Genomic DNA, 57,131 nt, shown 5'->3' with positions numbered 1-57,131 from the left:
ACGGTGATCAGCGGGATGCCGTACTTCTTGGCCGTGGCGAACTCCTGCAGCGACCAGCCGATCCCGCCGTCGCCGGTGACGACGACCACGGGCCGGTCGCCCGCGCCGACCGCGGCACCGAGCGCGGTGGGCATCGCGTAGCCGAGCGTGCCCTGGTAGCCGGGCCACACGTAGGAGCGCGGCGCCTGGACCGGGTACCCGTAAGTCGAGACATACCCGATCTGCGTGAGCTCGTTGACGAAGATGCCGTCGGGGGGCAGCGCGGCCCGGATCGCGTCGACGAACGCCATCTGCGGCGCCACCTGCGCACGGACGCGGTCGTCGCCGTCCTCCCGGAGGCGTCGGAGCTCGTCACCCCAGGCCTCCCTGCGCTCGACGCGGGCGACCAGAGCCTCCAGCACCGCCGTCGCATCCGCGTTCACCGCGATGTCGGGACGCCGCGGGGCCCGGAGGTCGGCGGCGTCGATGTTGACCAGGGCGAGACGAGCCTCGCCGATGTTCAACTGCTGGCCGAACGGCGTGAGGAAGCGGCTGCCGAACGACACCACCGCATCCGCCGTCTCGCGCAACTCCCAGAGGGCGTAAGCCGAGAGGGCGTGCGGGTCGCGGGCATCGATCGCTCCGCGTCCGTTCTCGCTCATGACGACGGGGGCATCGAGGAGATCGGCGAGACGTGCGAGCAGAGCGAAAGCCTTGGCGCCCTTGACTCCGCCGCCGACGTGGATCACGGGCCGGCTGCTGGCCGCGAGCAGCTGTGCGATCTCGGTCACCTGCTCTTCCGGCACGACGGGCGCAGCGACCGCGAACGGCTCGCCGACCTCGAGATCGGCGACGGCGTGCAGGATGTCTGGTCCGAGCTCCAGGGCCACCGGCCGCGGGCGACCCTCGCGCATCTGCCGGAACCCCTCGTGCACGAGCTCGGGGATCTCCTCGACGCGGGTCGGCCTGGCCGTCCACTTCGTGAGCCCCTCGATCGTCTCGGTCTGCTTCGGGATCTCGTGCAATGCACCGAGTCCCGCGCCGACCAGGGTGCTGGGGATCGTACCGGCGAGCAGCATCACCTGCGACGAGCAGGCGTAGGCGGTCGCCATGCCGGCACCGGCATTCAGGACTCCCGGCCCGGGGACGACCATCGCGACGCCGGGTCTGCCGGTGACCCGGTGGTAGCCGTCGGCCATGTAGGTCGTGCTCTGCTCGTGCCGAGGGACCATCAGGCGCACCTCGTCCTGGCGACGGTACATGCCGTCGGTCAGTCCATCCAGCTGGACGCCGGGGATGCCGAACACGGTCTCCACCCCCTCGCTGATCAGAGCCTGAGTGAGTGCGTCTCCGCCTGTCATCTTCGTCATACTGGTCGCCTCTCGTGTAAATGACTATATTGAATATAGATCGAATCGAGAGGCGACGACAAGTCGCCGACGAACGGGAGGGCCGAGATGAGTCTCGAAGGACAGGTCCAGGCATACGCCGACCGGCTGGGTCGGCCGATCATCGTGTTCGATGTCGAGTTCACCGTGATCGCCTTCAGCGTGCACGACCGCGACGTGGACCAGGCCCGGCTGGCGATCATCCTGTCGCACAAGGGCTCGTCCCGCGCGAGGGAGTCGATCCGCGACTACCGGGTAGGACAGTCCGACGGGCCGGTCCGCATACCGCCCCTGAATGGCGGGCTCACCCGGCACGTCGCACCCGTTCGGCACGAGGGGCTCGTGGTCGGGTACGTCTCCTCCACCATCCCCGAGGAGAACCCGGACGCGGAGCTCGTCGACGATGACGTGCTCCGCGACGCCCGTGCGCAGCTCGGCGTCATACTCGCCGCGATGGCCCTCGGCAACCGTGAAGACGAGGACCGGGCGCTCCGCCTGGTCACCGCGCTGCTGCACGGCGACGTCGAGCAGCGCGGGCGCGCCGCGGACGAGCTTCTCACCGGAGGTCTCCTCTCCCCTGCACCGCACTACACCGTGATCACGATGTCTGCGCCGCCGCCGGCGGATCCGAGCTCGGCCGCCTTGCGGCTGGTGCTCGACAGGGCGCGCACCGCGATCCCTGCGTTCCCCTCGCTCACGGCCGTCGGCACCGTCATCGACGGCGAGGCGATCCTGGTCGTGCCCTATCAGATCGATGGCGAACGACTCGCCGCCCTCCTGACCCTCCCTGCCTTCGCCCGCCTGCGTGCCGGCGTCGGAGGCGCGCATTCCCCTCTCGCCGACGCTCACCGCTCGCTCCGCGAGGCGCGCATCGCCGGGCGAGGAGCCGCTGTCGATCCGATGAGGGACCGCGTCGTGCACTGGGCGGATCTCGGACTCGACCGCGTGCTCCTGCAGCTGCCGCTGGAAGACCTGACGACGGCGGATCTCCCGGTACCGGTGCAGCAGCTGCTCGTCGAGCAGTCCGGGCCGGATCTGGCGGAGACGCTCGAGGCGTACCTCGACTGCGGATGCGACGCGCAGCGCACCGCGCAGGAGCTGCACGTGCACCGCAGCACCCTGTACTACCGCCTCGACCGGGTGAGGGCGATCATCGACGTCGATCTGTCCGATGGCCTCGTACGTCGTGAGCTCCACACCGGACTGCGCGTGGCCACACTCGCCGGCCTGCGCCACTAGGACTCTCGAAGACCGCGCCTCACGGCACGACGACCCCGGAGACTCCGGGAAAGGAAACGGAAATGAACGAACTCCTCCAGACAGTGACGGCCACCGCGGACACCGGCCGTCCGATCCTCGACGCGGCGACCCGCGAGGTCATCGGGCATGCGCCGGTGCAGAGCGTCGCCGACCTCGATGCGGCGATCGCCGCGGCCTCGCTCGCCCAGGCATCCTGGTCCGCCCTCGGCCACGCCGAGCGGTCACGGCTCATGCGCCTGGTCGCGGACGACATCGACGCGCATGCCGTGGAACTCGGTCAGATCATCACGCACGAGCAGGGCAAGGTCGCCGGCGAAGGCGAGGCGCACGGGGCCGCGCACTGGCTGCGCGGAGCCGCCGACACGGTGCTCGAGCCGCAGCAGCTCGCCGAGGGATCCGAACTGCACTACGTCCCGCTCGGGGTGGTCGCCTCGATCGGCCCGTGGAACTTCCCGGTCATGATCGCGGTCTGGCACATCGCGCCGGCGCTCCGGATGGGCAACACCGTCGTGATCAAGCCGTCCGAGAACACCCCGTTGAGCGTGCTGGCGCTCGTCGAGATCTTCCGTCGGCACCTGCCCGCCGATGTGGTCACCGCCATCTCCGGCGACCGCGAGGTGGGCGCGGCCCTCGCCTCCCACCCCGACATCGCGAAGATCGTGTTCACCGGTTCGACGGCCACAGGACGCCGGATCGTGGAGAGCTCGTCGGCGAACCTCGCCCGTCTCACCCTCGAGCTCGGCGGCAACGACGCCGGCATCGTCCTCCCCGGCACCGACGTCGACGCCATCGCCGACACGCTCTTCTGGGGCGCCTTCATGAACACCGGCCAGGTGTGCGCCGCCCTGAAGCGTCTGTATGTGCACGACTCGATCTACGCGGAGACGGTGGCGGCGCTCGCCGCCCGTGCGGAGGCGGCCCCCATGGGCTCCGGCCACGACAAGGCCAACCGGCTCGGCCCCGTCCAGAACCCCGCACAGTTCGACATCGTCGCCCGGCTCGTCCGTGACGCCGAAGAGCGCGGCGCCCGGATCGTCACCGGAGGGGAGCCCGCCGTAGAGCTGGGCCCGCTCTTCTACCGCCCCACGATCATCGCGGATGTCGACGACGACGCCGCCGTCGTGGTCGAGGAGCAGTTCGGCCCCGTGCTGCCGGTCATCCGCTACACCGACGTCGACGACGCCGTCCGCCGCGCCAACGGCACGGAGCAGGGACTGGGCGCCTCGGTGTGGGGTCCGGATCCCGACGCGGCGGCCCTGATCGCCCAGCGGCTCGATGCCGGCACCGTGTGGATCAACCAGCACGGCGGCGTCGACCCGCAGGTGCCCTTCGGCGGCACGAAGGCGTCGGGCTACGGCCTGGAGTTCGGCGTCGAAGGGCTGAAGGCGATGGCGGCGACCAAGGTCATCCGGCGCTGAGGACGCGGTGGGGAGGGGCCGATCGCTGTTCCGCGCGATCGGCCCCTTCCTCCGTTCGCGCCGCCCGAGGGGATCAGACGGCGGCGGCGACGCGGGTGACGCGAGCGCCGCGAAGCAGCTCCCACAGCTCGTCCGCCGTCGCGGCATCCGCCCGGTCACCGCGCCAGACGACCTGCTGGTCCTGACGCACGAGCGTGAGTGCGCGGCTGTACTCGGGGGGAAGCGTCGCGCGATCGACCTCGACGACCGCCAGGGGGATGCTGCGGTCCTCGGCGACCGCCGCGAGGGCCGATCCATCGGCACCGTCCCGCACCACGAGCGTGTACCCGTCGGAGAGCAGATCGTAGAACGAGGTCCCGTCCGTGAGCCGGAAGTGCGGCGCACGGCATCCGGGCACCGTCGAGGGCGTGTACTCCCCCATCGAGTAGCCGGGGGCCTGTTCCTGGTCGTAGGCGATGACCGGTGATGCGCCGTATACGTAGCCGTAGTTGAGTCCGGCCGCGGCGAACTGCGGTTCGTTGAGCGCCCGCACTGCGGCGCCGAACTCCGTCCGCGCCGCCTCTCCCGCCGCCGTGTCGTCTTCGAGCGCCTCAGGGAGGGACGGCCTGGCGAGCTTGCGCTGGTGGTCCATCGCGAAGTGCGACACCTGCTCGGTGATCGGCCGGCGCTCCGCCTCGTACGCGTCGAGGATGCCCTCGTCCGCCCAGCCGTGCAGATGCGCGCCCAGCGTCCAGGTGAGGTTGAGCACGTCCGCGATGCCCGCGTTCATGCCGAAGCCGGCGAACGGCACCCACAGGTGCGTGGCGTCGCCCGCGAGGAACACCCGTCGGTCCCGGAACCGGTCGGCGAGCAGTCGACGCGCCACCCAGTCCTCCTTCGACACCATGTCGAGGACGAAGTCCTGGTCGACGCCGAGGATCGCCCTGATCGCGGCATCCCGATCCACCGAGCCCTCCTCGGCCGCCTCCTCCGGCGACAGGTAGGTGTGCACGAGGAACGTCTCCCGGCCGTCGATCGCGTAGACGTGCCCGAGGCGGCGCGCGTTGAACGTGTAGTAGCCCCAGGCGCGCGGCTCCGCGGCCGTCATCCGCTCGTAGAGCTCGGCGGAGCGGATGCAGGTGGACTGCACGTGCTGCAGCACGGCATCCCCGCTCAGCTTCGCGCCGATCTGCTTGCGCACGTTCGAGCGTCCGCCGTCGGCGCCGATGAGGTGCCGGCCGCGCAGGGTCTGCTCGTTCGAACCGTCGAGGTCCGAGACCACGATCGAGACCGAGGCGTCGTCCTGCGACAGCGTGTGGAACAGCGTGCGATTGCGCAGCGTGATCTCGGCCGCGGCCGCGGCGCGCCGGGCGAGGATCGGCTCCAGGAAGGTCTGGTTGATCCGGTGCGGGGGCTCCGGGGTGTTCCATGACGTGTCGGGCCCGCGGCGCGAGGTGTACCGCTCGCCGCTCGCCGGGATCGGGATGCGCGCGAACTCGCGGCCGGTGAGCGAGGTGCGGAACGCGACGTCCTGGGGGTAGTCGGCTGGCAGCCCCGCCTGGCGCACCTCGGCGGCGATGCCGAGACGGCGGAAGCTCTCCATCGTGCGCGAGGCGACGTGGTTGCACTTCACGTTCGGCGGCTCGAGGTACTCGCGCTGCTCGATCACGATCGTGCGGATGCCGCGGGCGGCGAGGTCGAGGGCGGCGACCAGACCGACGGGGCCGGCGCCGATGATGAGGACGTCCGCGTCCAGGTCGTGGGTCATGTCTGCCTCTCAGGGGGTCGTGTCGCGGCGCGGAGCACCGAGACGACGGAAGTCGTAGACGTCGAGGGTCGTCTCGCCGGCGCGGAGCCTGGCCATGTAGGCGTCCTCCTTCGCGGCGCGATCGCGCGAGGCCTCGAGCACCTCGTCGTAGCGCTCGGCGGGGATCACGGCGATGCCGTCGCGGTCGGCCACAATCACGTCGCCCCGGCGCACAACGCGCCCGCGCAGGGTGATGGTGGCGCCGACGGCTCCCGGCCACTGCTTGATCGTGCCGCGGATCGAGATCGAGGTGCTGAACGCGGGGAACCCGAGGGCGGCGAGCTGCGCGGTGTCGCGCACGCCGCCGTCGATCACGAGTCCGCGGATGCCTCGGGCCTGCGCGGCCACGGTCATGACCTCTCCCCAGTACCCGAACTCGCCGCCACCGCCGTCGACGACGAGCACGTCGCCGTCCGCCGCGGCCTCGATCCCGTGGTGCAGGGCGAGGTTGTCTCCGATCTGCGCCGACACCGGGTAGGCGCGTCCGACCAGCTGCGCGCCGTCCCATGCCGGACGGAAGGCCGGGGCGAGGAAGCAGTCGCTGCGTGAGGCCTCGTACAGCGTGGCGCTCCCGAGGCGCAGCAGCTCCTGCGCCTCGGCGTCGAGCTCGCTCACGCCTCGGCCCGCTGCAGGTCGTGGTAGCCGTAGCGTGCGCGGGCCTCCGCGATCGTCGCGCCGCCCAACGCCGCGGCGAGGATGGACTCCTCGCGCGCATGGATCAGCTCGGCCGTCTCGAGCACCTGCTCCTCGACGTCCTGCGGGATCGCGACGACCCCGTCCGAGTCGCCGAGCAGGATGTCACCGGAGCGCACCGTGACGCCGCCGATCGTGACGGGTCCCTGCTCCTCGGCGACCTCGACCCTGTCCTTGCCGGTGCGCATGAAGCGGCCTCGACTGTAGATCGGATAGCCGATCGAGAGAGCGCGGTGCGTGTCGCGGCAGACGCCCTCGATCACCGTGCCGGAGATGCCGCGGTGGTGCGCGACGGCGGTGAGGATGTCGCCCCACACCGTGCAGTCGACGCGGCCGTCGTTGTCGAGCACGACGACCTGCCCCGGTTCGACCTGGTCGATGAAGTCGCCCACGGTCCCCGCCGGCACCTGCGCGCTGACGTAGCGGACGGTGAAGGCGCGGCCGACCATGTGCTGCCCGTCGGCGAGAGGAGCGATGCCGAGCAGACTGCCGGGGCGGCCGTGCTTGTCGAGCGCGTCCGAGACGGTGGCGGTACCGAGGACGGCGAAGCGCTGGGCGAGGGTGTCGGTCATCTCTCCTCCGTGGAGTCGGTCGATGTGGAGTCGGGCGATGCGGTCACAGTGGGGAACTGGGAGTCGTGCATGACCTCGCTGACATCGCGGCCGGCCCGCACCGCCTCGGCCATGCGAGCCTCACGCTCGATGATGCGCTGGGCGAGGGCGACCACGCGGTCGACCTCGGCAGCGGGGACGAAGACGACGCCGTTGACGTCGGCGACGACGTAGTCGTGCGCGGCGACCGAGACACCGGCGATCTGGATGCGCTCGTCCATCGCCTGCTGCACGATGCGGCCCCGCGCGCTGACAGGGACCGCGGCACGCGCGAACACCGGGAGCCCGAGCGCTTCGCTCTCCTGGACGTCACGGCAGGCGCCGTCGACGATCACTCCGGCGATCCCGCGCTGCACGGCCGCCTCCGCGAGGAGGCCGCCCCAGCAGGAGACGTCGGTGCGGCCGTGGTTGTCGATAACCACGACGTCGTCGGGCTCGGCGATCGCCACGAGCGGCGTGGCGATGTGCGTCGCCGGTCCCGCGGCCGCCTTGGGTGCGGCCGTGACCGTGCGCACCCGTCCGGCGACGGTGCGTCCGGCCGACCACATGCCCGCCAGCCCGGTCACCGCACCCGGGAGGCCCAGCGTGTCGAGGGCATCCGAGACGGCACAGCTGTCGAGCGTCCGCAGCGCCGCGACGATGTCGGAGGAGGGCGTCATCTCAGGCGCGCTCCCACGTGACGAAGCCCATCGCGTTGCCGGTGCCGGCCTCGGTGCGGTAGCAGGGCTCGTAGTCGACATTCGTGACCGTGAGGCCCACCTCGTCGGCGATGCCGGCGACGGCGATCCAGTTGCGCAGCTCCGAGGCGCCCGACTGCATCTCGGCGGCCGGGACGGCGGAGAGGTACTCCGCGTCGTGGTCCTTCATCGCCTGGAGGAACTCGCTGTCGAGCTTCTCGTCGATCACGAAGTGGCTGAGGCCGCCGGAGGCGACGACGCCCACGCGGAGGTCACCCGGGAACGACTGGATGGCCCGCGCGACGGCGCGCCCGAAGTCGTAGCAGCGCTTGGCGCTCGGCGGGTTCGGCTCCCAGAACGTGTTGATGAAGATCGGCACCATCGGCACGGTGGACTCCTCGCCCATGAACCGCTGATAGATGAAGCCGAAGCCGTGCGGGATCGAGTGGTTCTCGTAGCGCCCGGCCGGCACGATCTCGGTCGCACCCGTGTCGAAGTCCTCTGCCTGGGTGGACTGGATGATGTGCTTGCCGAGCGCGCGGTGGGTCGGACGCACGATCGTGTGATCGGGGACATCGCCCTTCGCCGCCTCGGCGAGACCGGGAGCCATCTCGTCGAGCTGCTCCTGCGTGAACGGGACGTGGGCGACCTCGTCGCCCCAGAAGACCGAGAACGGGGCCAGCCACTCGTCGCCGTAGGTCTCCTTGTGGTCGCTCGAGACAATCACGAGCACATCGACCTTCTGCTCCGCGATGAACCGGGAGAGATCGTCCATCGACGCCTGGCAGCTGTCCCAGCGGCGCTGCATCACATCGTGGGTGATCTCGGCGGAGAAGTCCTCACGCAGCGCGCGGAGCTCATCGAACGTGTGCGTGCCCCCGCGGAATTTGAGGCCCTTGCTGCGACGATCCGCGGTGCCGCGGGTCTCCCAGGCCTCCGGCGGTGCGGCCTTCAGCTGCGGTCCGTGCGAGGTGCCGAATCCGGCGACGATCTCGGTCATGGTGGATCCCTTCTCGAAGTGCGGTGTTTTACTCAGAGCCGGAAGAGGCTGCGGGCGTTGTTCTCGAGGACGTCGGCGCGACGGTCGGCGTCGAGCCACTCGATGTCGTCGATGAGCAGGTGGATGTCGTCGAACCAGCGACCGGTGGCCGGATCGATCTGCGATCCCGTCCCCGGCTTCTCGGATCCGAACAGCACGCGGTCGGTGCCGACGGTCTTGATCAGCAGCTCGAGGCTGTCCTGCGTGTAGAGGCAGGAGTCGAAGTAGAACTTGCGGAGCTTGTCGACGTACGAGACGCCGGTGCGCACCACCGAGGGGAGGAAGCGGCCCATCTGGTAGGGGATCGCGCCGCCGCCGTGCGAGACGATGACCTTCAGGTCGGGGAAGTCCGCGAAGACGTTCGACTGGATCATGCTCCAGATCGCGACGGTCTCCTCCTGGATGAAGTGCAGGCTGTACGGCTCACGGGAGGGGAACTTGCAGCCGGCCGAGTGCAGCAGCATCGGCACGTCGAGCGCGCACAGCTCCTCGTACAGCGGGTACCAGTAGCGCTCCCCCATCGCGGGCGGCACCTCGGTCCCCTCGTAGGGGTCGGAGTTGACCATGGCGCCGACGAACCCGAGCTCGGTGACGGCGCGACGCAGTTCGGGGAGCCACTGCTCGACGCTCAGGTAGGGGCTCTGCGGGATGCCGGCGATGCCCTGGAATCGGCCGGGGAAGAGTTCGGCGGTGCGCTTGATGATGTTGTTCGTCTCGGCGGTGAACCACTCGACGATCCTCGTCGGACGCTCGGAGTGCATCGCGTGGAACGGCCGCGGCGACAGCAGCTGCAGATCGATCCCGGCATCGTCGATGTGGGTCATGTGCGACACGTGCCCGAAGCTCGGGTGCGGAGCGTGGTACGCCGCGATCAGCTCGTCATCCGTGATCACGGGCGGCTTGCCGCCGTGCGACCCGCGGGCCGCCAGCAGCGACGCCTTCCACGCGTAGTAGGAATCCGGGGCGGACATGTGGCCGTGGACATCGATGATCACGGTGGCTCCTTAGAACTGTGCGGGTCCGGCTTGTGCGGGGAGGCGGCGTCCCCTCGACGCTACGGAAGGGGTGGACGACACGAATCGGTGCGCTGCGGGAAACTGCCGCAGCCCGCTCCGACACGGTGTCTGAGATCGGGCGGCGTCGGCGGCCATCAGCGCACCAGCACGTTCGCTGCCGCCCGGATGCGGCGCAGGTACGGCTCGGCCGGATCGCCGGCGGGTGCGTCGCCGCCGCGGAGGATCGTCTCGAGGGCCGCGGTGAGCTCGGCATCCGGATCGGCGGGAAGGCGGGCGGCTCGCCAGGCGACCTTGCGATCCGGCCGCACCAGCAGGGCGCCGTCGTCGTCGATCTGACGCACAGCGGTCCACGCGGCATCGTCGTCGGCGATCGCGACGACCGTGATGGGCATGTTCCCGGATGCCGCCGCCACCGCCGCGCGCCATCGCGGCGCGGCCGACTCCGAGGTGAGCAGGGTCAATCCGGCCGCGGCGATCAGATCATGCGCCGAGACGGAACCGCCGTCGCCGCCCGTGGCACTGTCGAGCCACACGTGAGGCAGGTGATGCCCCGGACGTGAAGTCGCATGGAAGGTCACGGGGTCGGACGGATCCCCCGGCACGGGCGTGCCGTCCGGCACCAGCGCACCGGCCCAGTAGTGGTACCCGGCCTCCACTCCGAGCTGGCTGTAGTCGTGCGCATTGTGGGCGACCTCCGCCGCCACACGGGCGCGCATCGCCTCGCCTTCGGGAGTCTCGCTGACGAACACCTCGAGCCCGCGGAAACCGGCGGCCTCGTCGTCGCAGAAGCCGAGGGCCTCCGCGATCGGAGGATGCCGGTTCGCGTTCTCGAGCGAGTGCGCGGTGTACCACGCCACGACCGGCCGACGTTCGGCCTGGTAGCTGTCCAGCAGCCCGTCCGGAGCCTGCCCGTCGAGGACGGCGGCGAGCTTCCAGCACAGGTTCTGCGCATCCTGGATGCCGCTGTTCAGTCCCAGCCCGCCGGTCGGCGGATGCTTGTGGGCGGCGTCGCCGACGAGGAACACCCGCCGGTCGCGGAACTGCTTCGCCACCAGGCCGTGATAGCTCCAGCGCGTCATCGAGTGCATCGTGATCTCGTGGTCATCGGCGAGGCCGAGCATCCGGCGGATCGACGCGAAGAGCGCCGCCTCGTCGTCGGGATCGCCCTCGACCATCCACGCCGCCACAGACACCAGCCACTCCTCGGAGTCGCGGTTGTAGTGCGTGGGTCCGAGCGCCTGGATCGTGCCGCGGCGCCGTGCACCGCCCGCGGGATGCAGGAAGTGGCCGAGGAGAGCATCGGGCTCCGACCACGCCGACAGGTCCATGCTCACGTGGTAGTTGACGACCTCGCGCATGTCGCGCGGGCCCTCCAGCTCGATGCCGAGGAGGTCGGCGCTGTCGCGTCCGCCGTCCGCGGCGATCACGTACCGGGCGCGCACGGTGCGCAGCTCGCCGGTGACGACGTCCCTCACCGATACGACGGCCGATTCGGAATCCTGCTCGATCGCGACGACCTCCTGCCTGCTCCGGATGCGCCCGGGCGCCGCGGCGAGCGCGTGCCGGTGGATCAGCGGGTCGAGCCGCAGCTGCGGCATGTTCGCGAAAGCGCGCGGGCTGGACGAGCGGTAGCGTTCGGCATCCGGTCCCCCGCCCCACGCCGGCACGTCGCCGATCTTCATCCCGTCGAAGCGCCCCGGCCCGGTCGCCGTCGTGTACCAGGCGGCCTTGCGCCAGCGGTCGTGCGCCGGGGTCGCCCCGTAGATGTCGCCGGCGACGCCCATGTCGTGGAATGCCTCCATGGTGCGCGGGTTGAGCAGGTGCGCGCGGGGGAAGCGGAACACGAAGTCGCGCCGTTCGACCAGGAGCACGTCGACACCGCGCTGCGCGAGCATGATCGCGCAGGAGAGGCCGACCGGCCCTCCGCCCATGATCAGGACGTCGGTGGAGTCGGGCCAGACGTCGTCATCGAACGACGTCGACGGGTCCCGGGGGCTCTTCACGGATGCGGACACAGGCTCCTCCTCGACTGCGGAGTTCCCAGGCTAGATTCGGGCGATCCGCGCCCGATACGTGACCGCGGAGCGAAACCGGGACCCTGATTCCGACACGATGTCGAACGGGATCGAGGTTGCGGGCATGACGAAGAGGACGAGCCCACCCCCTCGGCGCTGCTCGTCCTCTCCGTCCGCAGACCGGGTCTCAGTCTGAGATCGTCGGGACCGTCACCCACTGCCAGTAGGTGAACTCGTCCAGGTTCCAATGGCCGCCGTGTCGTCCGCCGTTGCCGGAGGCGCCGATCCCGCCCATCGGGATGTGCGCGGCGTCGTAGATCGTCTGGCCGTTGATCGCCACCATGCCCGCGCGCAGCCGGGAGGCGAAGCCGAGTCCGCGCGCGATGTCCCGGGTGTGGATCGCCGCGGACAGCCCGTAATCGCTCGCGTTCGCGAGCTCCAGTGCCTCTTCGGCGGTGGAGAATCGGGTCACCGGTGCCACGGGGCCGAAGATCTCGCTGCGGAACGCCGCGTTGGCCGCATCCACTCCGTCGAGCACCGTCGGCCGGTAGAACACGCCGTCGTGTGTGCCCCCGTGCACGATCCGGGCTCCGCCGTCGACGGCGGCATCCACGATCCCCTGCACGCGTTCCGCCTGCGCGGTCGTGATGAGAGGGCCGAGCGTGGTGCCCTCGGCGAGAGGGTCGCCGAGACGCATCGCCGCGGCCGCCGCGCCGAGTCGTTCGACGTACTCGTCGGCGATGCTCTCGTGAACGAGATGACGCCCCGTCGCCATGCAGATCTGGCCCTGATGGCGGAATGATCCGCCGATGCCGGAGGCCACGGCCAGATCGAGGTCGGCATCGGCCATCACGATGAAGGCGTTGTTTCCGCCGAGTTCGAGGATCACTCGTTTCAGGAGCCCGCCGGCGACCTCTCCCACGCGTCGACCCGCCGAGGAAGATCCGGTGAACGAGATGACGTCGGTGTGCGGGGAGCGGACGACGGCCTCGCCGGTCTCGGGACCGCCCGGGAGGATGTGCAGGACTCCGTCCGGCAGGCCCGCGCGTTCGAAGATCTCGGCCATCACGGCGCCGCCGGAGAAGGGGGTCTTGACGTCCGGCTTCACGATCACGGCATTGCCGAGCGCGATCGCCGGAGCGACCGAGCGGATGGCGAGCATCAGGGGCGCGTTCCACGGGGCGATCACGCCGACGACGCCCACGGGGATGCGCCGGGCGATCCCCAGGGTCGACGGGTCCTCGACGGGGAGCACTTCACCCTGCGACATCGTCACCAGGCTCGCGGCCTCGACCAGCTCGTCGATCGCCTTGCCGACCTCATGCGCGGCCTTCGTCGGCAGCGATCCGCTTTCCCGGATCAGGACGTGCTCGACGTCGGCGCGGATCTCCCGCAGCGCGTCCGCGGCCCGGCGGAGGACGCCCGCCCTGGTGCGGTACGACGCGAGCGCCCATTCCCGCTGCGCGGCGACCGCGGCGCGACCGGCCTGCTCGACGTCGTCCGCGTCGGCGATCCCGACCATGCCGACGGTGCTGCCGTCGCCCGGCGAGATCACCGCGAGCGTTCCTCCGCGCGGCTCACGCCAGCCCCCGGAGTAGATCCGTCCGTCGGCGGCGCCAGGCTCCCAGTGCGTCATCGCATCCTCCGGTCCGATCTGAAGTCTCTGGTGATGCTAGCCGCCCGCGCCTTCGGTCACTTCGGTCGCGCTTCCGAAACCGGATCGCGTATCACCGACACCGTGTCGTAGTCCGCCGGGCACAGCGAAGGGGCGGATGCCGCAGCATCCGCCCCTTTACTGGTCACTCCCCGCTGGCGACCGCCAGATCGGGGGTGCCGCTGATACCGGCGCCGCCGGTGTTGATGCCGACCGCCACCTTCTCACCGCGCGGACCGTGCTCGAACAGGAACTCGCCGTTCGCGGCATCCACCTTGACGTGGTCGCCGGAGTTGAGCTCGCCGTGCAGGATCTTCTCGGACAGACGGTCCTCGACCTCGTGCTGCATCGCGCGACGCAGCGGACGAGCGCCGAGAGCCGGGTCGAAGCCGATCTCGATGAGACGCTCCTTCGCCGCCTGCGACAGCTCGATCGTCATGTCGCGGTCCAGCAGACGCTCGCCGAGGCGCTTGGTGAACAGATCCACGATCTGCACCAGCTCGCTCTTGGAGAGCTGCGGGAACACGATGATGTCGTCGACACGGTTCAGGAACTCGGGCTTGAAGTGCCGCTTGAGCTCTTCGTTGACCTTGCCCTTCATCCGGTCGTAGCTGGTCGAGTCGTTGCCCTCGATCTGGAAGCCCACCGGGCCGCCGGCGATGTCGCGCGCGCCGAGGTTGGTGGTCATGATGATGACCGTGTTCTTGAAGTCCACGATCCGACCCTGACCGTCGGTGAGACGACCCTCTTCCAGGATCTGCAGCAGCGAGTTGAAGATGTCCGGGTGGGCCTTCTCGATCTCGTCGAAGAGAACCACGCTGAACGGCTTGCGGCGCACCTTCTCGGTGAGCTGGCCGCCCTCTTCGAATCCGACGAATCCGGGAGGGGCACCGAACAGACGCGACACGGTGTGCTTCTCGCCGAACTCGCTCATGTCGAGCGAGATCAGTGCGGCCTCGTCGTCGAACAGGAACTCCGCGAGAGCCTTGGCGAGCTCGGTCTTTCCGACGCCCGTGGGGCCGGCGAAGATGAACGAGCCCGAGGGGCGCTTCGGGTCCTTGAGTCCGGCGCGCTGGCGACGGATGGTCTTGGAGAGGGCGGCGATCGCCTCTTCCTGACCGATGACGCGCTGGTGCAGGGCCTTCTCCATGAAGACGAGCCGCGAGGACTCCTCCTCCGTGAGCTTGAACACCGGGATGCCGGTGGCCTGCGCGAGAACCTCGGCGATCAGACCCTCGTCGACGACCGCGGAGGTCGCGACGTCGCCCGCACGCCACTGCTTCTCGAGACGCAGACGCTCGGCGAGGAGGCTCTTCTCCTCATCGCGGAGCGAGGCCGCCCGCTCGAAGTCCTGCTCCTCGGAGGCGACTTCCTTCAGCTCGCGGACCTTGGCGATCTTCTCGTCGAACTCTCGCAGCTCGGGCGGGCTCGACAGGATGCTGAGGCGCAGACGCGCACCGGCCTCGTCGATCAGGTCGATCGCCTTGTCGGGCAGGAACCGGTCGGAGACGTAGCGGTCGGCGAGGTTCGCCGCAGCCACGATGGCGCCGTCGGTGATCTGCACCTTGTGGTGCGCCTCGTAGCGGTCGCGGAGGCCCTTGAGGATGTTGATCGTGTGCGGCAGCGTCGGCTCGTTGACCTGCACCGGCTGGAAGCGGCGCTCGAGCGCAGCATCCTTCTCGAAGTGCTTGCGGTACTCGTCGAGCGTAGTGGCGCCGATCGTCTGGAGCTCACCGCGGGCGAGCAGCGGCTTCAGGATGCTGGCGGCGTCGATCGCGCCCTCGGCGGCACCCGCACCCACGAGGGTGTGGATCTCGTCGATGAAGACGATGATGTCGCCGCGCGTGCGGATCTCCTTGGTGACCTTCTTCAGGCGCTCCTCGAAGTCTCCGCGGTAGCGGGAGCCGGCGATGAGCGAGCCGAGGTCGAGCGAGTAGAGCTGCTTGTCCTTCAGCGTCTCGGGGACATCGCCCTTGACGATGGCCTGAGCGAGACCCTCGACGACGGCGGTCTTGCCGACGCCGGGCTCGCCGATCAGGACGGGGTTGTTCTTGGAGCGGCGGGAGAGGATCTGCATGACCCGCTCCGCCTCCTTCTCGCGTCCGATGACCGGGTCGAGCTTGTTGTCGCGCGCGGCCTGGGTCAGGTTGCGACCGAACTGGTCGAGGACCTGCGAGCCGCCCTGCGCGCTCGGGGTGTCGTTGGTCTGCGCGCCGACGGATGCCGGCTCGCGTCCCGGGGCACCGGAGAGCAGCTGGATGACCTGCTGGCGGACCTTGTTGAGGTCGGCGCCGAGCTTGACGAGCACCTGGGCGGCGACGCCCTCGCCCTCGCGGATGAGACCGAGGAGGATGTGCTCGGTGCCGATGTAGTTGTGGCCGAGCTGCAGGGCCTCGCGGAGGCTCAGCTCGAGCACCTTCTTGGCGCGGGGCGTGAACGGGATGTGGCCGGTCGGCTGCTGCTGACCCTGGCCGATGATGTCCTGCACCTGCTCGCGCACCGCGTCGAGGGAGATGCCGAGACTTTCGAGCGCCTTGGCGGCGACGCCCTCGCCCTCGTGGATGAGGCCGAGCAGGATGTGCTCGGTGCCGATGTAGTTGTGGTTGAGCATCTTCGCCTCTTCTTGGGCGAGGACGACCACTCGACGGGCTCGGTCCGTGAATCTCTCGAACATGCTGTGACTCCTTATTCGCACTGGGGCGAAGCGCTGCGTCTGTCACGACGTTCTGCGCTTGTACATCGAGAGTAACCACCGCTCGGGCGGTGTATGCCCGTGTTCGCCGTGGGCATAGCCCTCACGCTCCCGTGGCGCTTTCGGCGGGTGGCGCGGTCGAACACCCGCCGTTTCCGCCACGGGAGCGCGCGCGGGGTTGACGGATGTATCGACAGTCGATACGTTAACGATTGTCGGTAACAACGACTATCGATATGTGGAGACAAGGAGTGAGGGACATGGACGTCGAGCAGCAGGGAGCGAAGCAGGGAGCGCTGACCAGAGGCGACAAGGCGGGGCTCATCGCCTTCTGCATCGCGGGCGCCGGGATCGCGGCCTCGATGATCGGGTTCTGCATCCACCGCATCGTCGAACTCGGCCGCGGGACCGACGTGCCCGTGCTCATCGAGTTCGCAGGTGACGACGTGCAGGCCCCGCTCACGACCGGCGGCGGCACGGTCACGGTCGGCCTCGACCAGGCCACCATCACCGCCGCGACGCTGCCGCCGATCGCAACGGTCCCCGGCATCATCGGCCAGGTCATCCAGATCCTGACGATCATCGTCGTCATCGGCTGCCTGATCCTGCTCGCGCAGAGCACGCTGAGCGGACGCATCTTCAACCGCCGGAACACCGCACTCGTGATGACCGCCGGGATCACCGGCCTCGTCGGCTTCGCCGCCGTGCGATTCTTCGAGAACATGCTCGCCAACGCGACCGTCAACGTCGTCACCGACAACGCGATCGACAACGCGGTCATCACTGTCGAGCCGTTCACCTTCATCCTGGCCGCGTTCATCATCTCGGTCATCGGCACCGCGTTCGTGGTCGGCGACAAGCTGCAGCGCGAGACGGAGGGACTCGTCTGATGGCCGCCTCAGCCACACCCCAGACCCGCTCGGACACGGCGGATGCGATCACCGTCATCTTCCTCAGTGCCGCAGCACTCGTGATCGTCGGAGTCTCCACTGCACTCCGCATCGGCAGCACCTTCCGCGACAGCGGGATCGCCTGGGTGATCCCCATCGACGAGCAGCCCATCTCCGCGACGGCCGATTCCGGCGCAGTACAGGTCGAGGGCATCGCGCAGCAGGCCATGGTCTTCGCGACCGGGGTGGATGCGGGGTCGGTCGCAGCGATCGTCGCGGCCATCGCCCTGTGGGCGATCGCGGCACTCGTCGTCATCGGATCCGTCGCACTCGTCGCATGGAATCTCCTTCGCGGTCGGATCTTCGTCCCAGGCAACGCACGAGCCTTCGATGCCATCGGCTGGACACTTGCGGTCGCACCCTTCGTCATCGTGATCCTCGAGACCATAGGGCGCAACGGTGTGACCGCGACCCTCGGCCTCGGCGTCGTCGACCCCGTCCATCCGATCGAGTTCTGGGCGGTCACGCCGATCTTCGCGACCGGCGTCGCCGTCGGGTTGATCGCGGTCGCATTCCGCCGCGGCATCCGACTCCGCCAGCAGAAGGAAGGGCTCGAGAAGGAGACGGAGGGCCTGGTGTGAGCCCGGCCGAGAACGCCGAGGAGTTCACCGGCATCCACTGCCGGCTCGACGAGCTGCTCGCCGAGCGCGGGATGACGCTCACCGAGCTGAGCGGGCTGGTCGGGGTGAGCATCGTGAACCTGTCGGTGCTGAAGAACGACCGCGCTCGCGCGATCCGGTACTCCACGCTGCGGGCGATCTGCGACGCCCTCGACTGCGAGGTCGGCGAGCTGCTGGTGCTGGCGCCGCGCTGACGCGCGTGCAGACGCTGTTCCGGTCGGCGGTTCAGACGGCGGGCGGGGTCGTCGGAGGCGCGGATGCCGCGGCGAGCGCCTCCACGACGACCGCGGTGCCGTAGCCGCACACCTCGCTGAAGTTGCCGATGGACCCGGTGTCGAAGCGCATCGCGACGATCGCGTTGGCCCCGCGCTGCTGCGCCTCGGCCCACATCCGGCCCATCACCACCTGGCGACTCTCGTACATGACCTGCGTGTACTCGGGGATCTCGCCGCCGCCCAGCGATCGGAATCCGGCGGTGAAGCTCTGTCCGAAATCGGTCGAGCGGACCGTGAGGCCCATGACCTCGCCGAGCACCTGCGTGATGCGGTATCCGGGCACGTCGTTCGTGGTCACGATGAACATGAGGACATCGTGCCAGAAGCATCCGTCTCTGACACGGGCAATTCTCCCCATGCAACCCCCTCTATGAATCCGCTGTGAGCCGCTAGCGTGGGCACCATGAAGATCAACGACCGGAACCTGCGCACCACCAGCCGCCTCCTCCTCGCCCTCCCCATCGCCGCGCTCGCGTTCTCGCTCGCCGCGTGCGGCGGACCGAGCCGCCCGTCCGAAGCCGACGTCGCGAAGGGACTCACCGAGTTCTTCGAGTCCCAGGGCATGGGCGACCAGATCGACGCCGACGCCTCCGAGTGCCTCGCGGAGTACCTCGTCGACTCCGACCTGAGCAACGAGACCCTCACGTTCCTCGCGAACGGCGAGGACAAGCAGAAGGACCAGGCCGACAAGGACCTGACGGAGAAGATCATCTCGGAGAACGTCCAGGAGTGCATCGCCGACTGATTCCGGCGGCGCGCGGCGCAGAGGATGACGGATGCCACGGCATCCGTCATCCTTCGTCATATCGGGCCGGGGAATGCAGCGGCGCTCCTAGCGTTGAGCGTTATGGCGTGCATTCGGCCCGCCGCGATTTCCCCTGGAGTTCTGTCCCCACATGAGCACTACCGCACGCGCCCAGAAGGCGCCTGACACCCGCGGACCGGTCCGGAAGCTGCTGACCTCGTTCGGCTTCCAGATCCTCGCCGCCCTCGTCCTCGGCATCGCCGGCGGCCTCCTCGCCCGCCAGCTCGGCGCGACCCCGGACAACCCGAACGGCCTGTCCGCGACACTCGACACGATCGGCAGCTCGTACGTGACGCTGCTGCGCGCCGCCGTCGTCCCGCTGATCTTCACGGCCATCGTGGCGAGCATCTCGAACCTGCGTCGCGTGCAGAACGCCGCGCGCCTCGCCGGCCAGACGCTGCTGTGGTTCGCGATCACCGCGTTCATCGCCGTGACCATCGGCATCGTCCTCGGCCTCGTCATCCAGCCGGGCTCGAAGGCCGGCGAGGGCCTCACGCCCGGTGAGCCGTACACGGTCGGCACGTGGTGGAACTTCCTCCTCGGCCTCATCCCGCAGAACTTCCTCGGCCTCGGTGCGAGCACGCAGGTCGATCTCGAGACCGGCAGCGCGACCTCCAGCATCAGCTTCAACATCCTGCAGGTCATCGTCGTGGCCGCTGCGGTGGGCATCGCCGCCCTCAAGGCCGGCAAGAAGGCCGAGCCGTTCCTCGCGTTCACCGAGTCGCTGCTCAAGGTGATCCAGCGTGTGCTGTGGTGGATCATCCGCATCGCACCGCTCGGCACGTTCGGTCTGATCGGCGCCGCGGTCGTCGAGTACGGCTGGGAGAAGCTCGCGTCGCTCGCCTGGTTCGCCGCCGCGATCTACATCGGCCTCGCGCTCGTGATCTTCGTGGTCTACCCGATCCTGGTGAAGACGCACGGCCTGTCCATCAAGCAGTACTTCTCGGGCGTCTGGCCCGCCGTGCAGCTGGCCTTCGTCAGCCGCTCGTCGATCGGCACGCTGCCGCTGACCGAGCGCGTGACCGAGCGCAACCTCGGCGTGCCCCGCTCGTACGCCTCGTTCGCCGTGCCGTTCGGTGCGACCACGAAGATGGACGGCTGCGCAGCGATCTACCCGGCCATCGCCGCGATCTTCGTCGCGCAGTTCTTCGGCATCGAGCTGAACTTCGTGCAGTACCTGCTGATCGTGATCGTCTCGGTCGTCGGCTCGGCGGCCACCGCGGGCACGACCGGCGCGACCGTCATGCTCACGCTCACGCTGTCGACCCTGGGCCTGCCGCTCGAGGGCGTCGGCCTGCTGCTCGCGATCGACCCGATCCTCGACATGGGCCGCACCGCGGTCAACGTCGCCGGTCAGGCGCTCGTGCCGACGATCGTCGCCAAGCGCGAGGGCATCCTCGACGAGGAGCTCTACAACGCGCCGCGCGAGGGCCTGCCCTTCGCCGACGACAACGACGCCGACGACGCCCCCGAGGCGGATGCCGTCACCGACAAGGAGCCGGTCGGCTCGCGCTGACCCTGCTTCGCCGAAGCCCCGGGGCCGAGCCGCCCCTTTCTGCGCGAACCGGCCCCTTGAGCGCGTTCGCAGAGGGCCGGTTCGTACACAGAGGGGCCGCTCGACGCCGCCGGGTATGGGTGGGAGAGCCGGCGTTCTACGCGCGACCCTGCTCGCGCGTGGCGCCGCGGGTGTCGAGCGCGAGCTCCTCGGCATCCATCGCGGTGAGCAGCTCGCGCATCACCTCTTCGTCGAGGTTGCCGGCGTCGCGCTCCGCCAGGAGGATGTCGCGCCGCACCTGCAGCCAGCCCCGGGAGAGCGCGACCAGATCCTCGTAGGAGGGCTGGTTCGCGGCATCCCCGACGCGCTGCGCCTCGTCGGTGTCCTTCTCGACCCGGGTCATCCGCTTCGTGAAGGCGTCGAAGAGGGGCATGTCGACCTGCCCGTGCGTCGCCTCCCACTCGAGGCGCTTCTCGGCGAGGAACGCCTTGCCGGCGGCACGGCTCTTCTCCTTCACCGCCTCGAGCGCCTTCTCGTCCTCGGCCTGGTCGACGTCGCTCGCGATGCCGAGTCCGCGGATGAGCATCGGCAGCGTCAGCCCCTGCAGCAGCAGCGTCGCGACCGTCACGATGAAGGCCACGACCACGATCGCGTGCGAGGCGTCCGAGTCCAGGGACGCGAGGTCGGCGGCGGCGAGCGCTGTCGCGAGCGTGACGACCCCGCGCATCCCGGCCCACGAGATGACCGCGTTGTCCTTCCACGTGAGCTGGAGTCCCGCCATCCGCTCGCGCACGATCTGTGACCGCAGCTCCTCCGCGCTGTACCGGCTCCAGCGCGAGGACTGCTCTCGGCGCTTGTCGAAATCCCCCGAGGCGATGCCGCGATCCATGCGGGCGAGGCGCCGGCGGTCCTGGAAATTCGACCAGGCGCTGGTCGGGTAGACGTACAGCGGGCGCACGACGAGCACGACCAGCAGCACCGCGCCGGAGAGGAGCAGGATGTGCCCCACCGACTCGCTCCCGAGATCTCGGAGCACGCGGGGGAACTGCAGTCCGATGTACGCGAACACGAAGCTCTCCAGCAGCAGGTCGGCCGAGAGCCACAGCGGCTTCTCCTGCTGCCGGGTGGTGTAGTCGGTGCGGGGGGCGTTGAAGCCGACGTAGAGGCCCATCGCGACGACCGCGAGCACGCCGGATCCGAGCAGGTGCTCCGCGATCGCGTACGCGCCGAACGGGGCCAGCAGCCCGAAGGTGCCGATCACGACGGGGTCGCTGATCCGCATGCGCAGCTGATGCAGCACGATGCCGAAGACGAGGCCGACCACGACGCCGACCACGACCGCGAGCAGGAATTGCCAGATGCCGTCCCACACCGTCAGGGTCGCCCCGGCGAGGATCGCGGCGAACACGCGGTACAGCGTCAGCGAGGTCGCATCGTTGATCAGGCTCTCACCGGACAGCACGGTCATGATGCGCCGAGGGAGTCCGAGCTTGCGGCCGATCGCCGCCGCCGAGACGGCATCCGGCGGGGCGACGATCGCGCCGAGCAGCAGCGCCCCGGGCAGCGTCAGCGCCGGGAAGATCCACCATGCCACGAAGCCGACCGCGAGCGCGGTGAGCAGCACGAGCGTGACGCCGAGGCGGCGGATCTGCGGCAGGCTGCGCTTGAACCCGACGAACGAGACGTCGAGCGCCGCCGAGTACAGCAGCGGAGGCAGCACGAGGTTCAGCAGCAGGTGCCCGTCGATGTCGACCTCGGGCACGAACGGCAGGAACGACGCGGCGAGCGCCACGATCGTGACCAGCAGCGGCGCGGGCCACCCGCGCCATCTCGCGACCGCCGCCACGGCGACGGCTCCGACGATCACGTAGAAGATCTCGGCATCCATGTGCCAACGCTAGCGGGGGAACGCGCGATGAGGGAGCGCGGGGTCACCAGCGGACGACGTGGTTGTAGAGATGATCGTTGCGGGTGTCCGAGGAGGCGCTGCGCAGGAACCTCGGCAGCATCGCATCACGGAGGGCGATGCCGAGCCGGGACTTCGTGACCCGCTTGTTCCGGTTGACGGCTCGCGCGTACTTCACGACCTCTTCTGCGCGTGGCCGCCGGTCGTGCTCGTAGGCGGCGAAGGCCTGCTCGTGGTCTGCGGCGTCGCGCAGGTGCCTGGCGAGCACGATCGCGTCTTCCAGCGCGAGGGAGGCGCCCTGTCCTGCACTGGGCGAGGTCGCGTGCACGGCATCTCCGACGAGGACCAGTCGCCCTCGATGCCAGTGCGGGACGTGCGTGAGATCGGAGAGCGGATAGGCGCCGATCTCCCCCTCCACATGCTCGAGGATCTGGGGCACCGGATAGGGGTCGTAGGCATGCAGGTCGCGCAATCGCGTCAGCCAGTCCTCGTCCGTCATCGCGCGAGTCTCCGCACGCCCGAGCGCCGGCGCCGTCACGTTGGCGAACCAGTAGGCGGTGCCGTCGTCGCGCACCAGGTAGCCGAAGAAGGACTTCGCGCCGAACACCATGTACTGCTCGCCGGGCGTCGGCGCGAGACCCGGCACGCGGGAGAAGCCGCCGACGCTGATCAGCCCGCTCGGAGCGGGGGCCGGTGCCTTCGGATCGATGGCCGTCCGCACGATCGATCCCACGCCGTCGGCGCCGATGAGCACGTCGCCGCGGACGCTGCGACCGTCGGCGAAGTGCGCGACCACGGCATCCGGCGTCTCCTCGACGCGGTCCAGCCGCGCATCGAACGCGAGGGGGATGCCGGCATCCGTGATCGCCTCGCGCAGCACCTCGTGCAGCCAGGCGCGTCGCACGACGACGCTGCCGCGCGCCGGGTCCCCGGCGGGTCCGTTCGGGACCACGCCGAGCCGCGCTCCCCGCCCGCTGAGCATCACCATGTGCGGGCTGAGGTGCCCGTCCGACACGAGCCGGTCGCGCAGACCGAGCTCGTCGAGCACCGCGAGGCCGTTGGTGGCCACATTGAGGAAGAGCCCGCCGTACGGCGCCGGCGCGCTCCGCGCCTCGAAGATCTCCACCTGCCATCCCGCACGGTGGAGGAAGAGTGCCGTGGCGGGACCGGCGACGCCGCCCCCGATGATGAGCGCCTTGGGCATGGGTGGTTCCTTCGATAGTCTGAGAGCAGAGGAGAGAGACTCTAAAAGAGAGTCTCTCGAATATAGAGAGATTAGCGGATGCCGGAGAAAGCGTCAACGCGCGATGCCGCGATCGCCCGCCAGGGCGAGGTGATGCGCGAGTTCATGGCCAGGTCCGTGCTGTTCCAGGAGGCTGTGGCGCGCTCCGGGGGCCTCAACGGGACCGATCTCCAGGCGGTGGGCCTGCTGCTGAGCGAGGGCCCGGCGACCCCCGGAGAGCTGGCTGCCCGCTCGGGCCTGACCGCCGGAGGCGCGGTGACCGCCATGATCGACCGCCTCGAGCGGGCGGGCTTCGTCACCCGCACCCGAGACGAGACCGATCGCCGCCGCGTGATCGTCTCCGCGGTCCCCGAGACCGTGATGGCACGGGTCGGGCACGTCTACGGCCGGGTCGCGGAACGCTGGAACGACTATCTCGACACCCTGACCGACGAGCAGCTCGACTTCGCGAACGAGCTGCTCGAGCGCGCGGCGACCATCAACCGCGAGGAGATCGAGACCCTGCGCGACGAGACGCGCGGACGCTCCCCCGGCACACCGCGGACCTGAACCCCGGGGGAATGCCCGGGCCCGCCTCGTGGTTTGCCCTGAGGATGTCTGAACTCGCTCTCTCCGTCCTCGATCTCGTCCCGGTGCGCACCGGCCAGACCAGTGCCGAGGCCATCGCCTCCTCGCTCTCGCTGGCGGAGACCGCCGACCGGCTCGGCTATCGCCGCTACTGGTTCGCGGAGCACCACAACATGCCCGCGGTCGCCTCGACGACTCCCCCGGTGCTGATCGCCGCGGCCGCGACGCGCACGACACGGCTGCGCCTCGGCTCCGGCGGCGTCATGCTCCCCAACCACGCGCCGCTGATCGTCGCCGAGCAGTTCGCCGCGCTCGAGGCCATCGCCCCCGGACGCATCGACCTGGGTCTCGGACGCGCTCCGGGCAGCGACCCCGTCATCACCCAGCTGCTCCGCGGCTCGGGCACGACGAGCGACGTCGAGCAGTTCCCCCGCCACGTGCAGGACATCGCAGCCCTCGTCTCCGGCGAGGGTGCGACCGTGCGGTTCACATCCGGCGGGGAGTACACGGTCCGTGCGACGCCCGCCGCGACCGGAGCACCCGAGGTGTGGCTGCTCGGCTCGAGCGACTACTCGGCGCAGCTCGCGGCATCCCAGGGCCTGCCCTACGTGTTCGCGAACCATTTCTCGGGGCAGGGACTCGAGCGCGCGCTCGACCTGTACCGCACCGGCTACCAGCCCAGCGAGGAGCACCCGGAGCCGCGCACGTTCCTCACGGTCAACGTCGTCGCGGCACCCACGGCCGAGGAGGCGGAGGCGCGCGCCCTGCCGCAGCTGCGCATGATGGCGCGCCTGCGCCTGAACCAGCCCCTCGTCGCGCTGGAGACCGTCGAGGAGGCCGTCGCCGCCGAGACGGATGCCGCCACCGACCAGGTCGTCCAGGCGGCGCGCTCGCGCTGGTTCGTCGGGACGGGTGCGTCGGTCGCCGCCGAGCTTCGCGCGTTCGCCGAGACCTACGGCGTCGACGAGGTCATGCTGTCGCCCGTCGCGGCATCGTACGAGTCGGAGCCGAAGGCGACGTCTCCGGGGCGCGCGCAGACGCTCGAGCTGATCGCCGCCGCGCTCTGACCACGGCCGTGCTCTGATCCGGCGCCGCTCGTGCGGCCGCCGGAAATGTGCCGCAACATCGCGCACGACCCGCCGAGCGGGATGACGCCCCGGCGTACGCTGAGTCCATGCGCCCTGCCTCTCCTCCGACCGGCGCTGGTGCCATCCGCCGCACCGTGGAGGAGCATCTCGCGGTCGTCCTCTCGGCCGTCACGCCCGTGCCCTCCGCGACCGTGCCGCTCGGCGACGCCATCGGACGCACGCTCGCCGCGCCGGTGCTCGCCCGTGTCGATGTGCCGCTGTTCGACAACTCCGCCATGGACGGCTACGCCGCGCGTCACGAGGACGTCGCCGCCGCAGACGCCGCGCACCCGGTGACGGTGCGCATCGTCGCCGACATCCCCGCCGGCTCGTCCGTCGACCCTTCCCTCGGCGCGGGTGAGGCCGCCAGGATCATGACCGGCGCTCCCGTTCCCACGGCGGCGACGGTGGTGATCCCCGTCGAGGACACCCACGGCGGATTCGCGCACTCGCAGACCTCCGCGATCGTCCTCGCAGCGCCGCGGAGCGAAGGTGCGCACATCCGTCGGCGCGGCGAGGACGTGCGCGCCGGTGCAGAGGTCGCTCCGGCCGGGATCGTCGTCGGCGCCCTGCAGGCGACGGCGTTCGCGGCATCCGGCGTGGATCGGGTCGACGTGCGGCGGCGACCGCGCGTGGCCGTCATCTCGACCGGCAGCGAGCTCGCCCCGCCCGGCGGCGTCTTCGCCCGCGGGCAGATCCCGGAGTCGAACTCGATCCTGCTCGCAGCCTCGTGTCGGGAGGCCGGCGCCGACCTGGTCTCGGTCACGACGGTGACCGACGAGGATGCCGCGTTCGACGCGGCCTTCACGCACGCGGTCGACGACCTCGGGGCCGACCTCGTCGTCACCTCTGGCGGGGTCAGCGCCGGCGCCTACGAGGTCGTCCGCAGCGTGCTGAGCGACCGGATCGACTTCGTCTCGGTCGCGATGCAGCCGGGAGAGCCGCAGGCGTTCGGCCGGGTCGGCGATGCGCTCGTGTTCGGCCTTCCGGGGAACCCCGTGAGCGTCGCGATGTCGTTCGAGGCGTTCGTGCGCCCCGCCCTGCTGGCGCTGCAGGGCCGGTCCGACCTGCAGCGACCCACCATGCGGCTGCCCGCCGCGACCGGATGGCGGACCAGACAGGGTCGTCGGCAGTTCCTGCCCGCGCGCATCGACCGCGCGGACCCCACCGGCTGGACGGTGCGGCCGGCGACCGCGGGAGGATCGGGTTCGCACCTGGCGGCCGGCCTGGCGCAGGCGGAGGCCTACGCGGTGGTTCCCGAGGATGTCGCGACGGTGAGCGCCGGCGACCTGGTCGACGTCGTGCTGCTCTCATGACCGCTCCCCTCACTCCGCACGGCTCCGGCGGCATCGCTGCGATCGTCCTCGCCGGCGGTCGCGCCTCACGCCTGGGCGGAGCCGACAAGCCGCAGCTCGTGGTGGACGGTGAGACGCTGCTCGACCGGGCGGTGCGTGCGGTGTCGTGGTGCGACCCGCTCATCGTGGTCGGACCGCCCGCACCCGTGCGGGCCGAGGTCGTCTGGACGCGCGAGACGCCCGCGTTCGGCGGCCCCGTGGCCGCGATCGCCGCGGGCCTGGCGCATGTCGACAGCGCGGAGGTCTGCGTCCTCGCCGCCGACACCCCGCGCGCCGTGGAGGCGGTCGCGCTGCTGCGGGAGCATCCGCCGGGCGACGCCGACGGGACCTGTCTCGCGGATGCCGCCGGCGCGCAGTGGCTGATCGGCCGCTATCGCACCGCAGCACTCCGCCGTGCCGTCGACGCGCTCCCCGACGGCGGCCGGGACGCCTCGATGCGCTCCCTCGTCTCGGGACTGAACCTGGACCTCGTGACCGCCGGCGACCTGGCGGCGGACGTCGACACGTGGGACGATCTGGAGCGTGCCAGGACGCAGGCTGCTCGGGCACGAGGACGCACGGATCAGGAGGCGACATGACAGATCAGCCGCGGCATCTCCCCGTCGATGCCCTGGACGAGTGGACCACGGCGGTGTGCGCCCGCCTGGGTCTGGATCGCTCGGATGTCGACGTGGCGCGCATCCTCGACCTGGCTCGTGACGTCGCGCACGGCGTCGCCCGCCCCGCCGCTCCGCTGAGCGCCTTCCTCGCGGGGCTCGCCGCCGGCCGCGCCGGAGGCTCTCCTGCCGATGCCGATGCCGCCGCCGCGGCGATCAGCGAGCTCGCCGCGGGCTGGCGCCCGGACGACGATCACACCTGATCGGCGGGGCGTTCACGGGGACCTCTCATCGGCCCCCGTGCCCGTGTGATGCAAAAGTAATCATCCGGAAATCGCCGAAGAGCAGCCGGGAAATACGCGACCCCTAGGTTCGGAGCATTCTTCCTCTCGAACTCCAGGAGCCGCGATGTCTCAGACGCTCGGAAACACCAGGGTCGATTCGGCCACCACCCTCACCCGCCGCGACGGTCGCTGGATCGACGGCTGGAACCCGGAGGACGCCGTCTTCTGGGCCGCGGAGGGCCGTGGGATCGCCCGCCGCAACCTCGGCTGGTCGATCTTCGCCGAGTTCCTCGGCTTCATCGTGTGGCAGCTGTGGAGCATCGTGGTCGTGCTGCTGCCGAATGCCGGCTTCACTCTCAGCACCACCGAGTCGTTCTGGCTGATCTCGCTGCCGAGCCTCGTCGGCGCGACCCTGCGCTTCCCGTACACGTTCCTCGTCGCACGGTTCGGCGGTCGCAACTGGACCATCGTGTCGGCCCTGCTGCTGCTGATCCCGGCCGGCCTGCTCGGCGTGGTGGTGCAGAACCCCGAGACACCGTTCGGCGTCCTGCTCCTCGTCGCAGCCCTCGCGGGCTTCGGCGGCGGCAACTTCGCCAGCTCGATGTCGAACATCACCTACTTCTTCCCGCAGAAGGAGAAGGGATGGGCGCTCGGCCTGAACGCGGCCGGCGGCAACCTCGGCACCGCGGTCGCCCAGCTCGCCGTTCCCATCGTCGTGTCGCTCACCGCCGCCCTGACTTTCAATCTCTCCTTCGCGGGGTGGATGTGGATCCCGCTCATCCTCCTCGCCGCCTGGGGCGCCTGGCGCTACATGGACAACCTGTCCTCCGCGAAGGCCGACTTCGCCGGCGCCGCCGCGGCCCTGCGTGAACCGCATCTGTGGGTGCTGGCACTGCTCTACATCGGCACCTTCGGATCGTTCATCGGCTTCTCCAGCGTGTTCCCGAAGCTGATCGCCGACACCTTCCCGGAGTACTCGACGTTCCAGGTCGGCACGGCCTCGCTCTCGCTCGCGTTCCTCGGCGCGCTCGTCGGATCGCTCGCGCGGCCCTACGGCGGCAAGCTCGCCGACCGCTTCGGCGGAGCGCGCATGACGATCGCCGCCTTCGGCCTGATGATCGCCGGCGCCCTCTCCCTCCTGCTCACGCTCGAGCTGAACAGCTTCGCGCTCTTCCTCGGATGCTTCCTGCTGCTGTTCGTCGCCGCGGGCCTCGGCAACGGCTCGACCTACCGGATGATCCCGAACGTCTTCGCCGCACGCGGCGCCGCCACCGCGGGCGATCCGCTGACGGTGAGCACGCAGCGCAAGGGCGCCGCGGCGCTCGGACTGATCTCCGCGATCGGCGCCTACGGCGGGTTCGTCATCCCGCAGGTGCTGGCCGCCGCGAAGAACGCGAGCGGGTCCTACGCCCCGGCCTTCGCGGGCTTCGTCGGCGCCTACGTGGTGCTGCTCGTCATCACCGTGCTCGTCTACGCGGTCCCGCGCGCCTCGCTCGCCGGACACCGGATCTGACCGTGCGGATCGTCGTCGTCGGTGCCGGGCCCGTCGGCATCCGGTTCGCGGAGGAGCTCCTGCCGCTCATCTCCGCGGACCGCGTGACGGTGACGGTGATCGGCGCCGAGACCGCCGATCCGTACAACCGCGTGCTGATCGGCGAGTACGCGGCCGGCGAGGTCGCGGCATCCGAGCTCACGCTCACGACGGCCGCCGGCCTGCCGGGAGTGGACCTGCGTCTCGGCGCCCGCGCGGAGCGCATCGATCGGGAGGCGCAGCGGGTGGTGCTGGGCGACGGGTCGACCATCGCGTACGACCGGCTCGTGCTCGCCACCGGTGCCCGGCCGATCATCCCGGCACTGGACGGGCTGCACACCGTGGGGCCGGACGGCACCGGCCTCGACGCACGCCTCACCGCCGGGGTGTGCGTGCTGCGCGACCTGTCGGATGCCGCCCAGGTGCGCGAGGTCGTCGAGCGGGGCGGGCGCGTGGTCGTGCTCGGCGCCGGCGTGCTCGGCATCGAGCTGGCCATGCTCCTCGCCGATGCGGGAGTCACGCCGGCCGTCGCGCACTTCGGCCCGATCCCGATGCCGCGGCAGCTCGATCGCGGCTCGGCCTCGGTCCTGTCATCCGCTCTCGCATCGGCAGGCGTCACGCTGGTGCCGCACACCCGCGCCGAGGGCGTGATCGTGCGCGAGGACGAGACCGGCGAGCGACGATTCCGCGCGCTGGTCAGTTCCGACGCCAAGCACATCGAGGGCGACCTGCTCGTGCTGTCGTGCGGCGTGCGCGCGCGGACCGAGCTCGCGGAGAACGCCGGACTCCGCGTCGGCAACGGCGTGCTGGTCGACAGCGCACTGCGGTCGTGGACCGACGAGCGGATCCACGCGATCGGCGACTGCGCCCACATCGCCGATCCGGAACTCCACCTGCACGAGAAGCGCGTGCCCGGCGGACCCAACGGCCTCGTCGGCCCCGGCTGGCGTCAGGCTTCCTGGCTCGCCGCCCGCATCACCGCCGAGGTCACCGCCGAGCTCGACGCCGAGGACCACGCCCCGTTCCCCGAGGATCAGCCGGGCGTCGTCGTGCTGAAGGGCGAACTCGTCGATCTCGTCTCCGCCGGCGACGTCTCGGCCGACCCGTTCGCGCCGGTCCCGGCAGGAGAGGACGCCCCGGGCATCGCGGTCTGGGCCGACCCGGAGCACGGCACCTACGTGAAGATGGCGACCCGCGGCGGCGTGCTGACCGGATTCGTCGCCGTGGGGATGCCGCGCACCGCCGCCGAGCTGAGCGTGCTGTATCTGCGCGGCGGCGAGCTGCCGGCCGATCGCTCCCTGCTGCTCCGCCTCGACGACGCCGACGAGGTCGAGCCGGTGAGCGGTCGCGACGCGACCCTGTGCATCTGCAACGATGTGACGGTCGGACAGGTCGAGGACGCGATCGACGACGGCTGCGGCACCGTCGCGGAGGTCGGCGGATGCACGCGTGCCGGCACCGGATGCGGCGGATGCCGTGCCCGCATCGCCGAGCTCGTCCACGCGCACGCGGCGGCGACGGCATGACCGACACGCACTGCCCCTACTGCGCACTGCAGTGCGCGATGACGCTCACTGCGGCGCCCGACGGCCCGCTCCCGGTCAGCGTCGCCGGACGAGACTTCCCCACCAACCGCGGCGGCCTCTGCAAGAAGGGCTGGACGTCGGCCGAGCTCCTCGGCGACGCCGGCCGGCTGACGACGCCGCTGGTGCGCGGCGCCGACGGCGAGCTGCATCCCGCCGACTGGGACGCGGCTCTCGACCTGCTCGCCGCCCGCCTGCAGGGCATCGCGGCAAAGCACGGGCGCGACGCGATCGGCGTTTTCGGCGGCGGCGGGCTGACGAACGAGAAGGCCTATCAGCTGGGCAAGTTCGCGCGCATCGCGCTCGGCACCTCCCGGATCGACTACAACGGACGCTTCTGCATGTCGTCGGCCGCCGCGGCCGCGAACCGCTCGTTCGGCATCGACCGCGGACTCCCGTTCCCGCTGACGGATCTCGACACCGCCGAGACGATCCTGATGCTCGGCTCGAACGTGGGCGACACGATGCCGCCGTTCGTCTCGCACCTGCAGGGCGCCAGGGCGCGCGGCGGCCTCATCGTCGTCGATCCCCGACGCAGCTCCACCGCCCGCCTCTGCGCCGACGGCGGCGGCATCCATCTCCAGCCCGTGCCCGGCACCGACCTGGCCCTGCTGCTGTCGCTCATCCACGTGGTCATCGCCGAGCATCTCCACGATGCCGGCTACGTGTCGCAGCGCACGTCCGGATTCGAGGCGCTGCGGCAGTCCGTGTCGTCGTGGTGGCCGGAGCGGGCGGCGACGGTCACCGGAGTGCCGGCGTCGCGCATCCGGGAGATCGCGCGGATGCTCGCGCGCTCAGGCTCCGCCTACATCCTCACCGGACGGGGCGTGGAGCAGCACGTCGACGGCACCGACACCGCGACCGCCGCGATCAACCTCGCCCTGCTGCTCGGTCTGCCCGGCACGCCAGGATCCGGCTACGGCACGCTGACGGGGCAGGGCAACGGACAGGGCGGACGCGAGCACGGGCAGAAGGCCGACCAGCTGCCGGGCTACCGCAAGATCACGGATCCGGCCGCACGCGCGCACGTCGCCGACGTCTGGGGCGTCGATCCCGACGACATCCCGGGCCCCGGCATCCCGGCCGTCGAGCTGCTGCAGGGCGCCGGACTCCCCGGCGGTGTGCGCGCGCTGCTCGTGCACGGCTCGAACGTCGTGGTCTCCTCGCCGAACGTCGCGACGGTGCGGGAGGCGCTCGGCCGTCTCGACCTGCTGGTGGTGTCGGACTTCTTCCTCTCCGAGACCGCGCGGATGGCCGACATCGTCCTCCCGGTGCTGCAGTGGGCCGAGGAGGAGGGCACGATGACGAACCTGGAGGGGCGCGTGCTCCGACGCCGGAAGGCCCTCACCCCACCTCCCGGCACACGCAGCGAACTCTGGATCATGGCGGAGCTCGCCCGGCGCCTCGACGCCCCCGGCGTGTGGAGCCTCGACCCCGCCGAGGTCTTCGACGAACTCGCCCGTGCTTCCGCCGGCGGCCCCGCGGACTACTCCGGTCTCAGCCACGCCCTGCTCGACCTCGGTGTCGAGGCGCACTGGCCCTTCCCCGTCGGCAGTCTCGGCACACCGCGCCTGTTCGCCGATCGCTTTGCGCACCCCGACGGCCGCGCGAAGCTCGTCGCCGTGCGGGCGCAGGAGCACGAGGCGGCGGACGGGGACCGGCTCAACCTCGTCACCGGGCGCCTGCTGGAGCAGTATCAGAGCGGCACGCAGACCCGCCGCGTCAGCGAGCTCACCGCGAAACGTCCGGCGCTGATCGCCCAGCTGCATCCGGCCACGGCCCGTCGGCACGGCATCGGCGAGGGCGACGGCATCCGCATCGCGAACGACCGTGGCACCGTGATCGCGCGCGCCGAGCTGACGCGCGACATCCGCCCGGACACGGTGTTCCTGCCGTTCCACTACCCGGATGCCGGCAGCGCGAACCTTCTGACCGACGACCGCGTCGATCCGCACTCGGCCATGCCGGAGTTCAAGCGCGCCCTGGTGAGCGTCTCGGCGGAGTGATCCCGAGCGCCCTGTCAAGGCCTGGCTTTCCGGGTGCACGAGGCGTAGCGTCACGAGCACGGTCACCGGCCGTGTCACGGCAGTGGAAGGAGTTCCGACGATGAGCACCACGAAGACCCTCGCCCTCTGGGTCGCCTACGGATCGAATGGAGTGGTCGGCAGCATCCGCCACGACGAGGACGGCTACGTCGTCACGATGACGGGATCGGATGCCACGACAGGCACCTACCCGAGCCTCGCATCCGCCAAGGGCGCGCTGCACTCGCACATGGCGCCGGGCAGCGACTGGCCGCGCTTCCAGGAGCACTGACCGGTCGGCCCGCGGCCCGGCTCTACGCCTCGGGTTCGCCGGAGAGGATGCCGCGCAGCCAGTCCCGCGCCTCGACGAAGATGTCGTCGGCATAGCGATCGGGATACTGCACGATCTGGCGATCGGCGCGCGGATACGAACCGAGGAAGACCACGCGCGGGCTGAAGCGGCGGATGCCGAGCAGGGCGTCCGCCATCCGCTCGTGCTCGATGTGCCCGTCGGCGTCGATGACGAACCGGTACCGGCCGAGCTCGTCGCCGATCGGCCGGGACTCGATCAGCGACAGGTTGATCCCGCGCGTCGAGAACTGCTCGAGCATCTCCAGCAGCGATCCGGGGTGATCGTGCGGCAGCTCGACGATGAGCGAGGTCTTGTCGGCGCCGGTCGGGGCGGGCGGCGTCGTCGTGCGCGTGACGAGCACGAACCGGGTGACGGCCTGCGCGTTGTCGCCGATGCCCTCGGCGAGGACGTCGACGTCGTAGTGCTTGACGATGCCGGGCGCCGCGATGGCGGCCTGCGCCGGAAGCGTGCCGTCGAGCACGCCGATGGCGGAGGCGACATTGCTCGCGGCCGGCACATGCGAGTGCGAGGGCACGTTCGCGCCGAGCCAGCCGTGGCACTGGGCGTACGCGACCGGATGCGCCGCGATGACCTCGACCTGGTCGAGCGTGGTGCCGCGCGGAGCGACCAGCACGAAGTTCACCCGGACGAGGTACTCGCCGATGATGCGCAGACCCGGCAGCGTCGCCAGCGCGTCCTGCGTGGTGGAGACGCCGCCCTCGATCGAGTTCTCGATCGCGATCATCGCCGCATCGCTGCGCCCCTCGAGCACGTCGTCGAGAGCCTCGCCCACGTTGTGCACGGGGCGCCAGTCCTGCCCTCGCGCCTCGGCGACCTGGTCGAGCGCCGCCTCCGTGAAGGTTCCGGCAGGGCCGAGGTAGCTGTAGGTGCGGCGTTCAGTCACGCGTCTCACCTTATCCCCGTCGACCGGCGTTCAATTCCGTACAATCGCGCGTCGATCCCGACGGATAGTCTTCCGGCATGGACGTGGATGCTGCGACGCAGACGATGATCGACAACCTCCCCGCGCGGACCGGGCGAGAGCTGCCCGCGTGGTTCGCGGAACTCGACGCCGCGGCACTCGACCGTCACGCGGCGGCCGTCGCTTTCTTGAAGACGGAGCACGGGGTGACGCACGGCTTCGCCAACCTCATCGTGAAGCTGCATCGGTCGCAGGGAGAGACCGTGACGGCCGACGGTCTCGTCGATGCGCAGTACGAGGGCCGGAAAGCCGGACTGCGGCCGGTGTACGAGCGCCTCGTCGCCGCGGCATCCGCATTCGGCGACGACGTCGAGGTGTCGCCGAAGAAGACCGGGGTCTCGCTGCGCCGCGGCAAGCAGTTCGCGCTGATCGAGGCGCCCAGCGCCACGCGCATCAGTGTCGGCATCAACCTCCGTGGGGTCGCTCCGACCGCACGCCTGCGGGGAGCGACCGGCATGTGCACGCACCGGGTCGACGTGACGTCGGTCGACGAGGTGGATGCCGAGCTCGTCGGCTGGCTGCACGACGCCTACGATCGCGCCTGAGGAGACACCGGGATCTCGTCGAGCGGCACGAAGTAGGCGGCGTCCGGTCCGAACTCGGCGATGCGCCGGTGATACTCGGTCGGCGTCCACCCGCAGAACCGGCGGAAGGCGCGGATGACATGGGGCTGGTCGTAGTACCCGGATGCCCCGGCGAGCGCCGTCCAGTCGGGAGCGCCTACGGACCCGGAGGCCGTGCCGTCGACCGCGGCGCTCGCGATCGCCGCGCCGAGGAATCGATGGAACCTGTCGACCTGCGCATACTCCTTGGGTGTCAGACCGGTGACGCCACGGAATCGGGAGATCAGCGTGCGGTGCGAGACGCCGGCGGCACGCGCGAGATCGCCGATGAGGCGCTCCGGCTCCTCGTGCAGCGATTCGAGAGCGTGCTGCACGACGTCGTCGGGCCGCCAGCCGACCGCCCGCTCCACGAGGAAGTCGCTGAGGGCGGTCAGCGCGGCATCCGCCGAGGGATCGCCGTGGAGCTCCGCGACCAGACGCTCGCTGCCCGGCACCACCGCCGTCGCATCCTGCACGCGCCGCGCGACCTCCGCACCCGGCACGCGCGTCAGGACGCTCAGCCCCTCGGGTCGCAGTTCCACCCCCACATGCCGGATGAGCTGCGGGGATTCGATCACGAGATACTCCGTCTGGATGCCGGAGAGGAAGGCGGCGGAGACCACCGTCGCGTGACCGTCGCGGTCGTACAGCGCGTACGGATCGGAGAGGTTGACGATGAAGTGGACGAACGGGAGCGGCAGGATCTTCTCGAAGCGGCGCTCCCGCGGCGCTTCGAGGAACCAGAGGCGAGAGACAGCTCGCTCCAGTCCCGCGGGAACCGCCCGCTCCTCGTAGATCACGCAGCCACAGTAACGTGACGGTCGGATCGCGACCAGGCATGTCGTCGGGGATGCACTCCGGCCGATCAGGGGGCAGACTGTGGGGATGACGAGCCGTGCCGGCCTCCCCGCGGAGGACACTGACCTGATCGACGTCGACGAGCTGATCGCCGCCTACTACGACCGTGTGCCGAATCCGGAGGTCGCCGCGGAGCGCGTCGTCTTCGGCACGAGCGGCCACCGCGGCTCCTCGCTGTCGAACAGCTTCAACGAGACGCACATCCTCGCCACCACGCAGGCGATCGTCGACTACCGCGCGTCGCAGGGCATCACCGGCCCGCTCTTCCTCGGCCGCGACACCCACGCCCTGTCGCTGCCCGCGGAGCGCAGCGCCATCGAGGTGCTCCTCGCCAACGGCGTCGACGTGCGCGTCGATTCCCGCGACGCCTGGGTTCCGACGCCGGCGCTCAGCCACGCGATCCTCACGTACAACCGCACCCTCGTCTCCGGCGAGGGCAACGCGGGCCGCGCCGACGGCATCGTGGTGACCCCTTCGCACAACCCGCCGCGCGACGGCGGCTTCAAGTACAACCCACCGCACGGCGGACCCGCCGACACCGACGCGACGGGCTGGATCGCCGATCGCGCCAACGAGCTGATCGCGAGCGGACTCGACGGAGTGAAGCGCGAGCGCTTCGCCGACGTCGACTGGGACGCGATCACCGGCTACGACTTCCGCGACGCGTACGTGCGCGACCTCCCGTCGATCATCGACGTCGACGCCATCCGCCGCGCGGGCGTGCGCATCGGCGCGGATCCTCTCGGCGGAGCATCCGTCGAGTACTGGGCACTGATCGCCGAGGTCCACGACCTCGACCTCACGGTCGTGAACCCGGAGGTCGACCCGACCTGGCGCTTCATGACGCTCGACTGGGACGAGAAGATCCGGATGGATCCGTCCTCGCCGTCGGCCATGGCCTCGCTGGTCGCCAAGAAGGGCGACTACGACGTGCTCACCGGCAACGACGCCGACGCCGACCGGCACGGCATCGTCACCCCGGATGCCGGTCTGATGAACCCGAACCACTACCTCGCTGTCGCGATCGACTACCTGTACTCCCACCGGAGCGAGTGGCCGCGGGATGCGGCGATCGGCAAGACCCTCGTGTCCTCGATGATCATCGATCGCGTCGCCGAGTCGCTGGGCCGGCGCCTGCTGGAGGTGCCCGTCGGGTTCAAGTGGTTCGTGCCGGGCCTGCTCGACGGCTCCGTCGCCTTCGGCGGCGAGGAGTCCGCGGGAGCATCGTTCCTCCGCAGGGACGGCTCCGTCTGGTCGACCGACAAGGACGGCATCCTGCTCTGCCTGCTCGCCGCCGAGATCATCGCCGTGACGGGCAAGACCCCCTCGGAGCGCTACGCCGAGCTCGAGCAGGCCTTCGGCTCCTCGGCCTACCAGCGCGTCGACGCCCCCGCGACCCCCGAGCAGAAGGCGACGCTCGGCAAGCTCTCCCCGGATGCCGTCGCGGCGACGTCGCTCGCCGGCGAGGACATCACGGCGAAGCTGTCGCACGCGCCCGGCAACGGGGCCGCGATCGGCGGTCTGAAGGTGCAGACCGAGCACGCCTGGTTCGCCGCGCGCCCGTCGGGCACGGAAGACGTCTACAAGCTGTACGCCGAGAGCCTGCGCGGCCCGGAGCACCTCGCCGAGGTGCAGGCCGAGGCCCGCGCCGTGGTGTCGGCGGCGCTCGGCGGCTAGCTCCTGCGGGCGAGCTCCGCGCCGGCCGCCCGCAGCCAGCGTGCGGGCTCGGCGAGGGCGGCATCCGAGGATCCCGCCAGGTCGGTGAGCGAAGCGGATGCCGTGAACAGGCTCGTGTCGGCGTCGGCGGTGATGCGTCCCGCGGCGAGCATCGCCCGGACGCCGGCGTCGACGGCGAGGGACGCGATGAACGACGGGACCTTTCCGTCGCCGGACTGACCGTCGTACGACCCCTCGCCCGTGATGACCACGTCGGCGTCGGCGATCGCGTCGGCGAGCCCGATGAGTTCCGCCACCTCGGCGGCTCCGGGGGCGAGCACGCCTCCCCAGACGACGAGCGCCCCTCCCGTGCCGCCCGCGGCACCTGTTCCCGGCTGATCCGGGTCGAGGCCGAGCAGTGCGGCGAGATTGCCGAGCCCGCGGTCGGCGAGCGTGATGTCGGCGACGGAGTTCAGTCCCTTCTGCGGCCCGAAGACGGCGGAGGCGCCGCGCGGCCCGACCAGGGGATTCGTGACGTCGGTGAGCACGCGCACATCCGGCGCGGTGCGCAGACCGGACAGGTCGACGGAGGCGATGTCCGCGAGACCGCGGGCCCCGCGCGCGACGGGGGCGCCCGCGGCGTCGAGGAATCGGGCTCCGAGAGCGGACAGCATCCCGGCTCCGCCGTCTGTCGACCCGCTGGAGCCGATGCCGACGACCACCCGCGAGACGCCGTGGTCGAGGGCTGCGCCGATCGCCTGGCCGAAGCCGGTCGTGTCGGCGTCCCAGGGGCGGAGCTGGTCGAGGAGCTCGATGCCCGATGTCGAGGCGAGATCGATCACGGCGGTTCCGCCTGCCGCGTCGCCGGTCGGCGGCAGCAGCAGCCACGACGTGTCGATGTCCGCGCCGGTGGGCCCTTCGACGGTCACGGGCATGCGCCGCGAGCCGGGAACCGCCGCCGCGAAAGCCGCGACCGTCCCCTCGCCGCCGTCGGCCATCGGGCGGTGCACGAACTCCGCACCGGGGTCGACGTCGGTCCATCCCGTCTGCAGGGCGACGGCGGCGTCGACCGCGGTGATCGTGCCCTTGAAGCTGTCCGGAGCCAGCACGATCCGCGTCATGCCGCCACCTCCGGGGTGCTCGCGCGCACGATGACCTCGAGCGGCAGCGGGGGCTGCTGCCAGTCCGGGTCGACCGTCGCGCGGAAGGCCTGGTACCCCACCTCGCTCAGCGGCACCCGCACGGTCGTGAGGGCGGGGGTGACGTCGCTGCTGGACGGTACATCGTCGAAGCCGCAGACGGCGATGTCGGCGCCGACCTGTCTGCCGGCGTCACGGATCGCCGACATCGCGCCGATCGCGACCACGTCGCTGATCGCGAAGACGAGAGTTCCCGTCGCCACGCCCTCGCCGAGGGTCTCGGTCATCGCGGCGGCCCCGGACTCCCGTCGGAAGTCGCCGCGCAGCACGCGCTCGATCGTTCCGCCTGCGGCCTCGAAACCCGCGCGGAAGCCGGCGAGACGCTCGTCCGAGGTGCGCACGCCCTCCGCCGCGCCGATCGCGATGGCCGTGCGGTATCCGCGCTCTGCCATGCGGCGCCCGAGAGCCTCGGCTCCGGCGCGGTTGTCGATCTCCACCCGGCGATCGCCGAGGCCGTCCGGGCCGAACGTGACCGTGCGTCCGCCGAGCCTGGTGTATTCGCCGAGCTCGCGTGCGGTCTCCGCCTCCATCGGCTCCTCGGTCCGCGATGCCGCGAGGATGAGTCCCTGAGGTCTTTGACCGCGGAGCGCCCGGACGATCCTGGCCTCCCTCTCGGCGTCGCGCTCGGTGATCGCGATCGTGACGACCAGGCCGTGCTCGTCTGCGCCGCGCGCGACGCCTGACGCGATCAGACCGAAGTAGGGGTCGGCGATGTCGGCGACGAGCAGCGCGATCACCGGCGAGGTGCCGCGCGCGGTCGCTTGAGCGGAGACATTGGCGGTGTAGCCGAGGTCTGCCGCTGCCGCCTCCACGCGCTCACGGAAGGACTCGGCGACCTTGCGCTCCGAGCCGTTCAGCACGCGGGATGCCGTGGCGAGGGACACACCGGCCGCTCGGGCGACGTCGTGCAACGTCGCTGCTGCTCCGCGTGCGGACCGCCCCGCACGCGAGGAGGACGCAGGACCCGGGGGCGGCGAAGACGCGCTCATGATCGAGAGCCTACTGGGATGAGCAGGGTCACCCGGGCTGTCCGAGATAGGCCCGCAGCGCGGCGGCCTCGCCGGCGAGCAGCTCCGGATCATCGCCCGGGACGAACTCCAGCAGCGCGTCGCGGGGCGGGTCCGCGACAGCCTTCGCTTCGGCGAAGAACCGGGTCCAGAGTGAATCGCGCGCACGCAGGGGCAGCCGTTCCTTCGCCGGCCACCACGAGAACACGTGGGCGGCACTCGTCCGGGCGGCGAGCGCCCGGTACTCGCCGATCACGGTGTCGACCGATGCGGCGACGGTCGGCTGCCAGTACGTGCTCAGGCCCGGGTCGGCGACGTCCTCCAGCAACCGCAGGGTCGTGGGCGCCGTGTCCGCGAGCGTGCCGGAGTGGAACTCGAGAGCGAGGCCGATGCCTCTCGCGCCGGCCTCGGATGCCGCGGCCTGCAGCCGCTCGACCACCGCTGCCCAGTCGGCCCCGGTGGCTTCGTCGGAGCCGACGGAACCCGCCCAGATCCGGATGCGATCGGCGCCGAGCGCCTCGGCGCTGTCGAGAACCGGCGTGAGCTGCTCGTCGACGCCGCTTCGGAAGTACGACCCGTACGAGGCGACCGCCAATCCGGCATCCGTCGTCGCCTTCGCCACCTGCGCGGCCCGCACGGTGTCGCCCGGAGGCACGTGCACGTCGCCGCCCCACTCGATCGCCTCGAGCCCGGCGTCCGCGGCCAACTCGATGATCCGCTCGGGCGCCAGGGCGCGGAACGTCACCGAGCAGAGTCCTGGACGGATCGCGGTCATGCGTTCATCCTCTCAGCGCAGGTGCGGCGAGACCGCCGCGGCGAAGGTCTCCGCCGTTCGGCGCACGACGTTCGAAGGCGCATCCGCCCAGATGTCGGCGTTGAAGAGCTCGACCTCGATGTCGCGGTCGTAGCCGGTGTCGATCACGGCGCGCGTCAGCGATCCGAAGTCGATCACACCCTCCCCCGTGTAGTGGCGCGAGAGGAGCACGTCCGCGGCGAGCGGGGTCTTCCAGTCGCACACCTGGTACGTCGCGATGCGTCCTTCACGTCCGGCCCGGGCGATCTGGTCGAGCACCTGCGGATCCCACCAGATGTGGAAGGTGTCGACGGCCGCCCCGACGACCTTCGCATCGAAGTCGGCGGCGATGTCGAGCGCCTGACCGAGCGTCGAGACGACCGCCCGGTCGGACGCGTACATCGGATGCAGCGGCTCGATCGCCAGCGTCACCCCCGCGGCCTCGGCATCGGGAGCGAGCGCGCCGATCGCGTCGCGCACCCGTTCCCGCGCGCCGATCAGGTCGCGCGAACCCTCCGGCAGGCCGCCCGCAACGAGCACGAGCACGGCGGTCGACCCGTCGGCTCCGGCGGCGGCCAGCGTCGCGGTCTCCTCGATCGCCCGGCGGTTGTCGTCGAGCGCGGCGTCGCGCGCAGGACCGGCCGGGAGGGTGAAGAACCCGCCGCGGCAGTGGGTGGTGAAGCGCAGGCCGGAGTCCGTCAGCATACGGGCGGCGGCGTCGAGGCCGACCTCGTTCACCGGCTCTCGCCAGAGTCCGATGGCCTGGACCCCGGCATCCGCGGTGACCCGCAGGGCGGTGGCGAGGTCGGCGTGCTTGATGGTGGCCTGGTTGATCGAGAGGCGGGGGTCCGGGCTGGTCATACGTCCACTCCGTTCAGGCGCAGCATGCCGTGCCAGCGCTCCCGGGCGAGCTCGGGCACTTCGAGCGCGAGCGATGCGTTCGCGAGCTCGACGATGCGGCTGAGGTGCGGAAGGCTCCGCGCCGAGTGCAGGCCGCCGACCATCTGGAACGCGGACTGGTGGCCGTTGAGCCAGGACAGGAAAGCGACGCCCGTCTTGTAATAGAACGTCGGTGCGGCGAAGACCTGGCGGCTGAGCTCCTCGGTCGGGCCGAGGATCTCGAGGTACCGGTCGGGATCCCCCGCGTCGAGCGCCTGGATCGCCGCGGATGCCACCGGCGTGATGGCGGCGAACGCCCCGAGCAGCGCGTCGGAGTGTCCGCGTTTCGTCTCGCGAAGACCCGCACTGAGCGAGCGCCAGCGAGTCAAAGTGTCGCTCAACGACCGGGTGGTGTCTCCCCCGATCAGGCTCACGTAGTTGAAGTCGTCGCCCGTGAACATGCGCACGCCCTCCGGCAGCTGCTCGCGGACCGAGATCTCGGACTCCGCGTTCAGCAGGCTCATCTTGACGCCGGCGACCTTGCCCGGGTTCTCGCCGATCACCTCGAGCAGGACCTCGGATGCCGTCTGCCAGTCCGGTGCGCCGAAGTAGCCGGCGAGCTCCGGGTCGAAGGCCGTGCCGAGCCAGTGCAGCACGACCGGCACGGTGGCCGACTCGAGCACCTCCCGGTAGACGCGGCGGTAGTCGTCGGCGCCCGTCGCGACCCGCGCGAGATGCCGCGAGGCCATCAGCACGGGGCCGGCACCCTGCTCCTCGGTGAAGTGCAACTGCTCCTTGTAGGCGTCGATCACCTGGTCGATCGAGACGTGCGACTCGGTCAGGTGGTCGGTGTTGACGCCGACCACGACCGAGCCGCCCTCCTCGCGCGCGACCTCGGCGCTGCGAGCGATGAGCTCGCGGGTGGCCGCAGCATCCAGTCCCATGTTCCGCTGGGCGGTGTCCATGGCGTCGGCGACGCCGAGGCCCCAGGAGTACACGTTCCGCCGGAAGGCGAGCGTCGAGTCCCAGTCGATGTCGGCGGGCTGACCCGGGGTGTTGTCGGCGTGCGTCTTCGGCACGACGTGCGCGGCCGCATAGGCCACGCGGCTCTGCAGAGCGGATGCCGGACGGGTGAAGGATCCGCCCGCGTTCAGCGCGGCATCCGTCACCGTCCCGTCGGCGGCGAGGAGTCGGAGCGTGCTCATCGGATCAGTCCAGGCTCAGCGCGGACAGCGCGATCTTGCGGCCCTCGGCGCTCGACGTCAGGCCCGCCTCGGCGAACTGCACACCGCGGGCACCGGCGAGCAGGTCGAACGGGTAGTCGGTGCCCTCCACGTAGGAGACCAGGTACTCCTCCCACTGCTGGCGGAAGCCGTTGAGGAACACGTCGTTGGTCGGCACCTGCTGCCAGTCGGCGTCGTAGTCGCGGGTGTCCTCGAGGTCGGGGTTCCACACCGGCTTGGGCGTCGCGTTGCGGGGCTGGATCTTGGCGCCGAAGAGCCCGACGACCGCCGAGCCGTGCGTGCCGTCGACCTGGAACTCGACGAGCTCGTCGCGGTTGACGCGCACGGTCCACGAGGAGTTGATCTCGGCGATGATGCCGCCCTCGAGCTCGAAGATGCCGTACGCCGCATCCTCGGCGGTGGCGGTGTAGTGCTCGCCCTTCTCGTCCCAGCGGTCGGCGATATGCACGGCGGCCTGGGCGTATACGCTCTTCACCTCGCCGAACAGGTTCTCCAGCACGTAGTTCCAGTGCGGGAACATGTCGGTGATGATGCCGCCGCCGTCTTCCGTGCGGTAGTTCCAGCTCGGGCGCTGGGCGGGCTGCCAGTCGCCCTCGAAGACCCAGTAGCCGAACTCGCCGCGCACCGACAGGATGCGGCCGAAGAAGCCGGAGTCGATCAGGCGCTTGAGCTTCTGCAGGCCCGGGAGGTAGAGCTTGTCGTGCACGACCCCGGTCTTGACGCCGGCGCTCTCGGCGAGACGGGCGAGCTCGAGGGCCTCCTCGAGCGATTCGGCGGTGGGCTTCTCGGTGTAGATCGCCTTGCCGGCGGCGATCGCCTTGCGGATCGCGGACGCACGGGCCTTGGTCACGAGGAAGTCGGCGTAGATCTCCCACTGCGGGTCGGCGAGGGCGGCGTCGAGGTCGGTCGTGTAGTCCTCGATGCCGTGCAGCGCTGCGAGCTCGGCGAGCTTGGCCTCGCTGCGGCCGACCAGGATCGGCTTCACCGTGATGCGGGAGCCGTCGGGCAGCTCGATGCCGCCCTGCTCGCGGATCGCGAGGATCGAGCGCACCAGGTGCTGCCGGTAGCCCATGCGTCCGGAGACGCCGTTCATGATGATCCCGATCTCGCGGGTGGGGGTCTGCGTCATGGTGATGATCCGTTCTGGTGTTGATTCATGTCGTTCGGTAAGCGCTTTCCGATGATGCCACGGTCTCGCTGCGGACGCAAGACCGAGGCGACGACGCAGACTTCGCAGAACGCGATCAGAGGCGCTCCGTGGCCGCCTCCGGCCGATGCACGCCTCTGGGGCGGTAGCCGAGCTCGTCGGCGATGCCGAGGAGGTCAGCGAGGTACCAGATGATCGCCAGCCACATCTCGGTGCCCTGGAGCCCCGGCTCGACCTCTGCGAGACCACGAGTCGTCGCCGACGGTTCCCGGAAGCCGCACCCCGCGCCCGGAACCCACATCGTCACAGCATCGGCCAGCAGCCCTTCTGCGAGGCCCCGCACCTCCTCAGCGCGGTGGCCGGTGCCGCGGGTCAGCCACAGCGGGTGTGCCACATCCAGCACGTTGCAGGCGTTGCGCATCCCGGGCGAGAACCAGCGTGGGTCGCGAGCATGCTCCAGAACGGTGTCGACCACTCGTTCCGGGTGCGGGAGAGGTACGCCGAACTGCGCGAACGTTCCGCGCGACGCCCGGTAGAAGCCGTTCACGACCGGCAGGAGCCCGCGATCCCGCGTGGCCGCGCCCCACACGCCCGTGCGCGGGTCGGCGTGCAGGAGAAGCCAGCCGAACAACGCCTCCTCCACACCTTCGGGAACAGGGAGCCCGGCCTTCTTCGTCCACAGCAGGGCGGTCCCGAAGCCGTCGATGTGGTGGCCGGCGTTCCAGGCATCCGTCGCCCAGGGCAGGCGGCGGCAATGCTCCACGACGCTCTCGGGAGTGGCCTCCGTCACCCAGGTGAGCGCCGCGGGGAACTCCGAGCCGAGCAGGTCCAGGGCGTATCCCGCGCTCAGCACGTGATACGCCACGTCGCCGTCCGCGAAGTCCAGACCGGATCTCTGGATTCCGTCGACCCCGAGTGGGGCCACGGCCCCGGTGGAGGCATCCTGCCAGGCGTGCAGACGGCGGATCTGCTCCTCGGGCGGCATCTGGGGTGGGGCCGAGCCCGTCAGCAGATCGGCGATCTCGATCGCATCCGCCTGCGCCCGGATGGTCGGAGCGACACCTGGGCGGTCGACGAAGATCTCTGCCTCGTCGCTCCACGAGCGTGCAAGCAGAGCGGATGCATCTGCGCGCACCCGCGCTCCGAAACGAGCCGCCCGCTCGCCGAGGCCGGATCCGCCCTGCACGCGACCGCCCCGGCCTGAGGCCGACGACACCGACACCGACACCGACGCCGACTCCGACGCCGACGCGGAATCATCCGGTTCGACGCGCCAACGCAGGAGACGTGCGGGGTTCCCTCCGACGATCGCGCCGGGTGGCACGTCTTTGGTCACGACGGCGGCAGCCGCGATGACCGCGTGCGAGCCGATGGCGACACCGTCGAGAATCACGGCGTGCGAGCCGATCCAGACGTCGTCGCCGATCACGATGCCCTTCGTCGTCAGCGGCTGCCGGAACACGGGCGTGCCCGGTTCCATCGAATGGTTGAAGCCGAGGATCGACGTGTGTGCGCCGATCCGCACGGCATCGCCGAGGGTCACCCGGCCTCTGATGACGGCGTACGGGTTGATGCTGCAGTCGGCGCCGGTCAGGAGTTCCCCGGTCAGGTACGCCCCCGCAGCGATGTACGTGCGATCGCCCAGCCGGAGCGCATCATGGTCCACCGACGCGAGCTCCGAGACGAAGCACTGCGCGCCGAGGCGGCGTTCCGGTCTCCCTTCGGTGAGTGCGCGCTGGCGGTCGAGCTGCGCCTCACGCTGTGCCGCGTCCGCCTCGCTCCAGAAGCCCCAGGGCGAGAACTCCCGCGGATCGACGATCGCGCTCATGCGCTCAGTTCCATGTCGAGGCGCGTGATCACCTGCGACGGGACACCCCCATGCAGCAGCGCCTCGACATCATCGAGAGCGGAATCGGCGAGCCTCCTGGCTTCCGTGCCCATGGACCCCGCGATGTGCGGGGTGAGGGCGACGTTCGGCAGCTTGCGCAGCGCGGCGTCGGTCGGCAGCGGATCGGGCTCGGTGACGTCGAGCACCGCATCCAGCCGCCCCGACGCGCACTCGGCGAGCAGCGCCTCGTGATCGAGGATCCACCCCCGCGCGGTGTTGATGATGGTGGCACCATCGCGCAGCGCCGCCAGCTCGGCCGCACCGATCATGTTCCGGGTCTCCGGCAGCGCCGGCGCGTGCAGCGACAGCACGTCGACCTGACCGAGCATCTCGTCGAGAGGCATCAGTTCTGCACCGGCCGCGGTGACGGCCTCCGGTGAGACGAAGGGGTCGGCGACGAGCACACGGATGTCGTCGAGCTGTCCCAGCATCCGCACCACTCTGCGTCCGATCCGCGAGAAGCCGACGACACCGACCGTGCGGCCGACGCTGCCGTACCGCGCCGAGCCGACCAGGTCGCGCCACTCGACCACGGTCGACGGCGAGCGCATGTGCACGAAGGCGCGCTTGAAGGAGAGGATGATCGTCGCGAACGTGTACTCCGCGACCGGCACGGCATTGGCATCGGCGGCCGAGGTCACGACGATGTCACGGAGCCAGAGATCGTCCGACACCAGCTGCTGCACGCTGCCCGCCGCGTGCACCACTGCACGCAGCCGCGGCATGCGGTCGAGGAGTGCGGCATCGAGGCGCGGAGCGCCCCACGACGTGAGCAGGATCTCGGTGTCGGAGATGTCGCCGTCATCGATCGCGAGCCGTGATGACGACGCCAGCGAGCGCAGGCGCTCCAGGCGGGCGTCGTCGAAGAGCAGGTCGAACACCTCGGGACTCATCGCGGTGCGGACGGTCACGCACGCACCTCTTCGACATCGAGCACGGGCCGGAGGGTGTACCGGCTGTTCGCCCACGCCACGTACAGGGCGGGGGCGCAGGTCAGCCCGATCGCGATCGCGGGCATCGTGGTGAACAGTCCGAGCTGCACGCCGAGCACGGCGAACGACAGGACGGTGAGGTACCAGCGCCGCACGCACAGGTAGAGCGCGGCCTTGAGGATGTCGCGCATCCGCGCTGCCGGCGCTTCGGCGAGGGCGACGAGCGCCACGAGTGCGGTGGCCACCGCGATCACCGTCAGCAGGGCGAGCACCGGAACGATCATCACCGAGGCGGGCGACGTGGCGACCGCGCGCACGTCGACGAGCAGCACCACGACGGATGCCGTGGCCGCGGCGCCGATCGCCAGCGCCTTGAGCGCCGTGGCTCTCCAGCCGCGCAGGAACGACCGCACCACCTGCGGCTCACCGCGTCCGAACTCCCGGAACGCCGTGAACGCGCCGGTCAGCGCCGGTGCGGCCAGCGGAGCCGCGAGCGCGAGCAACGGCCAGGACAGCGCAGGATCGGTCGTGATCAGCAGCACCACGAGAGGCGACGCCGTGATGAGCACGAGGAAGTTCACCATCAGGCCGAGGTAGACGACGCCGAGGATCGTGGCCCACGCGTCGTGTGAGATGCGCTTCATCGGTCAGCCCTTCAATCCGCTGGTGGCGATGCCCTCGACGAAGTACTTCTGGCCGAACAGGAAGATGATCGCGATGGGCACGACCGAGATCGTGAGCCCGGCGAAGAGCAACGCGTAGTTCGTGTCGAAGAGGTTCGAGACGAAGCTCTTGAGCCCCAGCTGGATCGTCCACAGGTCGGGGTTGCGCAGATAGATGAGGGGACCCAGGTAGTCGTTCCAGGTGTTCACGAACGTGAGCAGCGTGAGACTGGCGATCGCGGGAACGGACAGGGGCAGCATGATGCGCCGCCAGATGCCGTACTCGCTGAGGCCGTCGAGTCGCGCGGCTTCGCTGAGCTCCTCGGGGATGGTCTCGTAGTACTGCTTCATGAGGAACACGCCGAAGGCGCCGAACGCCTGGAGCAGGATGATCGACCACAGAGTGTTCGACACCTTCAGATTCGACAGCAGGATGAACTGGGGGATCATGTACGACTGCCACGGGACCGCGATGGTGCCGATGTAGACGAGGAACAGGATGTCGCGGCCGGCGAACTTCATGCGGGCGAAGCCGTAGGCGGCGAACGATCCGGTGAGCACCTGCAGGAACGTCACGCTGACGGCCAGGAACAGGGTGTTGCGGATCCAGACGAGCATGTTCGACTTCGTCCAGATGTCGATGTAGTTCTGCCACACGAAGGTGTCCGGCACCCAGACGACGGGCACCGAGAACACCTCGTTGGCGTTCTTCAGCGAGCTCATGACCATCCAGAAGAACGGTGCGAGCAGGCCGATCGCCGCGATGGCCAGGGCGATGTAGCCGAACGTGCGGCCGATCGTGCGACTGCCGCGTGAACGGCCGACGGGGGCCGGGTCGTTGAGCCTCTGCAGCGTCCCACCGGCGACGAGAACCTGGGTCTCGGTCATCATGCGCTCCGCTTCTTGTTCCAGACGAATTGGCCGATGGTCACGAGGATGCAGAGGAAGAACAGGGCAACGGCCGCCGCCGATGCGTAGCCGAACTGCGACTCCTCGAAGCCCTTCTTGTAGATGAACTGCGACAGCACCAGGGTCGACTGGCCTGGCCCTCCGTCGGTCATCACGAGGATCAGGTCGAAGATCTTGAACGAGTTGATGGTGAGCATCACCGTGACGAAGAACATGGTGGGCCGCAGCAGGGGAATCGTCACGTTCACGAAGCGCTGCCACAGGTTTGCGCCGTCCACGCGGGCCGCTTCGTGCAGCTCGCGCGGCACGGTCTGCAGTCCCGCGAGGAAGAGGATCATGTAGTAGCCCATGTCGCGCCAGGTGCTGACCACCACGACGGCCGGCATCGCCCACTCCGATGACGTGAGCCACCCGGGCGGCTCGGAGATGCCGATCGCTCGAAGCACCTCGTTGACGGGTCCGTAGTCCGGGCTGAAGAGCAGATTCCATACCACGGCGATCGCGACGATCGAGGTGATGTAGGGGAAGAAGGCGGCGGTGCGGAAGAACGCGACACCGCGGAGCTTGTTGTTGAGCAGCAGTGCGAGCCCGAGCGACACGACGATCGTCAGCGGGATGTGCATGACCGAGTAGTAGATGGTGTTCCAGAACGCGATGTGGAAGCTGCCGTCGCCGAGCAGGCGCTGGAAGTTCGTCAGCCCCACCCAGTCGGCCTTGCCGAAGACGTTCCAGTTCGTGAACGCCATGTAGAAGAGGATCAGCACCGGGAGCAGGGTCAGGAACCCGAACCCGAGGAAGTTCGGCAGGATGAAGCTCCAGCCGATCAGGGCATTGCGGCGGCGCAGCGCCGAGCGGCGGCGTGGCGGTTTCGTCTGCGGCGGGGCCGCGTCGCGGCGCGGGGCCTCGGTGGTCGTCATGTCTCTCGTCTCCTGGATGCTGCGCGAGGTCGGTGTCGGGGGCCGACCGGCGGCCGGCCCCCGGGTGGATCAGCCGACCTCGTTCTTCACACGGTCCTCGGCCGTCTTGATGGCGTCGTCGACGGACACGGAGCCCGACATGACACCGGTGTGGAGGTCCGCGAGGATGCCCTGGATGGTGGCGGTCTTGCTGGAGGTGGGATTCTCCGGCAGCACCTCGTGCGTCGACCACGCGAACTTCGACAGGTCGTCCGTCGGCGCTCCTTCGACCGCGAAGTACGTGTCGACGACGGCATCGTTCGTGAGCGCCGGGGTGATGCCGATCGCGGCGAGTGCCTGCGCCGCCTCCTCGGAGGCGGCGAACTCGAGGAACTGCTTGGCTGCGTCGACCTTCGCGGAGTCGATGTTCGCGTTGATGCCGAAGCCCGTCGGGTCACCGAACGTCACCGGGGTGTTGTCCGTGCCGGCGGTCTTCGCGTCGAGCTGCGGTGCGGGAGCGATGCCCCACTCGAAGTCGTTCGCCTCGCCCGAGGCCTGCTGCGCGATGAGGGTCGCCGTGTACCACGTGCCCATCAGCATCATCGCCGCTTTCTGGGTGCCGAACTCGCCCTGGTAGGTGAGCTGGTTGGCGGTCGAGGTGTTGAAGTCGACCTGATCGCCGGCGCCCTGCAACGCGAGCGTGTTGTCGTAGTAGTCCTTCATGTTCCCGAAGTCGCCGTCGAGCACGCTCGTGCCGGTCTGCGCGTTCGCGAAGCCCTGCACGGTCGACTGCCAGCGGTGCAGGTACGCACCCTTCGACGCGTCGGTGGTGAGCGCCTCCGCCGCGTCGGCGTAGTCGTCCCACGTCCACGAGCCGTCCGGCTGATCCACGCCTGCCGCGTCGAACAGGGCCTTGTTGTAGAAGAGGACCCAGGAGTCCTGGCGGTAGGGGACCGCGTACGCGACGCCGTCGACCTCGTACGAGTCCGTGCCGCTGATGCCGTCGGGGAGCGCCACGTCCGAGACGTCGAGCAGCTGGCCGCCCTCCTGGAAGGTCGTGACGTACTTGACCTCCTTCTGCGTGATGATGTCGGGACCGGATCCGGCGGCGAGGTCGGCCGTGACGAGGGTGTTGTACTCGGTCGGGTCGTACTCTTTGAGCTCGATCGTGACGTTCGGGTGGTCCTTGGTGAAGGCGTCGGCGAGCGTCTGGAACTCGGGAGTCGTGTCGATGCTCCATCCGGACAGGGTGAGCGTGATGGGGGCGTCGGGGTCGGCGCTCTCGCCGGCGTCGGTGCCGCCGGAGCAGCCGGCGAGGGCGAGGGCCGCGACTGCGGCGATGCTGCCGGCGGCGAGGATCTTGCGGTTCATGGGGATACTGCTCCTTTGCAATTGCGGGTGCCCGGGGGCGGGTGGGGTGTGCGGCTCAGGCGAGCCGGTGTTCGGTGGTCGTGGAGTCCGGCCAATCGACGGCGACGAGATCGCCCTCGATCCGGATGGAGGGAGCGGATGCCGCGGAACGGTCGGACAGATGCACCGCGGTCGCGATCCACTCGCCGGCCGCGACGGGATAGGTGATGACGGGCACCGAAGCGAAGACGCCGAGCGGGCTCGCATCGCGCCTGTTCTCGATCGAGGGCACTCCCCCGGGCGTGAGACCGACGATGGCGGTGCGGCGCCCACCGACGGAGGACGCGGCGCTGTTCGCCGACACGGTGTCGTCGGCGGCATCTCCGGCGAGCGCCCAGCCTCCGATGCGCAGGGCCGTGGGCACGGCATCCGCCTCGATCGCATCGACGCGCACGAGCCGCACCTCCCACGCTCCGCGCACGATCGACCAGACGGTCACGGAGCCGGCGATCTCGACCTCACCGACGATGCCGGAGCCGTGCCGGGTCTGGGTCGTGGCCGGCGCGATCCAATGCGCGGTCGCCTGCGACCCTGCGATCGCGGCGTTCCCCTCCAGACGGATGCTGTAGACGCGCATGCCCGCGCGATGCGACGCCCGGCCGTCGGCGTGCAGCAGCGCGACCGACTGCTCGAGCGGCTCCGCCCAGGCGTCGCCGTTCAGCAGCGGGCTCGCGGCGGTCGAGTACCCGAGGCGGGCGTACAGCGGAGAGTCGCCGACGAGGTCGCCCGGCCGGGCGTGGTCGGCGCCGTGGTTGATCACGCGGACGATGCCGTCGTCGGCGGTCGCGGAGATGATCCAGGCGGGGGCCTGCACGATGCGGAGGACGTCGGCCGTCTCGACGGGCAGGAGCTCGACCGGCGCGGACCACACGGGGTGATCCTCCGGCAGGGCGATGCCCAACAGGCCCTTCGATGCCCAGTACGGCGAGCCGGTACCCGAGTAGTTCTGCGCGAGCCGCCGCCATTCGCCGTGCCACCCGAGATCGAGGAGCCCCTGGTCGTTGGGAGCTCCGTTCTCGGCGAAGTGGCGCACGATGGCGGATGCTGCGCGGCGCAGCTGTCCGGGCGACACCGACGGCACCTCGGCGATCACGCCGGCCCAGTACGGCGCGGCCGCCGCGAAGCGGTAGACGAGGCTGCGGCCCTGGATCAGGGGGCAGCCGTCGGCGCCGACGAGGGCGATCGCATCCTGCAGGAAGAGGTCAAGGCGGACGATGTCGGCCTCTGTCCGGCCGCCGGCGAGCTCGTCGGCGCCCTGCATCCGGGACCACAGCACCGGATACAGGTGCAGCGCCCAGCCGACGTAGTGGTCGTAGGAGCGGTCGTCGCCGTCGGAGATCCATCCGCCCTCGCGGACGAAGGAGTCGTGCAGCGCCAGGTCCTGATCGATGTCCGCCTGCGACCACGGGCCACCGACCGAACGAAGGAAGGTCTGGACGACGACGCGGAACCACAGCCAGTTGTTCCGGGGGTAGGTGTCATCGCCGACGACCGGCGCGAGGTAGTCGATCATGCGCTGCCGGGTGAGCGCATCGAGGCGATCCCAGATCCACGGTCGGGTCATGTCGAGGATCAGCGCGATGGATGCCGCCTCGACTTTGGCCTGTGCGTGCTCGTCGAGGCGCACCCACCGGTCGGAGCCTGCCGGATCCACTCCGGCCCGGATTCCCCGAGAGCAGAAGTCGATGAGGTCGTCGACGCCTTCGCCGCGGGCGCCGACGATGCGGAACCCGGCGAGCAGGAAGGTGCGCACGAACCCCTCGAGGCCGTCGACCTCGATGCCGTACCCGCCGGACACACCGGGAAGGGTGATGCGGGCGCCGTTCTCGGACGCCCACGGACGGACTGCGGCCAGCAACCGGTCGGCATACGCGAGCAGATCGTCGCGAGACCACTCGGTTTGCCGAGACCCCTGGGCGTCGTTCCGGCTCAGTGCCGTCGCCGCATCGGTGCGCTCGTATGCCACAGGATTCTCCTTCGAAGTCTGCTCAGAGGTGGACCCCGAGCGGACGTGGTTCGTTCGCGATCGTTTGGGAGATTATCATCGCATTTCGATCAAGACAAGACTTGACTAGGGCTAGATCGATCATTTTCGATCAGCTATGCTGAGTCCGTGAACACGCTCCCCGCGCCGACCGCCGATGATCGCGCCGCCTGGTCGCACGTCGATGCGGCCGATCTGCTCGCTCGGGCAGACGCCGATCTCGGCACATCCTGGCCACAGCCGCTCGCCAGTCAGGCCGCGCGCGTGCACCGCGACGGCGACCGCGTCGCGTGGGAGAACCCGGCGTTCGCGCGACAGCATCGCCTCAGCCGAGCCGTCGTCGCCGCGGCGGTCACGCTCGACGACCGCTGGATCGACGAGGTCGTCGACGGGCTGCAGCTGCTGTGCGAGCAGAGCTCGTGGTGCTGGCCCGCCCATGACGACACGCTCGACAGGCACGGCAGCGTGCTCGCCACCGTCACAGACCCCTACCTCGACCTCGGCGCGGGTGAGGTGGTCAGCCAGCTCGCGTGGCTCGATCACGTCCTCGGTGCCCAGCTGGACTCCCGCGCACCCGGCATCCGCTCCCGCATCCGGCACGAAGCCCACATGCGCGTGTTCCGTCCGTTCGCCGAACGCCGCGACTGGCACTGGCTGGGCCTGGACGGCGACGTGCACAACTGGAATCCGTGGATCCACGGCGCCGTGCTCACGGCGGCCGTGCAGCTGCACGACGACCCCGACCACCTGATCGACCTGGTCGTCGAAGGCCTCGACCGCTACCTCGTCTCACTGCCGCCCGACGGCGCGATCGACGAGGGCTACTCCTATTGGTGGAACGGAGCCTGCCGTGCTCTCGAGGCCATCGACCTGCTCGAGCACGCCACGGGGCGACGCGTCCCCGACACCGTGGCCGTGCGCGAGACCGTCGCGTTCCCGCATCGCTGCCATCTCGGCGGCGACTGGTACGCCAACCTCGCAGACGGGCAGGCCCGCCCGCGGGCGCATCTCCCCTGGCATGCCTTGCACCGCGCAGCACGGCGGGTGGGCGATGCGGATGCCGCCGCCCACGCCGCCTCGCACCGCGGAACACCCCCGTCGGAGGTCGCCGGGCTCGGGCGCCTCATCCAGGAGCTGACGGACGGCGATTGGCTCGCCGCCGCACCCGCCCGCCCGCCTCTTCCTCGCGACGTCTGGCTTCCCTCGGTGCAGGTGCTCCTCGCGCGCGAACATGCAGGGTCGGCCGACGGCCTCGGCCTGGTCGTCAAGGGCGGGCACAACGCGGAGCATCACAATCACAATGACGTCGGCTCGTACATCGTCACGTCCGACGGGGTGCCCGTCATCATCGACGCCGGGCGCCCGACGTACACGAAGGCCACGTTCGGCCCCGACCGCTACTCGATCTGGACGATGCAGAGCTCCTGGCACAACACCCCCACGATTGCCGGAGTCGATCAGTCGCCGGGTCGCGCATCCGCCGCATCCGATGTCGCCGTATCTGTGAAGGATGCCGTCTCTGCTCTGACACTCGACCTGAGCGCCGCCTACGAACTCGACGGGTTGTCGTGGCGACGCACGGCCGCCCTCGACCGGACCGAGAGGATCGTGCGCGTCTCGGACATCTGGACCACCGCGCCGTCGTCGAGCGCGCCGTCGTCGACCGGGGCGACCCGACTCAACCTCATCGTCGCCGGCGTCGTGTCCGTGGTCGACGGCGGCGTACGGGTCGCACCGCTCGACGGCGCGACGCCGGTGGTCATCCGCTGGCCGGTAGGCATCCACCCCACTCTCACCGTTCGCTTCCTCGACGACCCGATGCTGAGCGACGTGTGGGGAGACCGACTCACCCGCATCGAACTGGACGTGGGCGCGCGCGATGATGCGTGGATCACGGTAGAAAGAGACGACGCCATCCCGGCGACGGGTGACAGCGAGGACGACCGATGACCGATCAGCACCATGCACTGCTGGCGCCCGCGCGTCACGCACACATCCTCGCCGCACTCGAACGCGACGGGATCGTGCGGGTGTCGCGCCTGACCGACGAGCTCGGAGTAGCCCCGGTGACGCTGCGACGCGACCTCCAGCAGCTCGAAGAGGAGGGACGCCTCGAGCGCGTGCACGGCGGAGCAGTGTCCGCACAGGCCACCGTCCCGGACGAACCAGCGCCGTCGCAGACCGGCGGCGCGATCGGCGTGCTGGTGCCGTCGCTGGCCTACTACTGGCCGGGGGTCGTGCGCGGCATGGAGGCCGAGGCGCGCAAGCAAGGGCTGCGACTGGTGCTGCGCGGTGCCTCGTACGAACTGCAGGACGAACGTCCCGTGCTCGAGCGCCTCCTCGCCGCCGACGACGTGCGCGGTCTCATCGTCGCGCCCAACCCCGATGTGACCCACGCGCAGGACGTGGTGCAGTGGCTCGACGCCTCCGGAATCCCGACCGTGTTCGTCGAGCGCGACGCCGTGGTGCTGCCCGACCGCGCACCGGTCGAGAACGTCACCACCGACCACGCCCTCGGGGCCGTGCTCGCCGCACGCCACCTCGCGAGCCTCGGCCACCGCCGGATCGGCCTCATCCTGTCGCGGGAGTCTCCCACCGGCCGCAAGATCCTCACCGGGTGGGCGACCGCCTGCGAAGAGCTCGGGCTGGCACCGGACGCCCACTTCAAGAGCCTCTTCCCTGATCGCAACGGGCCGGGCTTCACCACCGCCGTCAACGCGGCCATCGACAAAGCCCTCGACGCCGGCGTGACAGGACTGCTCATCCACTCGGACCCCGAGGCGATGGCGTTCATCGACATCGCGCTGAACCGCGGGCTCTCGGTGCCGGAAGACCTCTCGGTGGTCGCCTACGACGACGAGGTTGCGCAACTGTTCACGCCCGCTCTGAGCGCGGTCAGCCCCCCGCGTGCCGCCGTCGGCGCGGCGGCGATCGACCTCCTCGCCCGACGCATCGCCGATCCCACGCGCCCGGTTCACCGAGTGTCGCTGAGCCCCACGATGCACGCCAGGGAATCGTCGGCGCCTCCGGCATGAATGGAGCCTCGTCGGTCTCGCTACGCTGGATCTGATGTCGATCGAATCCTGGTCACCCCCGCCGCGACGGCGCCGTGGCCGCCCATGGCTGATCGCGATCACGGCGATCGCCCTGGTCGTCATCGTCGTCATCGTGGCCCTGTTCGTCATCGGCCGGAGGCCGTGGCTCACCACCAACGTGACGATCTCGCTGAGCTACGTCGCCGACGACGGACAGACGTACTCCTGCACGTACGACTACCGCACGTCGGAACGCCTGCCGATGCCCGCCGACATCGCCGAGAGCATGAACGAACGGGACTGGTCCCACACCGGTCAGCTCATCTACGAATGGGCGAAGGACCACCCGGCCGAGCACTGGACGACAGACGATGAGTTGCCCGCAGACGACCCCGGGTCGACACGGGCGGACGCATCGTGGGCCCTCGCGATGGACGAGTATGTCGAGTTCCCCCCGTGGCACATCGACACAGAGAACGGGCGCGACTACGAGCTGTGGTCGGAAGCGCGACCAGGGAGCAACTGCGAAGACGGCCTGCGATAGGCCCTTCACCGACCGGTCGGCCTCAGCGAGGGTCGGCGCGATCCGTCGTGAAGAGCTCGGTGATCATGTCGTATCCGGCACCTCGCGCGAAGACGTCACTGTCGGCCGCCACGGTCACGAGCCCGGGAGCGGTGCCGTCGCCGTAGACGTACTCGCCGACGAGCGCACGTTCGCAGCTCTCCTGGAAGGCGTGGACCCGCACCTCGGGCGAGAGCACCAGGACGATGCGCTCGGGGCCGAACATCTTCCCGGCGTTGGCGAGCGCGATGCCGAGCTGGCGGCCGCCTTCGGCCAGCACGTCCTGCGCCGCCTCCACGGCGAGGTCGGCCGGGCCCCCGCGCCGCTCCGATTCGCGCTGCATGCCCCAGACACTGCTCCAGGTCTCCAGGCACCCGGAGCCGCCGCAGTGACAGGGCCGACCGCCGACACGATCGCCGAGCGAGGAGTGCGCGAAGCCGCCGGCAGATCCCCCGAACCCGCGGTGGATGCGCCCGTGGACCAGCATCGACGCCCCGAGGCTCACCCCTACGCTGACGACGATCACGTCGCGCTCCGCGAGATCGGCGTCGAGGAGGACGAGCCCCGCGGTGAAGCTGTTCACCAGGCTGTCGATCACCACGCGCCCGCCGCTGCGATCCGCGACGATCCGCGCGAACGGCACGTCCTGCCAGCCGAGCGCGCCGCTGTGGCGGACGATCCCGCGCGCACGGTCCACGATTCCGGACAGCGCGATGCTGATCCCGCGGAGCGCGGATCCCGGATGCTCGGCCGCGGCGGCATCCACGACCGCGACCACCGCATCGGCGGCGGACTCCGGATCGGTCGCGGTCAACGGGATCGTCCGCGTCGAGACGACGTCACCACGCAGATCAACCAGGGCGACCTCGACGGCATCGGGCGAAAGGCGGACGCCCGCCGCGACCACCGCATCGCGCCCGAGCTCGATGAGCCGGGCGGGGCGTCCTCCGGTCCCCCGCAGCATCTCACTCTCGATCAGCAGCCCGTCGCCGACGAGTTGGCTGGTGATCCCGGTCACGGTCGCGGGACTGAGGCCGGTGACGCTCGTGATCTCGGCGCGCGAGGTCGTGCCGCTGCGGCGGACCACATCCAGCACGAGGGCTTCGTTGATCTCGCGGATGAGAGCCTTGCTCCCCACGCGCGCCAGCAGCCCGACGTCCATGATCCCGTGCACCATCGCCGCTCCTCATCGCTCAACCGATGCTCCCATTCTATTATTTTTGTCATTGACAAAACGAATCGCGGCTGATTGACTCCTGGCATGTCGAACGATGATGTCCGGACGGACCCGCACCCGCAGCGCCGTGCGACGAGCCTGCTGTTGAGCATCGGCGCCGCCGAGCGTGCGGCGTTCTTCCCCGCAGGTGCCCTCGAGGACCTCTCGCTCCACGCGGCCGACCTCGACATCGTCGAGCCGGAAGACGCACGGAGCTCCGAGGCCATCGCTCTCGCCGAGATCGCGGTCGTCGCCTGGGGCTTCCCCCGACTCGACGCCGACATGCTCGCCCGGATGCCGCGGCTGCGTCTCGTCGTGAACGCGGCCTC

50 protein-coding genes and 1 pseudogene (2 of these 51 only partly in view) are annotated in these 57,131 nt (G+C 70.1%); 22 read left to right on the top strand and 29 right to left on the bottom strand.

The genetic code is table 11. The features are described 5' to 3' along the window. Positions 1-1,349: the 5' portion of a thiamine pyrophosphate-binding protein gene (locus ABD648_RS16065; protein WP_282215965.1), read on the bottom strand. Its footprint begins 265 nt before the window's first position; only the first 1,349 of its 1,614 coding nucleotides appear in the window; the start codon lies at positions 1,347-1,349; the stop codon falls past the left edge of the window. Positions 1,350-1,436: 87 nt separating this feature from the next. Here ABD648_RS16065 and ABD648_RS16060 point away from each other — a divergent pair, with 87 nt between their 5' ends. Next, positions 1,437-2,606, top strand: a complete 1,170-nt coding sequence (locus ABD648_RS16060) for a PucR family transcriptional regulator (RefSeq protein WP_282215964.1) — start codon at positions 1,437-1,439, stop codon at positions 2,604-2,606. 62 nt (positions 2,607-2,668) lie between these two features. Then, positions 2,669-4,045: an aldehyde dehydrogenase family protein gene (locus ABD648_RS16055; protein ID WP_282215963.1), complete on the top strand. Its 1,377-nt coding sequence runs from the start codon at positions 2,669-2,671 to the stop codon at positions 4,043-4,045. Between the two features lie 73 nt (positions 4,046-4,118). On the opposite strand, the gene ABD648_RS16050 is transcribed toward ABD648_RS16055, so the two are convergent. From ABD648_RS16050 to ABD648_RS16010, 9 genes are all read right to left on the bottom strand, one after another. Continuing rightward, positions 4,119-5,792 carry an FAD-dependent monooxygenase gene (locus tag ABD648_RS16050; RefSeq protein WP_282215962.1) on the bottom strand — a complete coding sequence of 558 codons (1,674 nt, stop codon included), beginning with the start codon at positions 5,790-5,792 and terminating at the stop codon, positions 4,119-4,121. Positions 5,793-5,801: 9 nt separating this feature from the next. Next, positions 5,802-6,446 carry a 4-carboxy-4-hydroxy-2-oxoadipate aldolase/oxaloacetate decarboxylase gene (locus tag ABD648_RS16045; protein WP_282215961.1) on the bottom strand — a complete coding sequence of 215 codons (645 nt, stop codon included), beginning with the start codon at positions 6,444-6,446 and terminating at the stop codon, positions 5,802-5,804. Beyond that, a complete protein-coding gene (locus ABD648_RS16040; RefSeq protein WP_282215960.1) occupies positions 6,443-7,096 on the bottom strand; it encodes an RraA family protein in 654 nt (217 codons plus the stop codon). The genes ABD648_RS16045 and ABD648_RS16040 overlap by 4 nt, the downstream gene beginning before the upstream one ends. Next, on the bottom strand, positions 7,093-7,794 hold the full coding sequence (locus ABD648_RS16035; RefSeq protein WP_282215959.1) for an RraA family protein: 702 nt from the start codon (positions 7,792-7,794) through the stop codon (positions 7,093-7,095). Before ABD648_RS16035 ends, ABD648_RS16040 begins: the two co-directional genes overlap by 4 nt. Before the next feature lies 1 nt (position 7,795). After that, on the bottom strand, positions 7,796-8,812 hold the full coding sequence (locus ABD648_RS16030) for a DODA-type extradiol aromatic ring-opening family dioxygenase (protein ID WP_282215958.1): 1,017 nt from the start codon (positions 8,810-8,812) through the stop codon (positions 7,796-7,798). A 32-nt stretch (positions 8,813-8,844) separates the two neighbouring features. After that, positions 8,845-9,846, bottom strand: a complete 1,002-nt coding sequence (locus tag ABD648_RS16025) for an amidohydrolase family protein (protein ID WP_282215957.1) — start codon at positions 9,844-9,846, stop codon at positions 8,845-8,847. A gap of 155 nt (positions 9,847-10,001) precedes the next feature. After that, positions 10,002-11,882 carry an FAD-dependent oxidoreductase gene (locus ABD648_RS16020; protein ID WP_282215956.1) on the bottom strand — a complete coding sequence of 627 codons (1,881 nt, stop codon included), beginning with the start codon at positions 11,880-11,882 and terminating at the stop codon, positions 10,002-10,004. A 187-nt stretch (positions 11,883-12,069) separates the two neighbouring features. Then, positions 12,070-13,518, bottom strand: a complete 1,449-nt coding sequence (locus ABD648_RS16015) for an aldehyde dehydrogenase family protein (RefSeq protein ID WP_282215955.1) — start codon at positions 13,516-13,518, stop codon at positions 12,070-12,072. A 163-nt stretch (positions 13,519-13,681) separates the two neighbouring features. Further along, positions 13,682-16,210, bottom strand: coding sequence for an ATP-dependent Clp protease ATP-binding subunit (locus ABD648_RS16010; RefSeq protein WP_282215954.1), 2,529 nt, complete (start codon positions 16,208-16,210; stop codon positions 13,682-13,684). A 278-nt stretch (positions 16,211-16,488) separates the two neighbouring features. On the opposite strand from ABD648_RS16010, the gene ABD648_RS16005 reads away from it, so the two are divergent. From ABD648_RS16005 to ABD648_RS15995, 3 genes are read left to right on the top strand one after another with little or no spacing between them, the layout of a single operon-like run. Further along, positions 16,489-17,118: a hypothetical protein gene (locus ABD648_RS16005; RefSeq protein ID WP_282215953.1), complete on the top strand. Its 630-nt coding sequence runs from the start codon at positions 16,489-16,491 to the stop codon at positions 17,116-17,118. Next, positions 17,118-17,759: a hypothetical protein gene (locus ABD648_RS16000; RefSeq protein WP_282215952.1), complete on the top strand. Its 642-nt coding sequence runs from the start codon at positions 17,118-17,120 to the stop codon at positions 17,757-17,759. The genes ABD648_RS16005 and ABD648_RS16000 overlap by 1 nt, the downstream gene beginning before the upstream one ends. After that, positions 17,756-17,992, top strand: a complete 237-nt coding sequence (locus ABD648_RS15995) for a helix-turn-helix domain-containing protein (RefSeq protein WP_282215951.1) — start codon at positions 17,756-17,758, stop codon at positions 17,990-17,992. The genes ABD648_RS16000 and ABD648_RS15995 overlap by 4 nt, the downstream gene beginning before the upstream one ends. Before the next feature lie 31 nt (positions 17,993-18,023). Here ABD648_RS15995 and ABD648_RS15990 read toward each other — a convergent pair whose 3' ends face one another. Beyond that, positions 18,024-18,380 (bottom strand): YbjQ family protein, encoded by a 357-nt coding sequence (locus ABD648_RS15990; RefSeq protein WP_282215950.1) that lies wholly within the window; start codon positions 18,378-18,380, stop codon positions 18,024-18,026. 96 nt (positions 18,381-18,476) lie between these two features. Here ABD648_RS15990 and ABD648_RS15985 point away from each other — a divergent pair, with 96 nt between their 5' ends. Both ABD648_RS15985 and ABD648_RS15980 read left to right on the top strand, forming a co-directional pair. After that, entirely contained in the window at positions 18,477-18,818 is a 342-nt protein-coding gene (locus ABD648_RS15985) for a hypothetical protein (protein WP_282215949.1), read from the top strand. Between the two features lie 151 nt (positions 18,819-18,969). After that, positions 18,970-20,394, top strand: a complete 1,425-nt coding sequence (locus ABD648_RS15980) for a dicarboxylate/amino acid:cation symporter (protein WP_282215948.1) — start codon at positions 18,970-18,972, stop codon at positions 20,392-20,394. A 136-nt stretch (positions 20,395-20,530) separates the two neighbouring features. Here ABD648_RS15980 and ABD648_RS15975 read toward each other — a convergent pair whose 3' ends face one another. Together ABD648_RS15975 and ABD648_RS15970 are read right to left on the bottom strand one after the other, a co-directional pair. Beyond that, complete coding sequence (locus ABD648_RS15975; RefSeq protein WP_282215947.1) at positions 20,531-22,261, bottom strand: cation:proton antiporter; 1,731 nt, start codon at positions 22,259-22,261, stop codon at positions 20,531-20,533. A gap of 43 nt (positions 22,262-22,304) precedes the next feature. Then, a complete protein-coding gene (locus ABD648_RS15970) occupies positions 22,305-23,483 on the bottom strand; it encodes an FAD-dependent oxidoreductase (protein WP_282215946.1) in 1,179 nt (392 codons plus the stop codon). 78 nt (positions 23,484-23,561) lie between these two features. Between ABD648_RS15970 and ABD648_RS15965 the strand changes: the two genes are divergently transcribed. The 9 genes from ABD648_RS15965 (at position 23,562) to ABD648_RS15925 (ending at position 32,881) form a co-directional block, all read left to right on the top strand. Further along, positions 23,562-24,071, top strand: coding sequence for a MarR family winged helix-turn-helix transcriptional regulator (locus tag ABD648_RS15965; protein ID WP_282215945.1), 510 nt, complete (start codon positions 23,562-23,564; stop codon positions 24,069-24,071). Positions 24,072-24,115: 44 nt separating this feature from the next. Beyond that, positions 24,116-25,156 (top strand): LLM class flavin-dependent oxidoreductase, encoded by a 1,041-nt coding sequence (locus tag ABD648_RS15960; protein ID WP_282215944.1) that lies wholly within the window; start codon positions 24,116-24,118, stop codon positions 25,154-25,156. A gap of 107 nt (positions 25,157-25,263) precedes the next feature. After that, a complete protein-coding gene (locus tag ABD648_RS15955; protein WP_282215943.1) occupies positions 25,264-26,532 on the top strand; it encodes a molybdopterin molybdotransferase MoeA in 1,269 nt (422 codons plus the stop codon). Then, entirely contained in the window at positions 26,529-27,149 is a 621-nt protein-coding gene (gene mobA, locus ABD648_RS15950; RefSeq protein ID WP_282215942.1) for a molybdenum cofactor guanylyltransferase, read from the top strand. The genes ABD648_RS15955 and mobA overlap by 4 nt, the downstream gene beginning before the upstream one ends. Then, positions 27,146-27,430, top strand: a complete 285-nt coding sequence (locus tag ABD648_RS15945; RefSeq protein ID WP_282215941.1) for a DUF6457 domain-containing protein — start codon at positions 27,146-27,148, stop codon at positions 27,428-27,430. The genes mobA and ABD648_RS15945 overlap by 4 nt, the downstream gene beginning before the upstream one ends. A 145-nt stretch (positions 27,431-27,575) precedes the next feature. Further along, positions 27,576-28,964, top strand: coding sequence for an MFS transporter (locus tag ABD648_RS15940; protein WP_282215940.1), 1,389 nt, complete (start codon positions 27,576-27,578; stop codon positions 28,962-28,964). 2 nt (positions 28,965-28,966) lie between these two features. Beyond that, positions 28,967-30,508, top strand: coding sequence for an FAD-dependent oxidoreductase (locus tag ABD648_RS15935; RefSeq protein ID WP_344709489.1), 1,542 nt, complete (start codon positions 28,967-28,969; stop codon positions 30,506-30,508). After that, positions 30,505-32,571 (top strand): molybdopterin oxidoreductase family protein, encoded by a 2,067-nt coding sequence (locus ABD648_RS15930; RefSeq protein WP_282215939.1) that lies wholly within the window; start codon positions 30,505-30,507, stop codon positions 32,569-32,571. Before ABD648_RS15935 ends, ABD648_RS15930 begins: the two co-directional genes overlap by 4 nt. A gap of 100 nt (positions 32,572-32,671) precedes the next feature. After that, the gene (locus ABD648_RS15925) at positions 32,672-32,881 is read left to right on the top strand and encodes a methyltransferase (RefSeq protein ID WP_282215938.1); all 210 of its coding nucleotides are present in this window, start codon (positions 32,672-32,674) and stop codon (positions 32,879-32,881) included. A gap of 22 nt (positions 32,882-32,903) precedes the next feature. Here the strand turns inward: ABD648_RS15925 and pheA are convergent, their stop codons facing one another. Further along, positions 32,904-33,854, bottom strand: coding sequence for a prephenate dehydratase (gene pheA / locus ABD648_RS15920; RefSeq protein ID WP_282215937.1), 951 nt, complete (start codon positions 33,852-33,854; stop codon positions 32,904-32,906). A 68-nt stretch (positions 33,855-33,922) separates the two neighbouring features. Between pheA and ABD648_RS15915 the strand changes: the two genes are divergently transcribed. Further along, positions 33,923-34,468, top strand: coding sequence for a DUF4287 domain-containing protein (locus ABD648_RS15915; RefSeq protein ID WP_282215936.1), 546 nt, complete (start codon positions 33,923-33,925; stop codon positions 34,466-34,468). Here the strand turns inward: ABD648_RS15915 and ABD648_RS15910 are convergent. Continuing rightward, positions 34,453-35,325, bottom strand: coding sequence for an AraC family transcriptional regulator (locus tag ABD648_RS15910; protein ID WP_282215935.1), 873 nt, complete (start codon positions 35,323-35,325; stop codon positions 34,453-34,455). The genes ABD648_RS15915 and ABD648_RS15910 overlap by 16 nt on opposite strands. Before the next feature lie 85 nt (positions 35,326-35,410). On the opposite strand from ABD648_RS15910, the gene pgm reads away from it, so the two are divergent. Further along, the gene (pgm, locus tag ABD648_RS15905; RefSeq protein ID WP_282215934.1) at positions 35,411-37,060 is read left to right on the top strand and encodes a phosphoglucomutase (alpha-D-glucose-1,6-bisphosphate-dependent); all 1,650 of its coding nucleotides are present in this window, start codon (positions 35,411-35,413) and stop codon (positions 37,058-37,060) included. Here the strand turns inward: pgm and ABD648_RS15900 are convergent. The 13 genes and pseudogenes from ABD648_RS15900 to ABD648_RS15840 all read right to left on the bottom strand — a co-directional run bounded on the left by ABD648_RS15900 (position 37,057) and on the right by ABD648_RS15840 (position 51,971). After that, positions 37,057-38,160 (bottom strand): glycerate kinase, encoded by a 1,104-nt coding sequence (locus ABD648_RS15900; protein WP_282215933.1) that lies wholly within the window; start codon positions 38,158-38,160, stop codon positions 37,057-37,059. The two genes, pgm and ABD648_RS15900, sit on opposite strands and share 4 nt — an antisense overlap. Continuing rightward, entirely contained in the window at positions 38,157-39,227 is a 1,071-nt protein-coding gene (locus ABD648_RS15895) for a LacI family DNA-binding transcriptional regulator (protein WP_282215932.1), read from the bottom strand. The genes ABD648_RS15900 and ABD648_RS15895 overlap by 4 nt, the downstream gene beginning before the upstream one ends. A 28-nt stretch (positions 39,228-39,255) precedes the next feature. Further along, on the bottom strand, positions 39,256-40,020 hold the full coding sequence (locus ABD648_RS15890; RefSeq protein WP_282215931.1) for a sugar phosphate isomerase/epimerase family protein: 765 nt from the start codon (positions 40,018-40,020) through the stop codon (positions 39,256-39,258). Positions 40,021-40,032: 12 nt separating this feature from the next. Further along, positions 40,033-40,899, bottom strand: coding sequence for a sugar phosphate isomerase/epimerase family protein (locus ABD648_RS15885; RefSeq protein ID WP_282215930.1), 867 nt, complete (start codon positions 40,897-40,899; stop codon positions 40,033-40,035). After that, positions 40,896-42,122: a dihydrodipicolinate synthase family protein gene (locus ABD648_RS15880; protein WP_282215929.1), complete on the bottom strand. Its 1,227-nt coding sequence runs from the start codon at positions 42,120-42,122 to the stop codon at positions 40,896-40,898. Before ABD648_RS15880 ends, ABD648_RS15885 begins: the two co-directional genes overlap by 4 nt. Before the next feature lie 4 nt (positions 42,123-42,126). After that, the gene (locus tag ABD648_RS15875; protein WP_282215928.1) at positions 42,127-43,290 is read right to left on the bottom strand and encodes a Gfo/Idh/MocA family protein; all 1,164 of its coding nucleotides are present in this window, start codon (positions 43,288-43,290) and stop codon (positions 42,127-42,129) included. Positions 43,291-44,566: 1,276 nt separating this feature from the next. Continuing rightward, a pseudogene (locus tag ABD648_RS20235) lies at positions 44,567-44,737 on the bottom strand (DapH/DapD/GlmU-related protein); the annotation flags it as partial. A gap of 395 nt (positions 44,738-45,132) precedes the next feature. Then, entirely contained in the window at positions 45,133-46,107 is a 975-nt protein-coding gene (locus ABD648_RS15865) for a hydroxyacid dehydrogenase (RefSeq protein ID WP_282215926.1), read from the bottom strand. Further along, on the bottom strand, positions 46,104-46,772 hold the full coding sequence (locus ABD648_RS15860) for a ferredoxin-NADPH reductase (RefSeq protein WP_282215925.1): 669 nt from the start codon (positions 46,770-46,772) through the stop codon (positions 46,104-46,106). Before ABD648_RS15860 ends, ABD648_RS15865 begins: the two co-directional genes overlap by 4 nt. A 3-nt stretch (positions 46,773-46,775) precedes the next feature. Next, entirely contained in the window at positions 46,776-47,681 is a 906-nt protein-coding gene (locus ABD648_RS15855) for a carbohydrate ABC transporter permease (RefSeq protein WP_282215924.1), read from the bottom strand. Next, positions 47,678-48,616, bottom strand: a complete 939-nt coding sequence (locus ABD648_RS15850; protein WP_282215923.1) for a carbohydrate ABC transporter permease — start codon at positions 48,614-48,616, stop codon at positions 47,678-47,680. The genes ABD648_RS15855 and ABD648_RS15850 overlap by 4 nt, the downstream gene beginning before the upstream one ends. Positions 48,617-48,685: 69 nt before the next feature. Then, on the bottom strand, positions 48,686-49,966 hold the full coding sequence (locus ABD648_RS15845) for an extracellular solute-binding protein (protein WP_282215922.1): 1,281 nt from the start codon (positions 49,964-49,966) through the stop codon (positions 48,686-48,688). A gap of 55 nt (positions 49,967-50,021) precedes the next feature. Further along, positions 50,022-51,971 (bottom strand): DUF2264 domain-containing protein, encoded by a 1,950-nt coding sequence (locus tag ABD648_RS15840; RefSeq protein WP_282215921.1) that lies wholly within the window; start codon positions 51,969-51,971, stop codon positions 50,022-50,024. A gap of 147 nt (positions 51,972-52,118) precedes the next feature. On the opposite strand from ABD648_RS15840, the gene ABD648_RS15835 reads away from it, so the two are divergent. The 3 genes from ABD648_RS15835 to ABD648_RS15825 are packed head-to-tail and all read left to right on the top strand — an operon-like array spanning position 52,119 to position 55,568. After that, the gene (locus tag ABD648_RS15835; RefSeq protein WP_282215920.1) at positions 52,119-53,939 is read left to right on the top strand and encodes a heparinase II/III domain-containing protein; all 1,821 of its coding nucleotides are present in this window, start codon (positions 52,119-52,121) and stop codon (positions 53,937-53,939) included. Next, entirely contained in the window at positions 53,936-55,024 is a 1,089-nt protein-coding gene (locus ABD648_RS15830) for a substrate-binding domain-containing protein (protein WP_282215919.1), read from the top strand. The genes ABD648_RS15835 and ABD648_RS15830 overlap by 4 nt, the downstream gene beginning before the upstream one ends. A 34-nt stretch (positions 55,025-55,058) precedes the next feature. Then, the gene (locus tag ABD648_RS15825; RefSeq protein WP_282215918.1) at positions 55,059-55,568 is read left to right on the top strand and encodes a hypothetical protein; all 510 of its coding nucleotides are present in this window, start codon (positions 55,059-55,061) and stop codon (positions 55,566-55,568) included. 22 nt (positions 55,569-55,590) lie between these two features. On the opposite strand, the gene ABD648_RS15820 is transcribed toward ABD648_RS15825, so the two are convergent. Further along, complete coding sequence (locus tag ABD648_RS15820; RefSeq protein ID WP_282215917.1) at positions 55,591-56,763, bottom strand: ROK family transcriptional regulator; 1,173 nt, start codon at positions 56,761-56,763, stop codon at positions 55,591-55,593. A gap of 84 nt (positions 56,764-56,847) precedes the next feature. Here ABD648_RS15820 and ABD648_RS15815 point away from each other — a divergent pair, with 84 nt between their 5' ends. Beyond that, positions 56,848-57,131, top strand: the 5' portion of a protein-coding gene (locus ABD648_RS15815; RefSeq protein WP_282215916.1) for a hydroxyacid dehydrogenase. It continues 748 nt past the right edge of the window; the window shows 284 of its 1,032 coding nt (coding positions 1-284); its start codon is at positions 56,848-56,850; its stop codon lies off the right edge, out of view.

It is taken from the genome of Microbacterium luteolum, assembly GCF_039533965.1.
Lineage (GTDB): Bacteria > Actinomycetota > Actinomycetes > Actinomycetales > Microbacteriaceae > Microbacterium > Microbacterium luteolum.
This window is presented reverse-complemented; position numbering and strand designations above follow the sequence as displayed.

What these genes read in the sequence shown, in the direction of transcription:
- ABD648_RS16060 (WP_282215964.1), top strand. Translation starts at nt 1,437, where the DNA reads ATGAGTCTCGAAGGACAGGTCCAGGCATACGCCGACCGGCTGGGTCGG.
- ABD648_RS16055 (WP_282215963.1), top strand. Translation starts at nt 2,669, where the DNA reads ATGAACGAACTCCTCCAGACAGTGACGGCCACCGCGGACACCGGCCGT.
- ABD648_RS16050 (WP_282215962.1), bottom strand. Translation starts at nt 5,792, where the DNA reads ATGACCCACGACCTGGACGCGGACGTCCTCATCATCGGCGCCGGCCCC.
- ABD648_RS16040 (WP_282215960.1), bottom strand. Translation starts at nt 7,096, where the DNA reads ATGACCGACACCCTCGCCCAGCGCTTCGCCGTCCTCGGTACCGCCACC.
- ABD648_RS16035 (WP_282215959.1), bottom strand. Translation starts at nt 7,794, where the DNA reads ATGACGCCCTCCTCCGACATCGTCGCGGCGCTGCGGACGCTCGACAGC.
- ABD648_RS16030 (WP_282215958.1), bottom strand. Translation starts at nt 8,812, where the DNA reads ATGACCGAGATCGTCGCCGGATTCGGCACCTCGCACGGACCGCAGCTG.
- ABD648_RS16015 (WP_282215955.1), bottom strand. Translation starts at nt 13,518, where the DNA reads ATGACGCACTGGGAGCCTGGCGCCGCCGACGGACGGATCTACTCCGGG.
- ABD648_RS16010 (WP_282215954.1), bottom strand. Translation starts at nt 16,210, where the DNA reads ATGTTCGAGAGATTCACGGACCGAGCCCGTCGAGTGGTCGTCCTCGCC.
- ABD648_RS16005 (WP_282215953.1), top strand. Translation starts at nt 16,489, where the DNA reads ATGGACGTCGAGCAGCAGGGAGCGAAGCAGGGAGCGCTGACCAGAGGC.
- ABD648_RS16000 (WP_282215952.1), top strand. Translation starts at nt 17,118, where the DNA reads ATGGCCGCCTCAGCCACACCCCAGACCCGCTCGGACACGGCGGATGCG.
- ABD648_RS15990 (WP_282215950.1), bottom strand. Translation starts at nt 18,380, where the DNA reads ATGTTCATCGTGACCACGAACGACGTGCCCGGATACCGCATCACGCAG.
- ABD648_RS15985 (WP_282215949.1), top strand. Translation starts at nt 18,477, where the DNA reads ATGAAGATCAACGACCGGAACCTGCGCACCACCAGCCGCCTCCTCCTC.
- ABD648_RS15980 (WP_282215948.1), top strand. Translation starts at nt 18,970, where the DNA reads ATGAGCACTACCGCACGCGCCCAGAAGGCGCCTGACACCCGCGGACCG.
- ABD648_RS15975 (WP_282215947.1), bottom strand. Translation starts at nt 22,261, where the DNA reads ATGGATGCCGAGATCTTCTACGTGATCGTCGGAGCCGTCGCCGTGGCG.
- ABD648_RS15970 (WP_282215946.1), bottom strand. Translation starts at nt 23,483, where the DNA reads ATGCCCAAGGCGCTCATCATCGGGGGCGGCGTCGCCGGTCCCGCCACG.
- ABD648_RS15965 (WP_282215945.1), top strand. Translation starts at nt 23,562, where the DNA reads ATGCCGGAGAAAGCGTCAACGCGCGATGCCGCGATCGCCCGCCAGGGC.
- ABD648_RS15960 (WP_282215944.1), top strand. Translation starts at nt 24,116, where the DNA reads ATGTCTGAACTCGCTCTCTCCGTCCTCGATCTCGTCCCGGTGCGCACC.
- ABD648_RS15955 (WP_282215943.1), top strand. Translation starts at nt 25,264, where the DNA reads ATGCGCCCTGCCTCTCCTCCGACCGGCGCTGGTGCCATCCGCCGCACC.
- mobA (WP_282215942.1), top strand. Translation starts at nt 26,529, where the DNA reads ATGACCGCTCCCCTCACTCCGCACGGCTCCGGCGGCATCGCTGCGATC.
- ABD648_RS15945 (WP_282215941.1), top strand. Translation starts at nt 27,146, where the DNA reads ATGACAGATCAGCCGCGGCATCTCCCCGTCGATGCCCTGGACGAGTGG.
- ABD648_RS15940 (WP_282215940.1), top strand. Translation starts at nt 27,576, where the DNA reads ATGTCTCAGACGCTCGGAAACACCAGGGTCGATTCGGCCACCACCCTC.
- ABD648_RS15930 (WP_282215939.1), top strand. Translation starts at nt 30,505, where the DNA reads ATGACCGACACGCACTGCCCCTACTGCGCACTGCAGTGCGCGATGACG.
- ABD648_RS15925 (WP_282215938.1), top strand. Translation starts at nt 32,672, where the DNA reads ATGAGCACCACGAAGACCCTCGCCCTCTGGGTCGCCTACGGATCGAAT.
- ABD648_RS15915 (WP_282215936.1), top strand. Translation starts at nt 33,923, where the DNA reads ATGGACGTGGATGCTGCGACGCAGACGATGATCGACAACCTCCCCGCG.
- pgm (WP_282215934.1), top strand. Translation starts at nt 35,411, where the DNA reads ATGACGAGCCGTGCCGGCCTCCCCGCGGAGGACACTGACCTGATCGAC.
- ABD648_RS15900 (WP_282215933.1), bottom strand. Translation starts at nt 38,160, where the DNA reads ATGACGCGGATCGTGCTGGCTCCGGACAGCTTCAAGGGCACGATCACC.
- ABD648_RS15895 (WP_282215932.1), bottom strand. Translation starts at nt 39,227, where the DNA reads ATGAGCGCGTCTTCGCCGCCCCCGGGTCCTGCGTCCTCCTCGCGTGCG.
- ABD648_RS15890 (WP_282215931.1), bottom strand. Translation starts at nt 40,020, where the DNA reads ATGACCGCGATCCGTCCAGGACTCTGCTCGGTGACGTTCCGCGCCCTG.
- ABD648_RS15885 (WP_282215930.1), bottom strand. Translation starts at nt 40,899, where the DNA reads ATGACCAGCCCGGACCCCCGCCTCTCGATCAACCAGGCCACCATCAAG.
- ABD648_RS15880 (WP_282215929.1), bottom strand. Translation starts at nt 42,122, where the DNA reads ATGAGCACGCTCCGACTCCTCGCCGCCGACGGGACGGTGACGGATGCC.
- ABD648_RS15875 (WP_282215928.1), bottom strand. Translation starts at nt 43,290, where the DNA reads ATGACGCAGACCCCCACCCGCGAGATCGGGATCATCATGAACGGCGTC.
- ABD648_RS15860 (WP_282215925.1), bottom strand. Translation starts at nt 46,772, where the DNA reads ATGAAGCGCATCTCACACGACGCGTGGGCCACGATCCTCGGCGTCGTC.
- ABD648_RS15855 (WP_282215924.1), bottom strand. Translation starts at nt 47,681, where the DNA reads ATGATGACCGAGACCCAGGTTCTCGTCGCCGGTGGGACGCTGCAGAGG.
- ABD648_RS15850 (WP_282215923.1), bottom strand. Translation starts at nt 48,616, where the DNA reads ATGACGACCACCGAGGCCCCGCGCCGCGACGCGGCCCCGCCGCAGACG.
- ABD648_RS15845 (WP_282215922.1), bottom strand. Translation starts at nt 49,966, where the DNA reads ATGAACCGCAAGATCCTCGCCGCCGGCAGCATCGCCGCAGTCGCGGCC.
- ABD648_RS15830 (WP_282215919.1), top strand. Translation starts at nt 53,936, where the DNA reads ATGACCGATCAGCACCATGCACTGCTGGCGCCCGCGCGTCACGCACAC.
- ABD648_RS15825 (WP_282215918.1), top strand. Translation starts at nt 55,059, where the DNA reads ATGTCGATCGAATCCTGGTCACCCCCGCCGCGACGGCGCCGTGGCCGC.
- ABD648_RS15820 (WP_282215917.1), bottom strand. Translation starts at nt 56,763, where the DNA reads ATGGTGCACGGGATCATGGACGTCGGGCTGCTGGCGCGCGTGGGGAGC.